The sequence below is a fragment of the Streptomyces sp. NPDC025806 genome, from assembly GCF_055558275.1.
Genome location: NZ_JBVHMU010000032.1, coordinates 1 through 50,576, shown reverse-complemented (window position 1 = coordinate 50,576; position 50,576 = coordinate 1). Strand labels below are relative to the sequence as shown.

At 68.1% G+C, this 50,576-nt stretch carries 58 protein-coding genes, 1 tRNA gene and 1 pseudogene; 11 read left to right on the top strand and 49 right to left on the bottom strand.

Going from position 1 to position 50,576, the window contains the following annotated elements:
* Positions 1-91: pseudogene (locus tag ACZ4E1_RS38275) on the top strand (IS5/IS1182 family transposase); the annotation flags it as partial.
* Between the two features lie 86 nt (positions 92-177).
* On the opposite strand, the gene rplQ reads toward ACZ4E1_RS38275, so the two are convergent.
* From rplQ to ACZ4E1_RS38120, 31 genes are all read right to left on the bottom strand, one after another.
* A complete protein-coding gene (rplQ, locus tag ACZ4E1_RS38270) occupies positions 178-675 on the bottom strand; it encodes a 50S ribosomal protein L17 (protein ID WP_399130739.1) in 498 nt (165 codons plus the stop codon).
* Between the two features lie 114 nt (positions 676-789).
* Positions 790-1,812, bottom strand: a complete 1,023-nt coding sequence (locus ACZ4E1_RS38265; RefSeq protein ID WP_003966937.1) for a DNA-directed RNA polymerase subunit alpha — start codon at positions 1,810-1,812, stop codon at positions 790-792.
* A 142-nt stretch (positions 1,813-1,954) separates the two neighbouring features.
* Positions 1,955-2,359, bottom strand: coding sequence for a 30S ribosomal protein S11 (gene rpsK, locus ACZ4E1_RS38260; protein ID WP_003948617.1), 405 nt, complete (start codon positions 2,357-2,359; stop codon positions 1,955-1,957).
* Positions 2,360-2,425: 66 nt separating this feature from the next.
* Entirely contained in the window at positions 2,426-2,806 is a 381-nt protein-coding gene (rpsM, locus tag ACZ4E1_RS38255; RefSeq protein ID WP_467548306.1) for a 30S ribosomal protein S13, read from the bottom strand.
* A gap of 214 nt (positions 2,807-3,020) precedes the next feature.
* The gene (gene rpmJ / locus ACZ4E1_RS38250) at positions 3,021-3,134 is read right to left on the bottom strand and encodes a 50S ribosomal protein L36 (protein WP_003974245.1); all 114 of its coding nucleotides are present in this window, start codon (positions 3,132-3,134) and stop codon (positions 3,021-3,023) included.
* A 59-nt stretch (positions 3,135-3,193) separates the two neighbouring features.
* Complete coding sequence (infA, locus tag ACZ4E1_RS38245) at positions 3,194-3,415, bottom strand: translation initiation factor IF-1 (protein WP_003948620.1); 222 nt, start codon at positions 3,413-3,415, stop codon at positions 3,194-3,196.
* 185 nt (positions 3,416-3,600) lie between these two features.
* Positions 3,601-4,437 carry a type I methionyl aminopeptidase gene (gene map / locus ACZ4E1_RS38240; RefSeq protein ID WP_467548304.1) on the bottom strand — a complete coding sequence of 279 codons (837 nt, stop codon included), beginning with the start codon at positions 4,435-4,437 and terminating at the stop codon, positions 3,601-3,603.
* A 114-nt stretch (positions 4,438-4,551) separates the two neighbouring features.
* Positions 4,552-5,199: an adenylate kinase gene (locus tag ACZ4E1_RS38235; protein WP_467548302.1), complete on the bottom strand. Its 648-nt coding sequence runs from the start codon at positions 5,197-5,199 to the stop codon at positions 4,552-4,554.
* Positions 5,199-6,512, bottom strand: coding sequence for a preprotein translocase subunit SecY (gene secY, locus ACZ4E1_RS38230; RefSeq protein ID WP_467548300.1), 1,314 nt, complete (start codon positions 6,510-6,512; stop codon positions 5,199-5,201). Before secY ends, ACZ4E1_RS38235 begins: the two co-directional genes overlap by 1 nt.
* Positions 6,513-6,747: 235 nt before the next feature.
* Positions 6,748-7,203 carry a 50S ribosomal protein L15 gene (gene rplO, locus ACZ4E1_RS38225; protein ID WP_361545466.1) on the bottom strand — a complete coding sequence of 152 codons (456 nt, stop codon included), beginning with the start codon at positions 7,201-7,203 and terminating at the stop codon, positions 6,748-6,750.
* A 2-nt stretch (positions 7,204-7,205) separates the two neighbouring features.
* A complete protein-coding gene (gene rpmD / locus ACZ4E1_RS38220; RefSeq protein ID WP_052580766.1) occupies positions 7,206-7,385 on the bottom strand; it encodes a 50S ribosomal protein L30 in 180 nt (59 codons plus the stop codon).
* On the bottom strand, positions 7,385-7,990 hold the full coding sequence (gene rpsE / locus ACZ4E1_RS38215; RefSeq protein WP_016645168.1) for a 30S ribosomal protein S5: 606 nt from the start codon (positions 7,988-7,990) through the stop codon (positions 7,385-7,387). Before rpsE ends, rpmD begins: the two co-directional genes overlap by 1 nt.
* Before the next feature lie 41 nt (positions 7,991-8,031).
* A complete protein-coding gene (gene rplR, locus ACZ4E1_RS38210; RefSeq protein ID WP_365570235.1) occupies positions 8,032-8,415 on the bottom strand; it encodes a 50S ribosomal protein L18 in 384 nt (127 codons plus the stop codon).
* Positions 8,416-8,418: 3 nt separating this feature from the next.
* On the bottom strand, positions 8,419-8,958 hold the full coding sequence (gene rplF / locus ACZ4E1_RS38205; RefSeq protein ID WP_188337377.1) for a 50S ribosomal protein L6: 540 nt from the start codon (positions 8,956-8,958) through the stop codon (positions 8,419-8,421).
* A 25-nt stretch (positions 8,959-8,983) separates the two neighbouring features.
* The gene (gene rpsH, locus ACZ4E1_RS38200) at positions 8,984-9,382 is read right to left on the bottom strand and encodes a 30S ribosomal protein S8 (protein ID WP_018528360.1); all 399 of its coding nucleotides are present in this window, start codon (positions 9,380-9,382) and stop codon (positions 8,984-8,986) included.
* A gap of 208 nt (positions 9,383-9,590) precedes the next feature.
* Positions 9,591-9,776, bottom strand: a complete 186-nt coding sequence (locus ACZ4E1_RS38195) for a type Z 30S ribosomal protein S14 (protein ID WP_003948630.1) — start codon at positions 9,774-9,776, stop codon at positions 9,591-9,593.
* 5 nt (positions 9,777-9,781) lie between these two features.
* A complete protein-coding gene (gene rplE / locus ACZ4E1_RS38190; RefSeq protein WP_161304257.1) occupies positions 9,782-10,339 on the bottom strand; it encodes a 50S ribosomal protein L5 in 558 nt (185 codons plus the stop codon).
* Complete coding sequence (rplX, locus tag ACZ4E1_RS38185; RefSeq protein WP_030685463.1) at positions 10,339-10,662, bottom strand: 50S ribosomal protein L24; 324 nt, start codon at positions 10,660-10,662, stop codon at positions 10,339-10,341. The genes rplE and rplX overlap by 1 nt, the downstream gene beginning before the upstream one ends.
* A 2-nt stretch (positions 10,663-10,664) precedes the next feature.
* Positions 10,665-11,033, bottom strand: a complete 369-nt coding sequence (gene rplN / locus ACZ4E1_RS38180) for a 50S ribosomal protein L14 (RefSeq protein ID WP_003998823.1) — start codon at positions 11,031-11,033, stop codon at positions 10,665-10,667.
* Positions 11,034-11,214: 181 nt separating this feature from the next.
* Positions 11,215-11,499 (bottom strand): 30S ribosomal protein S17, encoded by a 285-nt coding sequence (gene rpsQ, locus ACZ4E1_RS38175; RefSeq protein WP_111663851.1) that lies wholly within the window; start codon positions 11,497-11,499, stop codon positions 11,215-11,217.
* Positions 11,499-11,723: a 50S ribosomal protein L29 gene (rpmC, locus tag ACZ4E1_RS38170; protein ID WP_059079052.1), complete on the bottom strand. Its 225-nt coding sequence runs from the start codon at positions 11,721-11,723 to the stop codon at positions 11,499-11,501. Before rpmC ends, rpsQ begins: the two co-directional genes overlap by 1 nt.
* Positions 11,723-12,142: a 50S ribosomal protein L16 gene (rplP, locus tag ACZ4E1_RS38165; RefSeq protein ID WP_055553500.1), complete on the bottom strand. Its 420-nt coding sequence runs from the start codon at positions 12,140-12,142 to the stop codon at positions 11,723-11,725. The genes rpmC and rplP overlap by 1 nt, the downstream gene beginning before the upstream one ends.
* 5 nt (positions 12,143-12,147) lie before the next feature.
* Entirely contained in the window at positions 12,148-12,984 is an 837-nt protein-coding gene (gene rpsC / locus ACZ4E1_RS38160; protein WP_161304258.1) for a 30S ribosomal protein S3, read from the bottom strand.
* The gene (rplV, locus tag ACZ4E1_RS38155; RefSeq protein ID WP_030359020.1) at positions 12,984-13,331 is read right to left on the bottom strand and encodes a 50S ribosomal protein L22; all 348 of its coding nucleotides are present in this window, start codon (positions 13,329-13,331) and stop codon (positions 12,984-12,986) included. The genes rpsC and rplV overlap by 1 nt, the downstream gene beginning before the upstream one ends.
* 42 nt (positions 13,332-13,373) lie before the next feature.
* A complete protein-coding gene (rpsS, locus tag ACZ4E1_RS38150) occupies positions 13,374-13,655 on the bottom strand; it encodes a 30S ribosomal protein S19 (RefSeq protein WP_030788278.1) in 282 nt (93 codons plus the stop codon).
* A gap of 12 nt (positions 13,656-13,667) precedes the next feature.
* Positions 13,668-14,504: a 50S ribosomal protein L2 gene (gene rplB, locus ACZ4E1_RS38145; protein ID WP_161304259.1), complete on the bottom strand. Its 837-nt coding sequence runs from the start codon at positions 14,502-14,504 to the stop codon at positions 13,668-13,670.
* A 39-nt stretch (positions 14,505-14,543) separates the two neighbouring features.
* Positions 14,544-14,963 (bottom strand): 50S ribosomal protein L23, encoded by a 420-nt coding sequence (rplW, locus tag ACZ4E1_RS38140; RefSeq protein WP_161304260.1) that lies wholly within the window; start codon positions 14,961-14,963, stop codon positions 14,544-14,546.
* Positions 14,963-15,616 carry a 50S ribosomal protein L4 gene (gene rplD / locus ACZ4E1_RS38135; RefSeq protein WP_467548293.1) on the bottom strand — a complete coding sequence of 218 codons (654 nt, stop codon included), beginning with the start codon at positions 15,614-15,616 and terminating at the stop codon, positions 14,963-14,965. The genes rplW and rplD overlap by 1 nt, the downstream gene beginning before the upstream one ends.
* Before the next feature lie 8 nt (positions 15,617-15,624).
* Positions 15,625-16,269, bottom strand: a complete 645-nt coding sequence (rplC, locus tag ACZ4E1_RS38130; protein ID WP_467548291.1) for a 50S ribosomal protein L3 — start codon at positions 16,267-16,269, stop codon at positions 15,625-15,627.
* 17 nt (positions 16,270-16,286) lie between these two features.
* On the bottom strand, positions 16,287-16,595 hold the full coding sequence (gene rpsJ, locus ACZ4E1_RS38125; RefSeq protein WP_003948644.1) for a 30S ribosomal protein S10: 309 nt from the start codon (positions 16,593-16,595) through the stop codon (positions 16,287-16,289).
* 489 nt (positions 16,596-17,084) lie between these two features.
* Positions 17,085-18,236, bottom strand: a complete 1,152-nt coding sequence (locus ACZ4E1_RS38120) for an FAD-dependent monooxygenase (protein WP_467548289.1) — start codon at positions 18,234-18,236, stop codon at positions 17,085-17,087.
* A gap of 215 nt (positions 18,237-18,451) precedes the next feature.
* Here ACZ4E1_RS38120 and ACZ4E1_RS38115 point away from each other — a divergent pair, with 215 nt between their 5' ends.
* The 3 genes from ACZ4E1_RS38115 (at position 18,452) to ACZ4E1_RS38105 (ending at position 21,529) form a co-directional block, all read left to right on the top strand.
* A complete protein-coding gene (locus ACZ4E1_RS38115; protein WP_467548287.1) occupies positions 18,452-20,005 on the top strand; it encodes an ADP-ribosylglycohydrolase family protein in 1,554 nt (517 codons plus the stop codon).
* A gap of 156 nt (positions 20,006-20,161) precedes the next feature.
* Positions 20,162-20,872, top strand: coding sequence for a hypothetical protein (locus tag ACZ4E1_RS38110; RefSeq protein ID WP_467548286.1), 711 nt, complete (start codon positions 20,162-20,164; stop codon positions 20,870-20,872).
* A 216-nt stretch (positions 20,873-21,088) separates the two neighbouring features.
* Positions 21,089-21,529: an SsgA family sporulation/cell division regulator gene (locus ACZ4E1_RS38105; RefSeq protein WP_467548284.1), complete on the top strand. Its 441-nt coding sequence runs from the start codon at positions 21,089-21,091 to the stop codon at positions 21,527-21,529.
* Positions 21,530-21,627: 98 nt separating this feature from the next.
* Here ACZ4E1_RS38105 and ACZ4E1_RS38100 read toward each other — a convergent pair whose 3' ends face one another.
* On the bottom strand, positions 21,628-22,350 hold the full coding sequence (locus ACZ4E1_RS38100; protein WP_467548282.1) for a PepSY domain-containing protein: 723 nt from the start codon (positions 22,348-22,350) through the stop codon (positions 21,628-21,630).
* Positions 22,351-22,736: 386 nt separating this feature from the next.
* Here ACZ4E1_RS38100 and ACZ4E1_RS38095 point away from each other — a divergent pair, with 386 nt between their 5' ends.
* The 4 genes from ACZ4E1_RS38095 (at position 22,737) to ACZ4E1_RS38080 (ending at position 27,045) form a co-directional block, all read left to right on the top strand.
* A complete protein-coding gene (locus tag ACZ4E1_RS38095; RefSeq protein WP_467548280.1) occupies positions 22,737-24,773 on the top strand; it encodes a PIG-L family deacetylase in 2,037 nt (678 codons plus the stop codon).
* Between the two features lie 117 nt (positions 24,774-24,890).
* Positions 24,891-25,340 (top strand): hypothetical protein, encoded by a 450-nt coding sequence (locus ACZ4E1_RS38090; protein WP_467548279.1) that lies wholly within the window; start codon positions 24,891-24,893, stop codon positions 25,338-25,340.
* A complete protein-coding gene (locus ACZ4E1_RS38085; protein WP_467548277.1) occupies positions 25,337-26,725 on the top strand; it encodes a hypothetical protein in 1,389 nt (462 codons plus the stop codon). Before ACZ4E1_RS38090 ends, ACZ4E1_RS38085 begins: the two co-directional genes overlap by 4 nt.
* Positions 26,722-27,045 carry a hypothetical protein gene (locus ACZ4E1_RS38080; RefSeq protein WP_467548275.1) on the top strand — a complete coding sequence of 108 codons (324 nt, stop codon included), beginning with the start codon at positions 26,722-26,724 and terminating at the stop codon, positions 27,043-27,045. Before ACZ4E1_RS38085 ends, ACZ4E1_RS38080 begins: the two co-directional genes overlap by 4 nt.
* 96 nt (positions 27,046-27,141) lie before the next feature.
* Here ACZ4E1_RS38080 and tuf read toward each other — a convergent pair whose 3' ends face one another.
* The 16 genes from tuf to ACZ4E1_RS38000 all read right to left on the bottom strand — a co-directional run bounded on the left by tuf (position 27,142) and on the right by ACZ4E1_RS38000 (position 46,485).
* A complete protein-coding gene (tuf, locus tag ACZ4E1_RS38075; RefSeq protein WP_399130716.1) occupies positions 27,142-28,335 on the bottom strand; it encodes an elongation factor Tu in 1,194 nt (397 codons plus the stop codon).
* Positions 28,336-28,486: 151 nt separating this feature from the next.
* Complete coding sequence (gene fusA, locus ACZ4E1_RS38070; protein WP_467548273.1) at positions 28,487-30,613, bottom strand: elongation factor G; 2,127 nt, start codon at positions 30,611-30,613, stop codon at positions 28,487-28,489.
* A 39-nt stretch (positions 30,614-30,652) separates the two neighbouring features.
* Entirely contained in the window at positions 30,653-31,123 is a 471-nt protein-coding gene (gene rpsG, locus ACZ4E1_RS38065; RefSeq protein ID WP_111663838.1) for a 30S ribosomal protein S7, read from the bottom strand.
* Between the two features lie 2 nt (positions 31,124-31,125).
* Positions 31,126-31,497, bottom strand: coding sequence for a 30S ribosomal protein S12 (rpsL, locus tag ACZ4E1_RS38060; protein ID WP_003948652.1), 372 nt, complete (start codon positions 31,495-31,497; stop codon positions 31,126-31,128).
* Positions 31,498-31,797: 300 nt separating this feature from the next.
* On the bottom strand, positions 31,798-32,331 hold the full coding sequence (locus ACZ4E1_RS38055) for a DUF1707 and DUF4190 domain-containing protein (RefSeq protein WP_467548270.1): 534 nt from the start codon (positions 32,329-32,331) through the stop codon (positions 31,798-31,800).
* Positions 32,332-32,456: 125 nt separating this feature from the next.
* Positions 32,457-36,356 carry a DNA-directed RNA polymerase subunit beta' gene (locus ACZ4E1_RS38050; protein ID WP_188337388.1) on the bottom strand — a complete coding sequence of 1,300 codons (3,900 nt, stop codon included), beginning with the start codon at positions 36,354-36,356 and terminating at the stop codon, positions 32,457-32,459.
* Positions 36,357-36,456: 100 nt separating this feature from the next.
* Complete coding sequence (rpoB, locus tag ACZ4E1_RS38045) at positions 36,457-39,942, bottom strand: DNA-directed RNA polymerase subunit beta (RefSeq protein ID WP_467548268.1); 3,486 nt, start codon at positions 39,940-39,942, stop codon at positions 36,457-36,459.
* Between the two features lie 567 nt (positions 39,943-40,509).
* Entirely contained in the window at positions 40,510-40,896 is a 387-nt protein-coding gene (gene rplL, locus ACZ4E1_RS38040; RefSeq protein ID WP_207824936.1) for a 50S ribosomal protein L7/L12, read from the bottom strand.
* 110 nt (positions 40,897-41,006) lie between these two features.
* Positions 41,007-41,537 carry a 50S ribosomal protein L10 gene (gene rplJ / locus ACZ4E1_RS38035; protein ID WP_467548266.1) on the bottom strand — a complete coding sequence of 177 codons (531 nt, stop codon included), beginning with the start codon at positions 41,535-41,537 and terminating at the stop codon, positions 41,007-41,009.
* A 261-nt stretch (positions 41,538-41,798) separates the two neighbouring features.
* On the bottom strand, positions 41,799-42,722 hold the full coding sequence (locus ACZ4E1_RS38030) for an SCO4651 family lipoprotein (protein WP_467548264.1): 924 nt from the start codon (positions 42,720-42,722) through the stop codon (positions 41,799-41,801).
* 114 nt (positions 42,723-42,836) lie between these two features.
* The gene (locus ACZ4E1_RS38025; RefSeq protein WP_467548262.1) at positions 42,837-43,535 is read right to left on the bottom strand and encodes an SCO4651 family lipoprotein; all 699 of its coding nucleotides are present in this window, start codon (positions 43,533-43,535) and stop codon (positions 42,837-42,839) included.
* Positions 43,536-43,647: 112 nt separating this feature from the next.
* A complete protein-coding gene (gene rplA, locus ACZ4E1_RS38020; RefSeq protein WP_467548260.1) occupies positions 43,648-44,379 on the bottom strand; it encodes a 50S ribosomal protein L1 in 732 nt (243 codons plus the stop codon).
* Between the two features lie 77 nt (positions 44,380-44,456).
* Positions 44,457-44,891 carry a 50S ribosomal protein L11 gene (gene rplK / locus ACZ4E1_RS38015; protein ID WP_016645192.1) on the bottom strand — a complete coding sequence of 145 codons (435 nt, stop codon included), beginning with the start codon at positions 44,889-44,891 and terminating at the stop codon, positions 44,457-44,459.
* A gap of 167 nt (positions 44,892-45,058) precedes the next feature.
* Positions 45,059-45,940 (bottom strand): transcription termination/antitermination protein NusG, encoded by an 882-nt coding sequence (nusG, locus tag ACZ4E1_RS38010; RefSeq protein ID WP_467548258.1) that lies wholly within the window; start codon positions 45,938-45,940, stop codon positions 45,059-45,061.
* A gap of 77 nt (positions 45,941-46,017) precedes the next feature.
* Positions 46,018-46,305: a preprotein translocase subunit SecE gene (gene secE / locus ACZ4E1_RS38005; protein WP_255976248.1), complete on the bottom strand. Its 288-nt coding sequence runs from the start codon at positions 46,303-46,305 to the stop codon at positions 46,018-46,020.
* Between the two features lie 107 nt (positions 46,306-46,412).
* Positions 46,413-46,485: transfer RNA gene (locus ACZ4E1_RS38000), tRNA-Trp, on the bottom strand.
* Positions 46,486-46,699: 214 nt separating this feature from the next.
* On the opposite strand from ACZ4E1_RS38000, the gene ACZ4E1_RS37995 reads away from it, so the two are divergent.
* Together ACZ4E1_RS37995 and ACZ4E1_RS37990 are read left to right on the top strand one after the other, a co-directional pair.
* Positions 46,700-47,938: a pyridoxal phosphate-dependent aminotransferase gene (locus tag ACZ4E1_RS37995; protein ID WP_467548256.1), complete on the top strand. Its 1,239-nt coding sequence runs from the start codon at positions 46,700-46,702 to the stop codon at positions 47,936-47,938.
* A gap of 137 nt (positions 47,939-48,075) precedes the next feature.
* Entirely contained in the window at positions 48,076-49,098 is a 1,023-nt protein-coding gene (locus ACZ4E1_RS37990) for an adenosine deaminase (RefSeq protein ID WP_467548254.1), read from the top strand.
* Between the two features lie 42 nt (positions 49,099-49,140).
* Here ACZ4E1_RS37990 and ACZ4E1_RS37985 read toward each other — a convergent pair whose 3' ends face one another.
* The gene (locus ACZ4E1_RS37985) at positions 49,141-49,746 is read right to left on the bottom strand and encodes a TetR/AcrR family transcriptional regulator (protein ID WP_467548252.1); all 606 of its coding nucleotides are present in this window, start codon (positions 49,744-49,746) and stop codon (positions 49,141-49,143) included.
* Between the two features lie 107 nt (positions 49,747-49,853).
* Here ACZ4E1_RS37985 and ACZ4E1_RS37980 point away from each other — a divergent pair, with 107 nt between their 5' ends.
* Positions 49,854-50,486 carry an NAD(P)-dependent oxidoreductase gene (locus tag ACZ4E1_RS37980; protein WP_467548250.1) on the top strand — a complete coding sequence of 211 codons (633 nt, stop codon included), beginning with the start codon at positions 49,854-49,856 and terminating at the stop codon, positions 50,484-50,486.
* Positions 50,487-50,576: the final 90 nt, after the last annotated feature.

Genomic DNA, 50,576 nt, shown 5'->3' with positions numbered 1-50,576 from the left:
GAACCGGGCCCTGGCCACCCGCTACGACAAACGAGCCGCCCACTACCAAGCCATGGTCACCCTCGCCTGCCTCCGGCTCTGGCTCCCATGACTTTCCGGACACGGCCTAGGGCCGCACGCAAAGCGGGCCCGCCCCGGAGATCCGGGGACGGGCCCGCTTCACATCAAGAAACGCGATCAGGCGTCCTTGGACTCCTCGGCGGCCTCGGCCGGCTTGGCGTCCTCGACGACCTCGGCGGCCGGAGCGGCAGCCTCGGCGTCCTTGGCGGCACGCTTGGTGGCGGCCTCGGCCTCACCAGTGGCCTGCTGCGCGACCGTCAGGGCCTCGACCAGCTCGATGACAGCCATGGGCGCGTTGTCGCCACGACGGTTACCGATCTTGGTGATACGGGTGTAACCACCCGGACGGTTCTCGTAGCGCGGGGCGATCTCGGTGAAGAGCGTGTGGACGACGCTCTTGTCCGTGATGACCGTGAGCACCTGACGGCGGTTGTGAAGGTCGCCCTTCTTCGCCTTGGTGACCAGACGCTCCGCGTACGGGCGCAGACGACGGGCCTTGGCCTCGGTCGTCGTGATCTTGCCGTGCTCGAAGAGGCTCTTCGCGAGGTTCGCGAGGAGGAGCTTCTCGTGCGCGGCGCTGCCGCCCAGACGGGCACCCTTGGCGGGCTTCGGCATGATTTCTCCTAGGTGTCTGCCCCGGCCGTATCAGGTACCGGAGTCAGTGTCCGAGCAGGCGGCCGCCTGTCGGAGATCCGGGGGACGCGAGCGTCCCCCGGAAAGCGGGACCGATCAGTACTGCTCGGTCTCCACGAAGCCCGCGTCCGCGTCGTCGTCGGCGCCGAAGGCGTCCGCGGCGGCGGTCGGGTCGAACCCGGGGGGCGAGTCCTTGAGCGCGAGGCCCATGCCGGCGAGCTTGGCCTTGACCTCGTCGATCGACTTCGCACCGAAGTTGCGGATGTCGAGCAGGTCCGCCTCGGAGCGGGCGACGAGCTCACCCACGGAGTGGATGCCCTCGCGCTTGAGGCAGTTGTACGACCGAACGGTGAGCTCGAGCTCCTCGATCGGCAGCGCCAGGTCGGCGGCCAGGGCGGCGTCCGTGGGGGACGGGCCCATGTCGATGCCCTCGGCGTCGATGTTCAGCTCGCGGGCGAGACCGAACAGCTCGACCAGGGTCTTACCTGCGGACGCCATGGCGTCACGCGGGCGCATGGCCTGCTTGGTCTCGACGTCGACGATCAGCTTGTCGAAGTCGGTGCGCTGCTCGACACGCGTGGCCTCGACCTTGTACGTGACCTTGAGAACCGGCGAGTAGATCGAGTCGACCGGGATGCGCCCGATCTCCTGACCGACCTGCTTGTTCTGCACGGCGGAGACGTAGCCGCGACCGCGCTCGACGGTCAGCTCCATCTCCAGCTTGCCCTTGCCGTTCAGCGTGGCGAGGACGAGGTCGGGGTTGTGCACCTCGACACCGGCCGGGGGCGCGATGTCGGCGGCGGTGACCAGACCCGGGCCCTGCTTGCGCAGGTACATCACGACCGGCTCGTCGTGCTCCGAGGAGACGACCAGCTGCTTGATGTTGAGGATCAGGTCGGTGACGTCCTCCTTGACGCCCGGCACGGTGGTGAACTCGTGCAGGACACCGTCGATGCGGATGCTGGTGACAGCAGCGCCGGGGATCGACGAGAGGAGCGTGCGGCGGAGGGAGTTGCCGAGGGTGTAGCCGAAGCCCGGCTCCAGCGGCTCGATCACGAACCGGGAGCGGAACTCGTCGACGACCTCTTCGGTCAGCGAGGGACGCTGAGCAATCAGCATGCTGTGAATCCTTCAGTCATGGGCACCCACTATTTGATGCCCGACTCGTACTGCAATGGTACGGGCGGCACGGCCTCGTCAGGAGACGAGAGCCGTACCGCCCGGAAACCTCAGACCAAGCGGCCTGCGCTGCTGACCGAGGTCAGACGCGGCGACGCTTGGGCGGACGGCAGCCGTTGTGCGGCGTGGGCGTCACGTCCTGGATCGAACCGACCTCGAGGCCCGTGGCCTGGAGGGAGCGGATCGCGGTCTCACGGCCGGAGCCGGGACCCTTGACGAACACGTCGACCTTGCGCATGCCGTGCTCCTGCGCGCGACGCGCGGCCGACTCGGCGGCCATCTGCGCGGCGAACGGGGTCGACTTACGCGAACCCTTGAAGCCGACGTGGCCGGCGGAGGCCCACGAGATCACGTTGCCGGTCGGGTCCGTGATGGACACGATCGTGTTGTTGAACGTGCTCTTGATGTGCGCGTGGCCGTGAGCGACGTTCTTCTTTTCCTTGCGGCGCACCTTCTTGGCAGCGCCCTGACGACCCTTGGGGGGCATCTATATCTCCTACGGGAGGTGGTCGGTCCTACAGCGAAGACCGCTTGGTCAAGCGTCCGCTGAGGACTACTTCTTGCCCGGCTTCTTCTTACCGGCGATGGCGCGACGCGGGCCCTTGCGGGTGCGGGCGTTCGTGCTGGTGCGCTGACCGCGGACCGGCAGACCACGACGGTGGCGCAGACCCTGGTAGCAGCCGATCTCGACCTTGCGGCGGATGTCGGCCTGGATCTCGCGACGGAGGTCACCCTCGGTCTGGTAGTTCTGGTCCACGTACTCGCGGATCTTGACGAGGTCTTCCTCGCTCAGGTCGCGAACACGGATGTTGCGGTCCACACCGGTGGCGTCCAGCGTCTGCTGGGCGCGCGTACGCCCGATGCCGAACACGTAGGTGAGGGCAACCTCGACGCGCTTGTCGCGCGGGAGGTCAACACCTTCAAGGCGTGCCATTCAAGGCTCCTGTTGATACTCGGAGGTCTGCAGCAGAACCACTCCCAGCCGCCGTCCTCTTTGAGCTCAAAGATTTGGTACGAGCTGGGTCCTCGGCCTCCGACCGAAGGTGTCGCCACGACGAGACGGACTCATCGCCGGCGGGCCCTGCATATTTACTGAATGTGCTGCGTCGCGCGAGATCTACGAACGAACTGCAGTGAACGGGTCTACGTCAGCCCTGGCGCTGCTTGTGGCGCGGGTTGTCGCAGATCACCATGACCCGGCCGTGACGGCGGATCACCCTGCACTTGTCGCAGATCTTCTTGACGCTCGGCTTGACCTTCATGGGTGAGGTTCTCCGGGTCAGTTGCCGGCGGCCCGCAGAGTGCGGGGCTCAGGCAAGATCTACTTGTACCGGTAGACGATCCGGCCACGCGTGAGGTCGTACGGAGACAGCTCCACCACGACCCGGTCGTCAGGGAGGATGCGGATGTAGTGCATGCGCATCTTGCCGCTGATGTGTGCCAGGACCTGGTGGCCGTTCTGGAGCTCGACCTTGAACATGGCGTTCGGCAGAGACTCGACGACAGTGCCCTCGATCTCGATGGCACCTTGCTTCTTGGCCACGCTTCGCCCTTCGAATCGACTACCTTGATCGACTTCCGTGTCTTGCGCTGTCCGACGTGCGGACATGCGCATACACGAGAGCCGACGAGTCAGTCTACGTCAGTACCCCCGGAAAGACGAATCCAGGAATTCTGCCCTACCACAGAGATCACTAAGCCTCCGGCGCCGGGGATCGGCACAGAGCATCAGGCCAGCGGATCCGGCGCCGCCGTCACACCCATCTCCGCCAGCTTCGCCTTGCCACCGTCGGGCGAGGTCAGGACCAGAGGGCCCTCCTCGGTCAGGGCGACCGAGTGCTCCCAGTGCGAGGACCAGGTGCCGTCCGTCGTGATGACCGTCCAGTCGTCCTCGAGGACCTCGGTCTTCGGGGTGCCGAGGGAGACCATCGGCTCGATGGCGAGGCAGAAGCCGGGGGCCAGCTTCGGGCCCTTGCCGCGGCGGCGCTCGACGTAGTTCAGCAGGTGCGGGTCCATGTGCATCTCGGTGCCGATGCCGTGGCCGCCGTAGTCCTCGACGATCCCGTACTTGCCGCCGCCCGGCTTCGGCTGGCGGCGGATGTACGTCTCGATGGCGCGGGAGATGTCCACCAGCCGGTTGCCGGCCTTCATCGCGGCGATACCGGCCCACATCGACTCCTCGGTCACCCGGGAGAGCTCGATCAGCTCCGGAGCGTGACCGGAGCCCACGAACGCGGTGTACGCGGCGTCCCCGTGCCAGCCGTCGACGATGGCGCCGCAGTCGATGGAGATGATGTCGCCGTCCTCCAGGACGACGCTCTCGCTCGGGATGCCGTGGACGACGACCTCGTTCTTCGAGGTGCAGATCGTCGCGGGGAAGCCCCCGTACCCGAGGAAGTTCGACTTCGCGCCGTGCTCCGCGATCACCTTGCGGGCGACCTCGTCGAGATCCCGCGTCGTCGCGCCCGGTACGGCCGCCTCCCGGGTCGCGGCATGGATCGCCGCGACGACAAGCCCCGCCTCCCGCATCTTGCGAATCTGCTCGGGGGTCTTGATCTGCACCATGGGGGCCTGCGCTCTCCGTCATACCGGTAAAAGGAGTACCCACCAACACTAAGGCCGCGGCCCCCTCGAAAGGGAACCGCGGCCTGAGTGAAGCGATGTGCCGGACGGAACCGGTCAGCGACCGAGGGCCTCCATGGCCTTCGCCGTGACCTCTTCCACCTTGCCCAGCGCGGAGATCGTCTTCACGAGCCCCTGCGTCTGGTAGTAGCCGATGATCGGCTCGGTCTGCGTGTGGTAGACCTCGAGCCGCTTGCGCACGGTCTCTTCCTGGTCGTCGTCACGCTGGTACAGCTCGCCACCGCAGACGTCACAGACGCCCTCGGTCTTGGGCTGCTTGTACTCGACGTGGAACACGTGCGCCGAGTCGTTGCGGCAGATGCGGCGGCCGGCGATGCGCTTGACCACCTCGTCCTCGGGGACCTCGAGGTCCAGGACCGCGTCCAGCTTCACGTCGTCGGCCTGCAGGGCGACGTCGAGCGCCTCGGCCTGCGAGACGTTGCGCGGGAAGCCGTCGAGCAGGAAGCCGTTGACGGCGTCCGGCTGCTCCATGCGGTCCTTGGCCATCCCGATGGTGACCTCGTCCGGGACGAGCTGACCGGCGTCCATGTAGGACTTGGCCTTCTTGCCCAGCTCCGTGCCCTGGCTGATGTTGGCACGGAAGAGGTCGCCCGTGGAGATGTGCGGGATCGACAGGTTCTTGGCAAGGAACGCGGCCTGCGTTCCCTTGCCTGCACCAGGCGGCCCGACGAGGACGATTCGCATCAGCGGAGGAACCCTTCGTAATTGCGCTGCTGGAGCTGGCTCTCGATCTGCTTCACCGTTTCCAGACCAACACCCACGATGATCAGGATGCTGGTGCCGCCGAACGGGAAGTTCTGGTTTGCCCCGAAACCAACCAACGCCATCGTCGGTACAAGAGCGATCAGACCCAAGTACAGCGAGCCCGGCCAGGTGATCCGATTGAGCACGTACGAGAGATACTCAGCGGTCGGTCGGCCAGCCCGGATGCCCGGGATGAAGCCACCATACTTCTTCATGTTGTCCGCGACTTCCTCGGGGTTGAACGAGATCGCCACGTAGAAGAAGGCGAAGAACACGATCAACAGGAAGTACGTAACGATGTAGATCGGGTGATTTCCCTTGGTCAGGTGGTCGTCGATCCACACCTTCCACGACGAGTCACCGCCCGCGAACTGCGCGACGAGCGCCGGGATGTAGAGCAGCGACGACGCGAAGATGACAGGGATCACACCCGCCTGGTTCACCTTCAACGGGATGTAAGTGGACGTACCGCCGTAGGAGCGGCGGCCGATCATCCGCTTCGCGTACTGCACCGGGATGCGGCGCTGGGCCTGCTCGACGAAGACCACCAGGCCGACCATGACCAGGCCGACGAGGATGACCGTGCTGAACTCGATCCAGCCGTCGGCCAGGGAGCCCTGCTGCTTGATGGCCCACAGCGCGGACGGGAAGGTGGCGGCGATCGAGATGAACATCAGGATCGACATGCCGTTGCCGATGCCGCGGTCGGTGATGAGCTCGCCGAGCCACATCATCACGCAGGTGCCGGCGGTCATCGTGATGACCATCGTGATGGTGATGAAGATCGACTGGTCGGGCACGATCTGGCTGGCGACCGGGCAGCCCTGGAAGAGCGCGCCGGTGCGGGCCGTGGCGACGAGGCCGGTGCCCTGGAGGATGGCGAGCGCCACCGTCAGATAACGGGTGTACTGGGTGATCTTGGCCGTACCCGCCTGGCCCTCCTTCTTGAGGGCTTCCAGGCGCGGGATCACGACGGTGAGCAGCTGCAGAATGATGCTCGCGGTGATGTACGGCATGATGCCCAGCGCGAAGACCGTGATCTGCAGCAGGGCGCCGCCGCTGAACATGTTGACCAGACCGAACAGGCCGGTGCTGGAATTGGCCACGTCCATACACGTCTGGACGTTCGAGTAATCCACACCGGGGATGGGGATGTGCGCCCCGAGCCGGTAGATCACGACGATGCCCAACGTGAAGAGCAGCTTCTTGCGCAGGTCGGGCGTCTTGAACGCCCGGGCGAACGCGGTGAGCACGGTGCCTCCTGCGACCCCCGCGCGCGTGCGTCAGAGGTGACGGTCTTGAGGATTCGACGAATACGTAACGGCCGAGGGCCGGGATTGGTGCCGGGGGCACACAACAACCCGGAAATCAGCAGCGGTGGCCACCTTACCGGCGTACCTGCCCCCCTAGGAACGACCAACCGGGGATACCCCTTTTGTGGGGTATCCCCGGTCGGGATCGTTCATGTCATCGAGACGGTGTCTGGGTTCAGACGAGCTCGGTGACCGTACCGCCGGCGGCGGTGATCTTCTCCTTGGCGGAGCCGGAGACGGCGTCGACCGTCACCTGCAGCGCCACGGAGATCTCGCCCTGGCCCAGGACCTTGACGAGGCTGTTCTTGCGGACAGCACCCTTCTCCACCAGACCCTCGACGGTGACTTCGCCACCCTCGGGGTACAGCGAGGCGAGCTTGTCCAGGTTCACGACCTGGAACTCGACCTTGAAGGGGTTCCGGAAGCCCTTGAGCTTCGGAAGGCGCATGTGGAGGGGCATCTGGCCACCCTCGAAGCGCTCCGGAACCTGGTAACGGGCCTTCGTGCCCTTGGTACCACGACCGGCCGTCTTACCCTTCGACGCCTCACCACGACCGACACGGGTCTTGGCGGTCTTGGCGCCGGGGGCCGGACGGAGGTTGTGGATCTTCAGCGGGTTGTTCTCCGCCATGATCAGACCTCCTCAACCGTCACGAGGTGGCGGACGGTGTGCACCATGCCGCGGAACTCGGGGCGGTCCTCCTTGACGACCTGCGTGTTGATGCCCTTGAGACCAAGGGAGCGCAGGGTGTCACGGTGGTTCTGCTTGCTGCCGATGTACGACTTCACCTGCGTGATCTTGAGCTGCGCCATTACGCACCAGCCCCGGCACGCGCACGGAGAAGAGCCGCGGGAGCGACGTCCTCGAGGGGCAGACCACGGCGAGCCGCGATCTCCTCGGGACGCTGCAGGCCCTTGAGGGCCGCCACGGTCGCGTGCACGATGTTGATCGCGTTGTCGGAGCCCAGGGACTTCGACAGGATGTCGTGAACGCCGGCGCACTCGAGCACGGCGCGCACCGGACCACCGGCGATAACACCGGTACCCGGGGACGCGGGCTTGAGCAGCACGACGCCGGCAGCCTTCTCACCCTGGATCGGGTGGGGGATGGTGCCCTGGATACGGGGGACCTTGAAGAAGTGCTTCTTGGCCTCCTCAACACCCTTGGCGATGGCGGCCGGCACCTCCTTGGCCTTGCCGTAACCGACACCGACGGTGCCGTCACCATCGCCCACCACGACCAGCGCGGTGAAGCTGAAGCGACGACCACCCTTCACAACCTTGGCGACGCGGTTGATCGCGACAACGCGCTCAACGTACGCGGTCTTCTCGGCGGCAGCAGCGCCACCGTCGCGACCCTTCCGGTCCCGCCGCTCGCCGCCACCGGCACCGCCACCGCGGCGCTGGGGTCCAGCCATTGGAATTACCTCTCTCTGTTTCCGCTAGCTACGGAACCGGATCAGAACTTCAGTCCGGCTTCGCGGGCGGCGTCCGCCAGGGCGGCGATGCGCCCGGCGTACTGGTTACCACCACGGTCGAACACGACGGCCTCGACACCGGCGGCCTTGGCGCGCTCGGCGACCAGGGCTCCGACCGACTTGGCCTGCGTGGACTTGTCGCCCTCGCCGCCACGGATCGAAGCGTCCAGGGTCGACGCCGACGCGAGGGTGTGACCCTTCACGTCGTCGATGACCTGCGCGACGATGTTGCGGTTCGAGCGCGTCACGACCAGGCGCGGACGCTCAGCCGTACCCGAGATGTGCTTACGGATACGGATGTGACGCCGCTTGATGGCAGCACGCTTGTAAGCGTCGCCCTTAGCAATCTTCTGACCGTATGCCATGGCTTACTTACCCGCCTTTCCGACCTTGCGGCGGATGACTTCGCCTTCGTACTTGACGCCCTTGGCCTTGTACGGGTCGGGCTTGCGCAGCTTGCGGATGTTGGCCGCAACCTCGCCGACCTTCTGCTTGTCGATGCCCTCGACCGAGAACTTGGTCGGCGACTCGACCTTGAAGGAGATGCCCTCGGGCGCCTCGATCAGGATCGTGTGGCTGTAGCCGAGCGAGAACTCCAGGTTGGAGCCCTTCGCCAGGACGCGGTAACCGACACCGCTGATCTCGAGCTTCTTCACGTAACCCTGGGTCACGCCGGTGATCATGTTCGCCACCAGCGTGCGGGACAGGCCGTGCAGGGCCTTGTTCTGACGCTCGTCGTTCGGGCGGGTGACGTTCAGAACGCCGTCCTCACCCTTGGCGATCTCGATCGGCGCCACGACGGTGTGAGTCAGGGTGCCCTTGGAGCCCTTGACCGTGACCGTCTGGCCGTCGATGGTGACGTCCACGCCGGCGGGAACCGTGATGGGGAGCTTGCCAATACGCGACATAGCTGTTTCCTCCTGTTCCCTTCCGCTACCAGACGTAGGCGAGGACTTCCCCACCCACGCCCTTCTTGCCTGCCTGCTGGCCGGTCAGGAGACCGTGCGACGTGGAGATGATCGCCACGCCCAGGCCACCGAGGACCTTCGGCAGGTTGGTGGACTTCGCGTAAACGCGCAGACCCGGCTTGGAGATGCGCTTGATGCCGGCGATCGAACGCTCACGGTTCGGGCCGAACTTCAGCTCGAGGACGAGGTTCTTGCCGACCTCGGCGTCCTCGACCTTCCAGCCGGTGATGAAACCCTCCTGCTGGAGGATCTCGGCGATGTGCGACTTGATCTTGCTGTGCGGCATAGCCACGGTGTCGTGGTACGCCGAGTTCGCGTTACGCAGACGCGTCAGCATGTCCGCGATCGGATCAGTCATGGTCATGAATTGGCCTTCGGCCTCTCTCGCCGGGGTTTCCTGTATGCGCCATCCCTCTCCCCACACAGGGGCGGGACGGGTGCGGCGCGGGGACCTACGGCGTAGTAAGTCGGTCAGGGCGACAGAGCCCAACCCCACAAGCCTAAGCCATGCGGAGCCGGCGCTCTGCCGACCTTCTACTTACCGAGAGATCCAGACAATCCCAACTAGGGGATTACCAGGAGCTCTTGGTCACGCCCGGCAGCTCGCCACGGTGAGCCATCTCACGAAGGCACACGCGGCACAGGCCGAACTTGCGGTACACGGAGTGCGGGCGGCCACAACGCTGGCAGCGGGTGTAGCCACGCACACCGAACTTGGGCTTACGAGCAGCCTTGGCAATAAGAGCCTTCTTCGCCATCTCGCTTACGCCTCCTTGAACGGGAAGCCGAGGTGACGAAGGAGCGCGCGGCCCTCAGCGTCGTTGGTCGCCGTGGTGACCACGGTGATGTCCATACCCCGGACGCGGTCGATCTTGTCCTGGTCGATCTCGTGGAACATGACCTGCTCGGTGAGACCGAAGGTGTAGTTGCCACGGCCGTCGAACTGCTTGGGGGACAGACCACGGAAGTCGCGGATGCGCGGAAGCGCGAGCGACAGGGTGCGGTCCAGGAACTCCCACATGCGGTCGCCACGAAGCGTGACGTGGGCGCCGATCGGCTGGCCCTCGCGCAGCTTGAACTGCGCGATGGACTTGCGGGCCTTGGTGATGGCCGGCTTCTGACCCGTGATGGTGGTCAGGTCGCGGACAGCACCGTCCATGAGCTTCGAGTCACGCGCGGCGTCACCCACACCCATGTTGACCACGATCTTGACCAGACCGGGGATCTGCATGACGTTCTCGTACGAGAACTCCTCCTGCAGCTTGCCCTTGATCTCGTCGCGGTACTTCTGCTTCAGACGCGGATTGGTGGTGGTCGTCATCAGATGTCCTCACCCGTCCGCTTGGCAACGCGGATCTTGTTGCCCTCGTCGTCGAAGCGGTAGCCGACACGCGTGACGACCTTGTTGCCGTCCTTCTCAACGACCAGCTGGACGTTGGAGACGTGCACCGGCGCCTCGGTGGTCACGATGCCGCCGGCCTGCGAGCCGGAAGCCGTGGGACCGGCCTTGGTGTGCTTCTTGACCCGGTTGACACCCTCGACCAGGACGCGCTCCTCGCGCGGGTAAGCGGCAATGACCTTGCCCTGCTTGCCCTTGTCCTTACCGGTGATGACCTGAACCAGGTCGCCCTTCTTGATCTTCATGCTTACAGCACCTCCGGCGCGAGCGAGATGATCTTCATGAACTTCTTCTCGCGCAGCTCACGGCCCACGGGGCCGAAGATACGGGTGCCGCGAGGGTCGCCGTCGTTCTTCAGAATGACGGCGGCGTTCTCGTCGAAGCGGATGTACGAGCCGTCCGGACGGCGGCGCTCCTTGACGGTGCGAACGATGACGGCCTTGACGACGTCACCCTTCTTCACGTTGCCGCCGGGGATCGCGTCCTTGACGGTGGCGACGATGACGTCACCGATGCCCGCGTAGCGGCGACCCGAGCCACCGAGAACACGGATGCAAAGGATCTCCTTGGCACCAGTGTTGTCGGCGACGCGAAGTCGCGACTCCTGCTGGATCACGTCTATCTCCTGATCGTCTGCCGGTTCCCGGTGGGGGCTTCCCGGAGGAATCCCCCACCGAGCCTGGCGGAACTGTCCTGCGGGGTTGCCCGCAGGAATTACTTACTGTCCTGGTGGAAGACCCGCGCCCCGAAAGAAACGGACGGGGCGAGGGGCAGCGGGAGCGAGTGCTCCCGCTTGATTACTTCGCCTTCTCCAGGATCTCGACGACGCGCCAGCGCTTCGTCGCGGACAGCGGCCGGGTCTCCATGAGGAGGACACGGTCGCCGACACCCGCGGCGTTCTGCTCGTCGTGCGCCTTGAGCTTGTTCGTACGGCGGATGACCTTGCCGTACAGGGCGTGCTTGACGCGGTCCTCGACAGCGACGACGACGGTCTTGTCCATCTTGTCGCTGACGACAAGACCCTCACGGGTCTTGCGGAAGCCGCGGGCGGCGGTCTCTTCAGTCACAGTCTTCTCGCTCATCAGGCGTTCTCCACCGTCTCGATGCCCAGCTCGCGCTCACGCATGAGGGTGTAGATCCGCGCGATGTCCTTGCGGACGGCCTTGAGCCGGCCGTGGTTCTCGAGCTGACCGGTCGCCGCCTGGAAGCGGAGGTTGAACAGCTCTTCCTTGGCCTCGCGGAGCTTGTTGAGAAGCTCCTCGTTGCCCAGCTCGCGCAGCTCGGACGCCTTGGTCCCGGCCGACATCACGCCTCACCTGCTTCGCGCTTAACGATCTTGCACTTCATCGGCAGCTTGTGGGCCGCACGAGTCAGAGCTTCACGCGCGATCTTCTCGTTGGGGTACGACAGCTCGAACATCACACGCCCGGGCTTGACGTTGGCGATCCACCACTCCGGCGAACCCTTACCGGAACCCATGCGGGTCTCGGCAGGCTTCTTGGTGAGGGGACGGTCCGGGTAGATGTTGATCCAGACCTTGCCGCCACGCTTGATGTGACGGGTCATGGCGATACGAGCGGCCTCGATCTGACGGTTCGTCACATAGGCCGGGGTGAGCGCCTGGATGCCGTACTCGCCGAACGCAACCTGCGTGCCACCCTTGGACATACCGCTGCGCTTCGGGTGGTGCTGCTTGCGGTGCTTGACCCTACGGGGGATCAGCATTTCGGTCAGGCCTCCGTTCCGGTGCTCTCAGCAGCGGGAGCGGCGGCGGGAGCGTCGGCCTTGGGGGCCTCGGCAGCCGGCGCGGACTGCTGCTGCGGCTTGCGACCGCGACCGCCACGCTCGCCACCACGGCCACCACGGGCCGGGCGGTCGTTGCCACCACGGGCCGGGCGGTTGCCGGCGCGGGCAGCGGCGTTCTCGGCGCGGACCTCGGCGATGTTCTTGACATCGCCCTTGTAGATCCAGACCTTCACGCCGATGCGGCCGAAGGTCGTCTTGGCCTCGAAGAAGCCGTAGTCCACGTTGGCGCGGAGCGTGTGCAGGGGCACGCGGCCCTCGCGGTAGAACTCCGAACGGGACATCTCGGCACCGCCGAGACGACCGCCACACTGGATCTTGATGCCCTTGGCGCCCGCCTTCATCGCCGACTGCATGCTCTTACGCATGGCGCGACGGAAGGAGACGCGGGAGGACAGCTGCTCCGCGACGGCCTGGGCCACGAGCTGAGCGTCCGTCTCGGGGTTCTTGACCTCGAGGATGTTCAGCTGGACCTGCTTGCCCGTGAGCTTCTCGAGGTCACCGCGGATGCGGTCGGCCTCGGCGCCACGGCGGCCGATGACGATGCCGGGACGAGCGGTGTGGATGTCCACCCGCACGCGGTCACGGGTGCGCTCGATCTCAACCTTCGAGATGCCGGCGCGCTCCATGCCGGACGTCATCATCCGACGGATGGCGACGTCTTCCTTGACGTAGTCCTTGTACAGCTTGTCGGCGTACCAACGCGACTTGAAGTCGGTCGTGACACCGAGCCGGAACCCGTGCGGGTTTACCTTCTGGCCCATTACCGGGTTCCTTCCTTGCTGCTGACGACCACGGTGATGTGGGAGGTCCGCTTGCGGATCCGGTAGGCACGGCCCTGGGCACGCGGACGGAACCGCTTCAGGGTCGGGCCCTCATCGACGAACGCTTCGCTGATGAACAGCGACGAAGCGTCGGTGTGGTCGTAGTTGTGCGCGGCGTTGGCAATGGCGCTGTCCAGCACCTTGCCGACCGGCACGCTCGCGGCCTGCGGGGCGAAACGCAGGACCGCCTGAGCCTCCGTGGCATCCATGCCACGGATGAGGTCCACCACGCGGCGGGCCTTCATGGGCGTGACGCGGATGTACCGCGCCTGGGCCCTGGCTTCCATGGTTGTCCCTTCGGTGTTAGTCATAGTCGATTCCACCCCGCGTTAGCGGCGCTTCGACTTCCGGTCGTCCTTGACGTGACCCCGGAAGGTGCGCGTCGGCGAGAACTCGCCGAGCTTGTGGCCGACCATCGACTCGGTGACGAACACCGGGATGTGGGTCTTGCCGTTGTGCACCGCGATGGTGTGACCCAGCATGCTGGGGATGATCATCGAGCGACGGGACCAGGTCTTGATGACGTTCTTGGTACCGGCTTCGTTCTGAGCGTCCACCTTCTTTACGAGGTGGCCGTCAACGAAGGGTCCCTTCTTGAGACTGCGCGGCATCTAAACCCGCTCCTAGCGCTTCTTGTTCGACTTGCGGCGGCGGACGATGTACTTGTTGCTCGCCTTGTTGCGATCACGAGTACGACCCTCCTTCTTGCCCCACGGCGAGACCGGGTGGCGACCACCGGAGGTCTTGCCTTCACCACCACCGTGCGGGTGGTCGACCGGGTTCATGACGACACCACGCACGGTCGGGCGGACGCCCTTCCAGCGCATACGGCCGGCCTTGCCCCAGTTGATGTTCGACTGCTCGGCGTTGCCGACCTCGCCGACGGTGGCGCGGCAGCGCACGTCGACCAGGCGGATCTCACCGGAGGGCATGCGGAGGTGGGCCATCGAGCCCTCCTTCGCGAGCAGCTGCACGGAGGCACCCGCGGAGCGGGCGAACTTGGCGCCACCGCCGGGACGGAGCTCGATCGCGTGGATCGTGGTACCGACCGGGATGTTGCGCAGCGCCAGGTTGTTGCCGGGCTTGATGTCGGCCGCCGGGCCGTTCTCGACCACGGCACCCTGGGCCAGCCCACGGGGGGCCAGGATGTAGCGCTTCTCGCCGTCCGCGTAGTGCAGAAGAGCGATACGCGCGGTGCGGTTGGGGTCGTACTCGATGTGAGCGACCTTCGCCGGCACGCCGTCCTTGTCGTGACGACGGAAGTCGATCACGCGGTAGGCGCGCTTGTGGCCACCACCCTGGTGGCGGACCGTCACGCGACCGGAGTTGTTACGGCCGCCCTTGCTGTGCAGGGGGCGGACCAGCGACTTCTCCGGCGTGGACCGCGTGACCTCGACGAAGTCGGCGACGCTGGAGCCACGACGGCCCGGCGTAGTCGGCTTGTACTTGCGGATTCCCATTTCTCAGTCCTCGTCCGATATTCGGACCAGGGCGCTCCGTTAGGAGGCCTGGCCGAAGATGTCGATACGGTCGCCCTCAACGAGGGTCACGATCGCGCGCTTGGTGTTCGCACGCTGGCCGAAGCCGGTGCGGGTCCGCTTGCGCTTGCCCTGACGGTTGATCGTGTTGACCCCGGAGACCTTGACCGAGAAGACCGCCTCGACGGCCTGCTTGATCTGGGTCTTGTTGGCACGCGGGTCGACGATGAACGTGTACTTGTTCTCGTCGAGCAGGGCGTACGACTTCTCCGAGACGACCGGACGAACGAGAACGTCACGGGGGTCCGTGTAGCTCTTGCTCAGCGGCGTGGGCTCGACAGCGATCTTGCCCTCGGTGGCGATGCGCTTCGCCTTAGCGACGCGCGCGGCCTTGGCGGCCTTGGCGGCCTTCGAGGCGATGCTCGGGTGACGCGTAGCCATCAGGCCTCGCTCCCTTCGGTGTCAGCGGCCTTGGGGCCAGACACGAAGGACTCGAAAGCGGCCTGGGTGAAGACCACGTCGTCCGAGACGAGAACGTCGTACGTGTTCAGCTGGCCCGGCTCCAGGATGTGGACCTGGGGCAGGTTGCGGGCGGAGAGCCACGCGGCCTCGTCGGAGCGCTCGGCGACCAGGAGCAGGTTCTTGCGCTCCGAGATCTTGCCGAGCAGCGACTTCGCGGCCTTCGTGGAGACCTCGCCCTCGACCACGCCGGAGACGACGTGGATGCGAGCGTTGCGGGCCCGGTCGGTGAGGGCGTGACGCAGAGCGGCAGCCTTCATCTTCTTCGGGGTCCGCTGCGAGTAGTCACGCGGCACGGGACCGTGCACGACGCCACCACCGGCGAACTGCGGGGCGCGGGTCGAACCCTGACGGGCGCGGCCGGTGCCCTTCTGGCGGTACGGCTTCTTGCCGCCACCACGGACTTCGCCACGGGTCTTGGTCTTGTGCGTGCCCTGACGGGCAGCGGCCAGCTGCGCGACGACGACCTGGTGAAGCAGCGGAACGCTGATCTTCTCTACGTCGAAGATCTCCGCGGGGAGCTCGACGGACCCGGCCTTGTCGCCCGCCGGCGAAAGGATGTCAACAGTGCTCATCGGTTACCTCAGGCCCCCTTGGCCGCAGTGCGGACCAGGACGAGGCCGCCGTTCGGACCGGGAACCGCGCCCTTGATGAGCAGCAGACCCTTCTCCGCGTCAACGGCGTGGACGGTCAGGTTCTGGGTGGTGACCCGCTCGTTGCCCATACGGCCCGCCATGCGGAGGCCCTTGAACACACGGCCGGGGGTGGCGCAGCCACCGATCGAGCCCGGCTTGCGGTGCACGCGGTGGGCACCGTGGGATGCCTTGCCACCGGCGAAGTTGTGACGCTTCATGACACCGGCGAAGCCCTTGCCCTTGCTCTTGCCGGTGACGTCGACCTTGACGCCGGCCTCGAAGGTCTCGGCGGTGATCTCCTGGCCGAGGGTGTACTCGCTGGCGTCAGCGGTACGGATCTCGACGAGGTGACGACGGGGGGTGACGTCGGCCTTGGCGAAGTGGCCCTTGAGGGGCTTGTTCACCTTGCGAGGGTCGATCTCGCCGAAGGCGATCTGGACCGACTCGTAGCCGTCGACGTCGTTCGTACGGACCTGGGTCACGACGTTCGGGCCGGCCTTGACGACGGTGACCGGAACAACACGGTTGTTCTCGTCCCACACCTGCGTCATGCCGAGCTTCTCGCCCAGGATGCCCTTGATCTGCTTAGCCATTCTCAGATCACCAGCCCTTAGAGCTTGATCTCGATGTCGACACCGGCCGGGAGGTCGAGTCGCATCAGAGAGTCAACGGTCTTGGGGGTCGGGTCGAGAATGTCGATCAGGCGCTTGTGCGTGCGCATCTCGAAGTGCTCGCGCGAGTCCTTGTACTTGTGCGGCGACTTGATGACGCAGTACACGTTCTTCTCGGTAGGCAGCGGCACCGGGCCCGCGACCGACGCACCAGTACGCGTCACCGTCTCGACGATCTTCTTCGCCGAGGAGTCGATGACCTCGTGGTCGTAGGCCTTGAGCCGGATGCGGATCTTCTGTCCCGCCATGGCTACTTAGTAGTCCTTTGTCTCGAAACGCTCTGGCTCCTGGGGGCCCTGTTTCACACTTCCTCCGACCCACGCGGTCGGGCGTGTCGCGGTGTCGCTGACAGAAATATCCGTACGGATTTCCCTGCTACAGGAACCGCGGCCCAGGGCCGCACAAACTCGGGGGAAGAAACCCACCAGGCGCCTGGTGGAGCTCCGCGCTGAGCTTCCCGGAAGATTCCCGTACGTCCGCCCCAGCGCTGCCGCAGGCGACAGATAAGGCGACGAGTACTGTGGGACTCGCTTCCGGTCCTCCCGGCGGGAGGCGCGCAGCATCGGCACTCAACCGAGCAACCCCGACAGTCTGCCATACGGGGCACCTCCGGGGCCAATCGAGCCGAAGAGAGTACCCGGTGTGTGACCGAGGTCAAACCGCCCCGGGCCGACGGCGCGCCCCGCACGCCGTCGTCGCCCTGGCACCGGCGGGCCCGAGGGCCTTCTGGGGTCGGTCTAGTACGGCTGTGCCAGGACGTGGGCGGCGCCCGGGATGCCGATCTTGAGGAGTTCGTCCTCCTCGGGGGTCGTCGGGGTGCCGGTCTCCTGGCGCAGCACCGCGCGAGACAGGGACTGCACCCACAGGGCGCGCGGGCGGCGCCGGGCCTCCCAGGCGGTGAGCGCCTCGGGCACGCCGGGCTCGGCGTCCAGCACCTCGGCGAGCACCAGCGCGTCCTCGACCGCCATGGCCGCGCCCTGCGCGAGGTGCGGGGTGGAGGCGTGCGCGGCGTCTCCGGCGAGGACGACGCGGCCCACGTGCCAGGGCTCCTCGACGGTCACCTGGGAGATCCGCGAGTACACGACCGCCGACGGGTCGGTGACGGCGGCGAGCGCGTCGGCGACCGGCCCGGTGTACATCCTGAGGCGCTCGGCGAGCTGCTCGTGGGCGCGCCGCGGGTCGGGCCGGAAGTCCTCCCGCTCGGCGAACACCGCGCCCAGGTACATGAGTTCCTCGGTGATCGGCGTGAGCAGCGCCTTCGCCTCCGGCCCGGCCGTGGCCATGACGACGCCGCGCACCTCGGGCGGGCGCGGCACGGTGACCCGCCAGTTGGCGAAGCCCGTGTACCCGGGCGTGTACGTGTCCCCGTAGAGCCGGGTGCGCAGCGGGGAGCCGATGCCGTCGAAGCCGACGACGAGGTCGTGGCGGGCGGTGCTGCCGTCGGAGAGGGTGACGTCGACGCCGGTGCCGTCGTCCTTCAGCTCGGTGATCGTCGTGCCGAGGCGGAGGTGCGCCCCGGCGGCGCGGGCCGCGTCGCCGAGGATCCGGGCGAGGGCGGGGCGCGGGATGCCGTTGACGGCGGGGGCGTCGGCCATGCGGGGCTGGGGTATCGCGGCGAGCGTGGTCCCGGCCGGGTCGGCGATGGTCAGGGTGTCCCACGGGAAGCCGGCCGCGAGGCACGCGTCGAGGACGCCGATCTCGCGCATGACGTGCAGGGCGTTGGTCGGCTGGATGATGCCGACGCCGAGCGCGTCGAGTTCCTCGCGCAGTTCCGCGACCTCGACGGTGTGGCCGCGGCGGGCCAGGGCCGTGGCGAGGGTGAGGCCGCCGATGCCGCCGCCGTGGATCAGGACGCGGAGGGCGGTCGCTGGTGCGGGTGCTGCCGTCATGCCGGGTGACTCCTGGGGTCAAGTGCCGTGACGCGGACGGGGACTGACGGTCGGTCGGGCCTCGCCGGCCTGTGACGCGGCATGTTAATCAGGCCCGCGGGGCGGCCTGCGGGCAACCCCCGCACGATCGGCACAGGTCCTCCACGCGGGGCCGCGTGATGGGATGGAGGCCCAGCTCAGAGCGCTCCGTCAGACCGTCAGAGGGGAACATCGTCGTGAGTCAGCCGGCCGGTCCGGGCCCGCACTTCGTGCCGCGCGCGTACATCAATCCGCGCTTCGAGGAAGACCTCCAGTTCAACGCCGTGAGCGGCCCCGCCCGCTACGCCGCGCGCACCGAGCGGCCCGTGCGGTACGGCGCCGTGGCCGACGGGCAGGGCACGGTCACGGGGTACGTGTGGGCGAACGACGAGGACGACGCGGCGGGCTGGATCGTGCGCCGGGACGCCGGTGAGAAGGCCGCCGGCGACGGGACCTGGGCGCTGCGGCTGCGCGATTCCAAGGCGGCGGGCCGCACCCCGGGCGAGGCCCTGCGCCGCCTGCTCGACGACGGAGCCACGCCCTCCGGGGCGCACGTGATCGGCAGCTCGATCGCCTGGGCACCGCACCTCGACGCCCTGTACGCGCTGGCGGACGTCCCGCGCGACCGGGTGCGGGACGCCACCGCCGGCGCCCTGTACGGGCTCGCCCTCGGCGACGCGATGGGCCGCCCGCTCTCCGCGCTCCCGCTGGACGGCATCCGGTCCGCGTACGGCGAGTGGACCGCGATGGAACTCCCCTGGCACGAGGGCGAGTCGGGGGCTCCGGGCAATCCCCGGCAGGCGGCGCTGCCGCGGGCCCGGGTGTCGGACCAGACCCAGTTGGCGCTCGCCGTCGCCGAGGCCCTCGCCGAGACCGCCGTCCGCCCGCCCCAGACGGAGGCCGAGGCCCGGCACAGCCTCACCACGCGCGGGGCGCTGCCCGCGCCGCCATGGGTGACGCCGGGCGCCGTCGCCGCCGCGCTGCGCACCCATCTCGTGCGCTGGCTCGCCTCGCCGGACAACGACCGCGATCCCGGCCGGACCACGGTCGACGCCTGCACGGCACTGCGCGACCCGGGCACGCCCTGGCAGGCGGCGACCGCCCTGGAGTCCAAGGGCTGCGGGGCCGTGGTGCGGGCGGCGGCCGTCGGTCTCGCCCCGTATCTGAGCGCCGAGCAGCGTTCGGGCATCGCGCAGGCGCAGGCCGCGCTCACGCACGGCCACCCGACGGCGCTCGCCGCGAGCGATCTGGCGGCGCACGCGACGTACCTCCTGGCCCACGGCTGCGAACCCGGCGCCCTCCTGGACCGGCTGCGCGCCCACGCGGTCGCGTCCCGCCGGACGTACCGGGCGGACTGGCTCGGCGACCTGGCCGGGCGCGCGGGGGCGGACAGCCCTGGCGGGTTCGCCGAGCGCGGGTGGGACGAGTGTCTCGTGGCGCTGGACGCGGTGGGCGCGGCGCTCGCTCCCGCGGACCGGGACCGGGAGCCCGCGCGGGCCGTCGGCGGTGCCTGGACCGCCGACACCGTCCTCGCCGGTGCGCTCTACGCCTTCCTCGTCACCGGCGCGCATCCCCGCCACACGATCCGCCGCGCCGCGCACACGTCCGGGGCCTCGGCGGCGACGGCCGCGCTGGCCGGGGCGTTCGCGGGGGCGGGGCGCGGGGCGGACCGCTGGCCGCGGGAGTGGACGGAGGCCATCGAGTACGGGGCGCGGGTGCGGGCGCTGAGCGGGGCCTGGGACCGTCGCTGAGAGGTGGCCGAGGGGCCGCGGCCCGGCGGGGGTTTCTCACGCACATGACACGCCGATGTCCGCAAGCCGTAACGATCCGCCCCGGCACGTACGGAACGACCGCCTCCCCGGGCACGATCCCCTCGCACCGCACACACCGACCACGGGGGTCCGACCATGCGCACCGACACGAACCGAACGAGCAGGAAGCTGTACGTCCTGGGGGCGGCCGTCGCCGCGGCCCTGGCCCTGACGGCCTGCGGCCCGGGCGACTCGGAGGGATCGGCCGACGGCCCGACGAGCGCGTCCCCCACGACCGCGCGGTCGACGCCCCCGTCGACCCCGGACTCGGACTCCCCGTCGGCGCCGGCCTCGTCCCCGGCCCCGTCCTCCCCCGACCCCACGATCTCCGGCGGCCCCGGCGACGCCGGGAACGGCGGCTGGGACCTCGCCGACCGTCAGACCCCGCCGACCGGTTCGGTCTGCGACCACGACGGCCAGGGCCCGTACGGCGCGATCGAGTCGGTCAGCGCGGGGGGCGAGAGCCCGACCATGCTCGGCCTCGTCCTGGGTTCCTACCAGTGCGACGCCGACGGCCCCACGTTCACGCCCAGCAGCGCGACCGGCGCCGCCACGGACGTACTGACCGACGACACGCATCTCAAGGTCGTCGTCGGCGGGCAGCTCGCGCGGGACCTGGGCACGAAGACCCCGGACGCGAACACGTTCGTCAAGCACCTCATGGACCTGCAGGACAAGAACGCGCTCGGCGGCCCGAAGGCCCCGCAGTTCTACTTCCGCACCGACGTGCCGTCGGACGACGTCAACGCGATGCCGGACGACAACAACCACCTGATCTACCTGTTCCAGATCGTCGACGGCGACTGACCAGCCGGGACGACCGAGAAGCCGGCGCCATCCGCACCACGCCCTCTCGACACTCTGCGTACGCAGCCGAACACTCCATGTGCATTTCGTGAAGATTCCGCAGGAGATGTGCGCGTTCGGCATATGCCATCCGTATTGACTCCGCGTCAATTACGTTCTGCGATGGCGCGACTACATATGTATGTACGAGAGGGCGTGGACCCGATGATCCCCGAGATGAGCAGGACCGGAGCGGGCCTGGAGGCGTTGACGAGCGGATCGATCACGCGGGGCGCGGAGCGGCGTCCTTGCGCGGTGCTGCTGCGGTACGACGCCGACGACCCGTTCGTGGTGTCCCTGACGGTGTCGCCCGGCTCCGCCGCGATCCCGAGGACGAGTGCGCGGTGGGAGATCTCCCGCGACCTGCTGGCAGCGGGGTTAGGCGGCGCGGTCGGCATCGGCGCCCTATCGGTTCTGCCCGGGCGGGATCCCGAGGGGCCGGCGCACGTGACGATCCGCGTGCAGGAGAAGGGGTGCGAGACCCTGATCCGGATCGGCCACGCGGCCCTGATGACGTACCTGGAGCGCAGCCACGCGCTCCAGCCCTTCGGCACCGAACCGACCGAGATGGCCCTCGACCGGGAACTCGCCCGCATCCTGGGCGACGGCCCCGTCTGACCGGCGGCGCATGACCGGCCGCGCATGACCGGCGGCGCCGCACGACCGGCCGGCGATGACCGGCGGGTCCGTGGGACGCGGCTCCGCTTCAGGACGACTCAGTCCCGGTCGATGTTCTCGTGCAGCACCTTGCCGTGGCCGGCGTCGATGTCGAACGTCGTCTTGACCCACGTCCCCGGGGTGACCACGTCCACCGCCCAGACCGTCGGCCCGCCGTCGGAGTCGTCGAGGCCGACCGACGTGACCGTGCCCTTCTTCCGGTCCGTGGCCGTCTCGGCCGCCTTCGTCGACGTGATCTCGGCCGCCGCGAGCTTGTCGGTGTTCTCCTTCTTGTCGCCCGCGTCCTGGTCGTCGTCCTTCTCGGACCGCGTGACCTTGCCGGTGACGGCGTCGATCCGCACGTCGGTGCTCGTGCCGTCCGACGCGACGACCTCCGCGTCCCACACCGGACGACCCTGGTCGTCGTCGCCGAGTTCGATCTCCAGGAGCTTGCCGCCGGAGACCTCCTTCTCGGCGGTCATGGCCGCCTTGTCCCAGTCGACCTTCGTCGCGGTGATCAGCTTCTTGCGCTCCTTCTGATCCTCGCTCAGCCGCGGCGAGGCGGACACGGAAGCGGTGGCAGCCACCTGCTCGGCCGCACGGTCCGCCTGCTTCGTACCCGACGAGGCGTCGCCTCCGTCGTCCGACGAACAGGCGCTCAGCAAGGACAGCGACGCGGCGACGGCGCACAGGACGCCGACGGCACGCCCTCGGGCGAGGCGGTCGCTCCGCTTCACGGGCGCGGAGTGCAGGGGCGCGGAGGGCAGGGGCGCAGAGTGCATGGCAGGCCTTTCGGGCTGGGCACCGGGGAACTCCGTCACTCCGGCGCTCGGGTCCACCCCCCACATCGAGACGTCCGCCCACCACCGTCGCGGCGGCCCCGTACGTGACGCACGGCGCGGACCCACCGATCCTCGCAGCCCGCCCCGCACGCGGCATCCCGGCGCCGGTTCGCTCATGTCCGCGCGCGCCGCCGCCCCGTCCGGGTGAACGGAACATGTACGCGCATGGAACCCACTCCCCCTGCCGAGCCTCTATCCAGGTGAACCAACCTGAACAGAGGCGCGCTCCACCGACACCGCCGCGCCGCCTCGCAGCGGATGGAGTGAGCGCCGGCATGCAGAAGAGACCTGCGATACCGCGGCCTTCGTGGCCCGAAATGCGCCCTATGTTCAGCCCCGGCCGCACGCCGCCCGCCCCCGGCGCCGCACCCGCACCCGCACCCGCACCCGCACCCACCCGGCGCCACCTCCTGCTCGGCGCCTCCGCCCTGGCCGCCACCACGGCCCTGGCCTCCTGCGCGCCGCGCGCAGCCGTGCCCCCGCCCCGCGCCTCCGTCCCCTCCCCCGCCTCCGGCCGCCCCGCCGCGGAGGCGGACCGCGCCCTGCTGCTCCAGGTCCTCGCCCACCCCGACGACGACCTGTACTTCATGAACCCGGACACCCAGCAGGCCCTGGCCGCCGGCACCCCGCTCGTCTGCGTGTACGTCACCGCCGGCGAAGCCGACGGCCGGAACAAGACGGCGACCGACCGCGACCCCGCCCCCGACAAGGCCGCCTACTCCGCCGCCCGTCACCAGGGCCTGCGCCAGTCCTACGCGACCCAGCTCGGCCTCCCCCTCTTCACGCCCTGGGACCAGCGCGTCCTGCGCCTGCCCAGCGGATTCCGCGCCGAGCTCGACGTCCTCGAACACCGGGGCCGCCGCGTCGAGCTCGTCCACCTCAACCTCGCCATGCACACCCCGGCCGGCCACATGGGCGCCCCGTCCCTCTGGCGCGACCCGGGCCTGCTCCTGCGCACCCTCGTCCCCGAGGGCTCCCCGCTGCGCGCCGTCCAGACGTACACCTACGACTCCGTCGTCACCGTCCTCACAGAACTGTTCCAGCGCTACCGGCCGACCGTCGTGCACACCCTCGACCCGGACCCCGACATCCAGGTCAGCGACCGGATCACCCGCCTGCGCGACAGCGAGCAGCCCGGCTACTCCGACCACGCCGACCACACCGCCGTCGCCTCCTTCAGCTGGGCCGCGCTGATCCGCTGGGCACGGACCGCGCCGGACGGCCCGCCCCCGTTCGTCGTCACCGCCTACCGCGGCTACTACAACCACCACTGGCCCAAGAACCTCCCGCCGCGCCTGGTCGACCAGAAGGCCGCCCACCTCGTCCCGTACGGCGCGGCCCCCGACTGGTCCTGCGGCAACCCGGCCGGCTGCGGGGACTACAACGTCGGCGGCGACCGCCCCCTGACCAACCGCAAAGGCTGGGTCCGCGCCACCCACCACCGCTACCCCGGCCCGCGTCTCACGCTCCTGAGCGGCCCAGACGGCCGCGCCACCGCGTACGGCGTCCTCGGCCTGCGCGCGGTCCGCTACGACGAGAAGCCGGGCGGCGGCTTCGCGGCCCCGGTCGACCTCGGCGGCGGCCCGCTCGCCCCGGCGCTCGGCAGCGCCACGCTCCCGGACGGCCGCCATCTGCTCCTGGGCCTGCGCCTCGCCGAGGTCGAGGGCCTGGGCGGCCCCGACGTGCGGGAGATCGTGGCCCTGGAGCCCGCCCGGCGCGGCGACGGCCGCGGCACCTGGACCGGCCTCGGCAACCCGGAGACCGACCCCGACCGGGGCCGGCGCATCGGCGTCCCGGTGGCCGTCACCGCCCGCGACGGCCGCGTCCACCTCTTCGTCCGCAACGCCGGCCAGGGCGTCAGCACCCGCGTCCGCGACACGTCCGGCACCTGGTCGCCCTGGAAGGACCTCGGCGGCGGCCCCGTCCAGGACGGCCTCACCGCGACCGTCGGCCCCGACGGCCGCGTCCACGTCTACGCGCCGGGCCGCGACACCGTCCACCACTGGACCCCGGACGGGCCCGCGCCGCTGCCGGGCCTGCCCACCCCCGCCGACGCAATAGCCGCGGCGGACGGCCGCCTCTACTACCGTCCGCCCGCCTCCGACCGGCTCCTCTCCCCCGGCGGCCCACCCGTCGACCTCCCCGGCTACGGCCCGGTGACCGCCACCGGCGACTACCTCCTCGGCCGCGCTACGGACGGCTCCGTACGGCTCCTGCGCCAGGGCCGTCGCATCCGCCCCACCGGCCTCCCGGTCACCCTGGACACCCCGTCCCTGACCGCCGACGCGCACGGCCCCACGCTCGCCGGCCTCTCCCTGGACGCCCGCCCCTGGCTGTGGCGTCCGGCCCAGGCGAAAGCGTGACCGTCAGGGCAAACCCTGCGACGAAATGGTGACGAAAACTGCGTTCCTTCGACTGATCCACGAGTGACATGCTCGTCTGAAGGTCCGTCACGGGGGCGGGCTGCAAGGGGGATTCGCATGTCGTTCGACGAGGAATGGGCCCAATTAAAGGCCGAGGCGCTGGAGCGCAGGTCGACGGGGATGCGGTTGAACCAACTGCCCGTCGACCCCGGCGGCTCCGGGCCTGCGGGCCCCGCGGCCGGCACCCTGGTCGCCAAGGCCGAGTCCATCAACGGCAATTCCAACCTGCTCATCGAGATCGCCGGCTACCTCCAGGAGGGCCGGCCCGACGCCGAGCTGACGACCATGGCCCGCGATCCCCGGACCCACGAGGACGTCGCCTCGCAGGTGATCCGCTTCGCGTCCTTCGGGGGCGACCAGTACCTCGACGCCGTCGCCCTGTTCACCGCGCTCTCCACCCGGCTCAGGACCGCGGGCAGCGACTTCACGAAGATCGAGGACGACACCGCCCGCCGGTTCCTGGAGCAGGTCCTCCAGGGCAGCTACCTCTCCCCGGAGGCGCGATGAGCACCGGCATCAGCCATCGCGAGGACGTCGAGTTCCTGGAGAACTGCAGCCCGCCGCTCGTGGAGCGCAACGCCGCGGAGTTCCGGCGGGTGCACGCCCTGCTCACCTCGGTCGACCCCTCCGCCGAGCGCGCCGAGAAGCACACCCAGTGGAAGAGCGAGGGCAGCACCCACTACGAGGGCCGGCTGCGGGAGGGCCGCCGGCTCCTCTCGGAGCTCGCCGACGGCTACGACAAGGCGGCCACCGCACTCAGCGACTACGCGACCGCGCTCGAGGTCGCCAAGTCGTTCTACTCCAGCGGCAGAAGCACCGAGCAGCAGCTCGCCACCCTCATCCACACCAAGGGCACGGCCGTCACCCGCGAGGCCCAGGAGGCCGAGCCGATGCGGCAGTGGGAGGACATGCGGGCCACCACCGGCGTCGGTGACTTCTTCATGGAACTCACCATGGACGTGGACGACATCAGGGACGAGGCCAACCGGCTGCACGACTCCGCGGGCGGCGACTTCCACCTGGCGAAGACCACCGAGAAGGACGCCCGCGATCTGTGCGTGCACCGGCTCAAGCAGGCCTACGACCTGCTCCCCGAGTTCCGCACCTTCGCCGACCGCACCGATCTCGCGTCCGCCGTCCCCGCGCTGCGCCGGGAGGCCGCCGAGGCGAGCAGCAATCCGATCACCCGTCTCCCGGGCAGCGGGCCCAAGCAGGACTACTACCCCGTCGCCGGCGACCGGCTCGTCTCGCCGACCCTGCGCGACATCCGCCTCCAGATCGCCGGTCTGCCCGCAGCCCGCGACAACTACTGGGACCCGCCCGGCAACGACCAGGAGCGCGCCGCGTGGCTCCACGCGAACCGCGACTACATCAACGCGGCGGCCCGCAACTCCGGGCTCCCTGCGGACATGGTCGCCGGCATCGCGTGGAAGGAGGTCGCGGGACAGCCCGGCATCCTCGACGACGTCACAGACACCATCCGCGAGCAGTTCGACTCGCCGATCAGCCCCCTCGCGCCCGAGAACCTGCCCGACCGCCTGGCCGGCGACCCGGACAACACCTCGTTCGGCCCCATCGCCATCCAGGTCCGGCGCGGCGCGGAGGTCCTCGGCTACGACCCGGAGCACCTCACCGACCAGCAGCGTGCCACCGTCGAGGAGTCCCTCCAGGACCCGGGGCAGAACATCTTCATCGCCTCCGAGTACCTGGCCCAGCTGAAGGCCGAGAGCGGCTTCGCCGACGTACCGCCCGAGGAGATGACCCCCGAGCAGAAGCAGGAGCTCGCCGCCCGCTACAACGGCGGCCCGTACTGGGAGTCCGAGAAGGCCCAGGGATACGGGAAGGACTTCGCCGAGAACCTCGACAACGCCAGGAGGGCCCTGCGCCCATGAGCCACCCCGTCCCGCAGCACCCGGACGACGCCGACCGCGGCTGTCTGCGCGTGGTGCTCGCCGTTCCGCTCGTGCTGCTGACCCTGCCGGCGGCGTACGCCTGCTGGCTGGCGCTGACCATCAGACCGGGCTACCTGGGCGACGAGGACGCCTACCGCGGCATCGAGACGGGCTGCCTCGCCGCGGTCTTCTTCGCGGGACTGGCCGCCCTCCTGTGGCTGCTGCCGCCGGTGCGCCGGGTCCTGCGCTGGCCCTGGATCGTGCCCGCCGCGCTGCTCCTGACGGTCGCCGCCGTGCGCTGGGTGACCGTCCCCCAGTAACCGGGCACGCAAAAGGGCCCGTACGACCTAAGTCGTACGGGCCCTTTCAGAGCTCGCAGGAGCTACCAGGCGTCAAGCCCAACAGGTAAGCGGAACTTACTTGTTGATCTTGGTGACCTGGCCGGCGCCGACGGTCCGGCCACCCTCACGGATGGCGAACTTGAGGCCCTCCTCCATGGCGACGGGCTGGATGAGCTCCACCTTCATCTCGGTGTTGTCACCCGGCATGACCATCTCGGTGCCCTCGGGGAGGGTCACGACGCCGGTCACGTCCGTCGTACGGAAGTAGAACTGCGGGCGGTAGTTGTTGAAGAACGGGGTGTGACGGCCACCCTCGTCCTTCGACAGGATGTAGGCCTGGGCCTCGAACTCGGTGTGCGGGGTGACCGAACCGGGCTTGATGATGACCTGGCCGCGCTCGACGTCCTCGCGCTTGATGCCACGGAGGAGCAGACCGACGTTCTCACCGGCCTGGCCCTCGTCGAGCAGCTTGCGGAACATCTCGATGCCGGTGACCGTGGTGGTGGTCTTCTCGGTCTTGATGCCGATGATGTCGACGGTCTCGTTGACCTTGAGGACACCACGCTCGATACGACCGGTGACGACGGTGCCACGACCGGTGATCGTGAAGACGTCCTCGATCGGCATCAGGAACGGCTTGTCGACGTCGCGCTCGGGCTCCGGGATCGACTCGTCGACGGCCTTCATCAGGTCGAGGACGGTCTGGCCCCACTCCTTGTCGCCCTCAAGGGCCTTCAGAGCGGAGACCTTGACGACCGGCAGGTCGTCGCCCGGGAACTCGTACTCGGAGAGGAGCTCACGGACCTCGAGCTCGACGAGCTCCAGGATCTCCTCGTCGTCCACCATGTCGGCCTTGTTCAGGGCGACGACGATGTACGGAACGCCGACCTGGCGGGCCAGGAGCACGTGCTCCTTGGTCTGCGGCATCGGGCCGTCGGTGGCGGCGACCACGAGGATGGCGCCGTCCATCTGCGCGGCACCCGTGATCATGTTCTTGATGTAGTCCGCGTGACCGGGGCAGTCGACGTGGGCGTAGTGACGCGCCTCGGTCTGGTACTCGACGTGCGCGATCGAGATCGTGATACCGCGCTGACGCTCCTCGGGAGCCTTGTCGATCTGGTCGAAGGCCGAGGCCTCGTTCAGGTCCGGGTACGCGTCGTGCAGCACCTTGGTAATGGCGGCCGTGAGGGTCGTCTTACCGTGGTCGATGTGACCGATGGTGCCGATGTTGACGTGCGGCTTAGTCCGCTCGAACTTCGCCTTCGCCACTGGGGTCCTCCTGGAGTGGTTCTGAACGCCTTGCTTCATCGGCGCCAGGTGATCTTTGCTGGAATGCCGGGCCCAGGGGCATCCACCCACGATTGCGGATGAATGCCCCGGCGGGCTCCGGTGTCAAGCCTACGGGGTGAACTCGGTTGAGTTACTCGCCCTTGGCCTTCGCGATGATCTCCTCGGCGACGTTCCGCGGAACCTCGGCGTAGGAGTCGAACTGCATCGAGTAGCTCGCGCGACCCGACGTCTTGCTGCGGAGGTCGCCGACGTAGCCGAACATCTCCGAAAGCGGCACGAGGCCCTTCACGACGCGAGCGCCGCTGCGCTCCTCCATGGCCTGGATCTGGCCACGGCGGGAGTTGATGTCGCCGATGACCTCACCCATGTAGTCCTCGGGCGTGGTGACCTCAACGGCCATCATCGGCTCGAGCAGCACGGGCTTGGCCTTGCGCGCGGCCTCCTTGAAGGCCTGCGAACCGGCGATCTTGAAGGCGAGCTCGGAGGAGTCGACCTCGTGGTAGGCACCGTCGAGAAGCGTGACGCGGACGCCCGTCATCTCGTAGCCGGCCAGGATGCCGAACTGCATGGCCTCCTGGGCACCCGCGTCCACCGACGGGATGTACTCCCGGGGGATGCGGCCACCGGTGACCTTGTTCACGAACTCGTACGAGGCGTCGCCACTGTCGATCGGCTCGATCGCGATCTGCACCTTGGCGAACTGACCCGTACCACCGGTCTGCTTCTTGTGGGTGTAGTCCACACGCTCGACGGCCTGACGGATCGTCTCGCGGTAAGCGACCTGCGGCTTGCCGACGTTGGCCTCGACCTTGAACTCACGGCGCATACGGTCGACCAGCACCTCGAGGTGCAGCTCGCCCATACCACCGATGATGGTCTGGCCGGTCTCCTCGTCCGAGTGGACCTGGAAGGAGGGGTCCTCCTCCGAGAGACGCTGGATGGCGACACCCAGCTTCTCCTGGTCACCCTTGGACTTGGGCTCGATGGCGACCTGAATGACCGGCGCCGGGAAGTCCATGGACTCCAGGATGACCGGGTTCTTGTCGTCGGACAGCGTCTCACCGGTCGTGGTCTGCTTGAGACCCATGACGGCGATGATGTCGCCCGCGCCCACCGACTCGATCTCCTCACGCTTGTTCGCGTGCATGCGGTAGATCTTGCCGATGCGCTCCTTCTTGCCCTTGACGGAGTTCAGCACGGCGGTGCCGGACTCCAGGCGGCCCGAGTAGACCCGGACGAAGGTGAGCTTGCCCAGGTGCGGGTCGCTCATGATCTTGAACGCGAGGGCGGCCAGCGGCTCGTCGTCCGACGGCTTGCGCTTGACGACGACCTCGGGGTCCTTGACGTCGTGGCCCTCGATGGCCTCGACGTCGAGCGGGGTCGGCAGGTAGCGCACGACGGCGTCGAGCAGGGGCTGAACACCCTTGTTCTTGAACGCGGTGCCACAGAACACGGGGGTGACGGTGGTGTCGCCGCCCTTGCCGGAGGCGATGGTGATGCGACGCACGGCGGCGTGCAGCTGCTCCACGGTGGGCTCGGTGCCCTCCAGGAACAGCTCCATCATCTCCTCGTCGTTCTCCGCGACGGCCTCGAGCAGCTTGCCGCGGTACTCCTCGGCAGCCTCGGTGTGCGTGGCGGGGATGTCGACGATGTCGTAGGCCTCGCCCTTGGCGGCCTCGGCCGACCAGACGAACGCCTTCATCGTGACGAGGTCGACGACACCCTGGAAGTCGGCCTCGGCACCGATGGGAAGCTGCATGACCAGCGGAGTCGCACCGAGGCGGTCGACGATCATGTCGACACAGCGGTGGAACTCGGCGCCGGTGCGGTCCAGCTTGTTGACGAAGCAGATGCGCGGCACGCCGTAACGGTCGGCCTGACGCCACACCGTCTCGGACTGCGGCTCAACGCCGGCGACACCGTCGAACACCGTCACGGCACCATCGAGAACACGCAGGGAGCGCTCCACCTCGACGGTGAAGTCGACGTGCCCAGGCGTGTCGATGATGTTGATCGTGTAGTCGTTGTCCTCGAGCGGCCAGTGGCAGGTGGTGGCAGCGGACGTGATCGTGATGCCACGCTCCTGCTCCTGCTCCATCCAGTCCATCGTGGCAGCGCCGTCGTGGACCTCACCGATCTTGTACGAGACGCCGGTGTAGAACAGGATCCGCTCGGTGGTGGTCGTCTTGCCCGCGTCGATGTGGGCCATGATGCCGATGTTGCGCACCTTGGCCAGGTCAAGCGAAGTGGTAGCCATAAGGCTTCAGTCTTCTCTCGGTCTCGATGTGGGTTGCGACTACCAGCGGTAGTGCGCGAAGGCCTTGTTGGACTCGGCCATCTTGTGCGTGTCCTCGCGCTTCTTCACGGCAGCACCGAGGCCGTTGGAGGCGTCGAGCAGCTCGTTCATCAGACGCTCGGTCATCGTCTTCTCGCGACGGGCGCGGGAGTAGCCGACGAGCCAGCGGAGCGCGAGGGTGTTGGCGCGGCCAGGCTTGACCTCGACCGGAACCTGGTAGGTCGCGCCACCGACACGGCGGGACTTGACCTCGAGGGTCGGCTTGATGTTCTCAAGCGCGCGCTTCAGCGTGATGACCGGGTCGTTGCCCGACTTCTCACGCAGGCCCTCCATGGCGCCGTACACGATGCGCTCGGCGGTGGAGCGCTTGCCGTTCAGCAGCACCTTGTTGATGAGGGAGGTCACCAGAGGAGAACCGTAGACCGGGTCGATGATGACCGGGCGCTTCGGGGCGGGGCCCTTACGAGGCATTCTTACTTCTCCTTCTTGGCGCCGTAGCGGCTGCGGGCCTGCTTGCGGTTCTTGACACCCTGGGTGTCAAGCGAACCGCGGATGATCTTGTAGCGAACACCAGGCAGGTCCTTCACACGGCCGCCGCGCACGAGCACGATGGAGTGCTCCTGCAGGTTGTGTCCCTCACCCGGAATGTAAGCAGTGACCTCGATACCGCTGGTCAGACGCACACGCGCGACCTTACGCAGGGCCGAGTTCGGCTTCTTCGGGGTGGTCGTGAACACACGCGTGCAGACACCACGACGCTGGGGCGAACCCTCGAGTGCGGGCGTCTTGTTCTTCTCGACCTTGTCCTGCCGGCCCTTCCGGACCAGCTGCTGGATCGTAGGCACTACTTCTCCGGTTTCTGTGTGCCGAGTAGTGAAGCTAACCTGGAACTTTGCCGACCCACGCGGTCGGGTGTGTCGAATACTGCAGACCCCCGCCGAAGAGCGGGAAGCGGCAGATTGCGGTGGCCATGATCAGAACGAAGCGGACTGATCCGGACTCGCCGTGCGGCTGAAGACACGCACACGAGCCCAGGCACACCCCAGGCACAAGGTCTGAGCGTACCTATCTCATCAGCTGCGGTCAAAACAAATACATCTCAGCCGGGACACGCCGGGCGCACATCACACCGTTCACCGGTGGTCTCAGGCGCCACCGGTCGTGGCCACGACCATGAGCAGGATGAACAGCGCCCACCCCGCGATCGACAGCCAGCCCAGCACGATCCCGGCGACCGCCATGCCGTCGCCCTGCTCCCCGCGCTCCCGGATCTCCCTGCGGGCCATGTGCCCGAGGATGACCGCCGGGATCCCGGACACGCCCATCGTGAAGAACGTCGCCACTCCGCAGGACATCGCGCCGATGGCCTTGCCGTTGGTCGGCGGCGGCAGATACGGGGCCGGCATGAAGGTCCGGGGCACGACCGGCACGGCCAGCTGCTGCTGCGGTACGGGCCCCTGCGGCAGGTCCGCGACCAGGACGCTCAGCTCGCCCACCGTACGCGCCTGATAGGCCCGCTCCACCCGCTTCTCGTACTCCGCCTGCGGCAGCCGGCCCTCGGCGAATCCGGCGCGCAGCACGTCCACCGCGCGCTCCCGATCGGCGTGCGCGGCCAGCATGGACGGCTGCCCCTGGTGCTGCGGCGGCCACGGCGCGGGCTGCCACGACGGATTCGACACGAGACCACTCCCCCGGAAACGGACACGCACGTCGTACGTGCCCTCAATCATGCGCCAACGCGCCGCAGGGCGGCCACCCCGGGTTCCTCCGTGGTGACCGCCCTGCGGTTCAAGCAGCTGCTCGCTTACTGGTTGTACGGACCGTAGTCGTAGTCCTCCAGCGGAACGGCCTGGCCGGAGCCGGTGCCGAACGGCGAGTAGTCGATGTCGTCGTAGCCGACGGCCGAGTACATCGCGGCCTTGGCCTCCTCGGTGGGCTCCACCCGGATGTTGCGGTAGCGGGACAGACCCGTACCGGCCGGGATGAGCTTACCGATGATGACGTTCTCCTTGAGGCCGATGAGGCTGTCGGACTTGGCGTTGATCGCCGCATCCGTCAGGACTCGGGTCGTCTCCTGGAAGGAGGCGGCCGACAGCCAGGACTCCGTCGCCAGCGAGGCCTTGGTGATACCCATCAGCTGCGGACGGCCGGAGGCGGGGTGACCGCCCTCGGTGACCACACGACGGTTCTCGGTCTCGAACTTCGAGCGCTCGACGAGCTCGCCCGGCAGCAGCTCCGCGTCGCCGGACTCGATGATCGTCACACGGCGCAGCATCTGCCGGATGATGATCTCGATGTGCTTGTCGTGGATCGACACACCCTGCGAGTTGTAGACCTTCTGGACCTCGCCGACCAGGTGGACCTGGACGGCACGCTGACCCAGGATGCGCAGCACGTCGTGCGGGTTGGTGGCACCCACGGTCAGCTTCTGGCCGACCTCGACGTGGTCGCCCTCGCCCACGAGCAGACGGGCACGCTTCGAGATCGGGAACGCCGTCTCGTCGCTGCCGTCGTCCGGGGTGACGACGAGCTTCTTGGTCTTCTCGGTCTCCTCGATGCGGACACGGCCCGCGGCCTCGGAGATCGGGGCGACACCCTTCGGCGTACGAGCCTCGAAGAGCTCGACGACACGGGGCAGACCCTGGGTGATGTCGTCACCGGCCACACCACCGGTGTGGAAGGTACGCATCGTCAGCTGGGTACCGGGCTCACCGATGGACTGGGCGGCGATGATGCCGACCGCCTCACCGATGTCGACCGTCTTGCCGGTGGCCAGCGAGCGGCCGTAGCAGAAGGCACAGGTACCGACGGCCGACTCACAGGTCAGGACCGAGCGGGTCTTGACCTCCTCGACGCCGTGCGCGACCAGCTGGTCGATGAGCACGTCACCGAGGTCGACGTTGGCCGGCGCGATGACCTTGCCGTCCACGACGATGTCCTCGGCCAGCATGCGGGCGTACACGCTGGTCTCGACGTCGTCCGCCTTGCGCAGGACGCCGTCGGCGCCCTTCTCGGCGATCCGCAGACGCAGACCGCGGTCGGTGCCACAGTCCTCCTCGCGGATGATGACGTCCTGCGAGACGTCGACCAGACGACGGGTGAGGTAACCCGAGTCGGCGGTACGGAGGGCGGTGTCGGCGAGACCCTTACGGGCACCGTGGGTCGAGATGAAGTACTCGAGCACGGACAGACCCTCGCGGAACGACGCCTTAATCGGACGGGGAATCGTCTCGTTCTTGGCGTTCGACACCAGACCACGCATACCGGCGATCTGACGCATCTGCATCATGTTTCCTCGGGCACCCGAGTCAACCATCATGAAGATGGGGTTCGTCTTCGGGAAGTTCGCGTTCATCGCCTCGGCAACCTCGTTGGTCGCCTTGGTCCAGATCGCGATGAGCTCCTGAGTGCGCTCTTCCTTCGTGATGAGACCGCGCTCGTACTGCTTCTGGACCTTCTCGTCCTGCGCCTCGTAACCCGCGACGATCTCCTTCTTCGCCTCGGGAACGACGACGTCGGAGATGGCCACGGTGACACCGGAACGGGTCGCCCAGAAGAAGCCGGCCGCCTTCAGGTTGTCGAGCGTCGCCGCCACGATGACCTTGGGGTAGCGCTCGGCCAGGTCGTTGACGATCTCGGAGAGCTGCTTCTTGCCCACCGAGTAGTCGACGAACGGGTAGTCCTCGGGCAGCAGCTCGTTGAAGAGCGCGCGGCCCAGGGTGGTGCGCAGCCGGAAGCTGTCGCCCGGCTGGTACTCGGGCTCACCCTCCTCGGCGGCCGGCGGCGTCCAGCCACGCGGCGGCATGGTGCCGACCGGGAAGCGGATGTCGACCGGCGACTGCAGCGCCAGCTCGCCGGCGTCGAACGCCATGATCGCCTCGGCGACGGAACCGAACGCGCGGCCCTCGCCCTTGGTGTCACGGAGCTCACCGTCGGTGGTGAGGAAGAACAGACCCAGGACCATGTCCTGCGTCGGCATCGTCACCGGACGGCCGTCGGCGGGCTTGAGGATGTTGTTCGAGGACAGCATCAGGATGCGGGCCTCGGCCTGCGCCTCCGCGGAGAGCGGCAGGTGGACGGCCATCTGGTCACCGTCGAAGTCCGCGTTGAACGCGGTGCAGACGAGCGGGTGGATCTGAATGGCCTTGCCCTCGACCAGCTGCGGCTCGAAGGCCTGGATGCCGAGGCGGTGCAGCGTGGGCGCACGGTTCAGCAGAACCGGGTGCTCCGCGATGACCTCTTCCAGGACGTCGTACACGACCGTGCGGCCGCGCTCGACCATGCGCTTGGCGCTCTTGATGTTCTGCGCGTGGTTCAGGTCGACCAGACGCTTCATCACGAACGGCTTGAAGAGCTCCAGCGCCATGGCCTTGGGCAGACCACACTGGTGCAGCTTCAGCTGCGGACCGACGACGATCACGGAACGCGCGGAGTAGTCCACACGCTTACCGAGAAGGTTCTGACGGAAACGACCCTGCTTGCCCTTGAGCATGTCGCTCAGGGACTTCAGCGGGCGGTTACCGGGACCGGTCACCGGGCGACCACGACGACCGTTGTCGAAGAGGGCGTCCACGGCCTCCTGGAGCATGCGCTTCTCGTTGTTCACGATGATCTCGGGGGCACCGAGGTCGAGAAGGCGCTTCAGGCGGTTGTTGCGGTTGATGACACGGCGGTACAGGTCGTTCAGGTCGGAGGTCGCGAAGCGGCCACCGTCCAGCTGCACCATCGGACGCAGGTCCGGCGGGATGACCGGCACGCAGTCCAGAACCATGCCCTTGGGGCTGTTCGCGGTCTGCAGGAACGCGGAGACGACCTTGAGGCGCTTGAGCGCACGGGTCTTCTTCTGGCCCTTGCCGGTGCGGATGATCTCGCGGAGGCGCTCGGCCTCCTCCTCGAGGTCGAAGGTCTCCAGGCGCTTCTGCAGCGCCGCGGCACCCATCGAACCGTCGAAGTACGTGCCGAAGCGGTCACGGAGCTCGCGGTAGAGCAGCTCGTCGCCCTCGAGGTCCTGGACCTTGAGGTTCTTGAACCGGTTCCACACCTCGTCGAGACGGTCGATCTCGCGCTGCGCACGGTCGCGCAGCTGCTTCATCTCACGCTCGGCACCCTCGCGCACCTTGCGGCGCACGTCGGCCTTGGCACCCTCGGCCTCGAGCTCGGCCAGGTCGGTCTCGAGCTTCTTGGCGCGGTTCTCCAGGTCGGAGTCGCGACGGTTCTCGATCTGCTGACGCTCGACCTGGACGTGCGCCTCGAGGGAGGGCAGGTCGCGGGTACGGCGCTCCTCGTCGACGTACGTGATCATGTACGCCGCGAAGTAGATGACCTTCTCGAGGTCCTTGGGAGCCAGGTCGAGCAGGTAGCCCAGCCGGCTCGGGACGCCCTTGAAGTACCAGATGTGCGTGACAGGGGCGGCGAGCTCGATGTGGCCCATCCGCTCACGGCGCACCTTGGCGCGCGTGACCTCGACGCCACAGCGCTCGCAGATGATGCCCTTGAAGCGGACGCGCTTGTACTTGCCGCAGTAGCACTCCCAGTCGCGGGTGGGACCGAAGATCTTCTCGCAGAAGAGCCCGTCCTTTTCCGGCTTGAGGGTGCGGTAGTTGATGGTCTCGGGCTTCTTGACCTCGCCGTGGCTCCACTGACGGATGTCGTCAGCGGTGGCCAGACCGATCCGGAGCTCATCGAAGAAGTTGACGTCGAGCACTATGCGTCAATCCCTCTCAAGGGTTGTAAGTCTGTGGTCTGAAACGGGGGTCTGGGGGCCGGCCGGGGGGCTCATGACGAGCCCCCCGGCCTGACTCCCGTCAGACCTCTTCGACGCTGCTCGGCTCGCGCCGCGACAGGTCGATGCCGAGCTCCTCCGCTGCGCGGAAGACGTCCTCGTCGGTGTCGCGCATCTCGATGGACATGCCGTCCGAGGACAGCACCTCCACGTTGAGGCACAGGGACTGCATTTCCTTGATGAGCACCTTGAAGGACTCGGGAATGCCGGGCTCAGGGATGTTCTCGCCCTTGACGATGGCCTCGTAGACCTTCACGCGGCCGGTGACGTCGTCGGACTTGATGGTCAGCAGCTCCTGGAGGGCGTAAGCGGCGCCGTACGCCTCCAGCGCCCACACCTCCATCTCACCGAAGCGCTGGCCACCGAACTGGGCCTTACCACCCAGCGGCTGCTGGGTGATCATCGAGTACGGACCGGTCGACCGGGCGTGCAGCTTGTCGTCGACCAGGTGGTGGAGCTTGAGGATGTACATGTACCCGATCGAGATCGGGTCCGGGAACGGCTCACCGGAGCGGCCGTCGAACAGCCTCGCCTTGCCGGACGGGAGGACCATGCGGTCGCCGTCGCGGTTCGGGATGGTGTGCTCGAGCAGACCGGCCAGCTCGTCCTCGCGGGCACCGTCGAAGACCGGGGTCGCGACGTTGGTACGCGGCTCGACCTTGTCGGCGCCGATCGCCTGGAGGCGCTGGGCCCACTCGTCGCCGAGGCCGGAGACGTCCCAGCCCTGGCTGGCGAGCCAGCCGAGGTGGATCTCCAGGACCTGTCCCGGGTTCATTCGGGACGGGACACCCAGCGGGTTGAGGATGATGTCGACCGGGGTGCCGTCCTCCAGGAACGGCATGTCCTCGATCGGGTTGATCTTCGAGATGACGCCCTTGTTGCCGTGACGGCCGGCGAGCTTGTCACCATCGGTGATCTTGCGCTTCTGCGCGACGTAGACACGAACCAGCTGGTTCACGCCCGGCGGCAGCTCGTCGCCCTCTTCGCGGTCGAAGACGCGGACGCCGATGACCTTGCCGATCTCACCGTGCGGCACCTTCAGCGAGGTGTCGCGCACCTCGCGCGCCTTCTCACCGAAGATCGCGCGGAGCAGGCGCTCCTCGGGGGTCAGCTCGGTCTCACCCTTGGGCGTGACCTTGCCGACGAGGATGTCGCCGGCGACGACCTCGGCACCGATACGGATGATGCCGCGCTCGTCGAGGTCGGCGAGGACCTCCTCGGAGACGTTCGGGATGTCCCGGGTGATCTCCTCGGGGCCGAGCTTGGTGTCACGGGCGTCGACCTCGTGCTCCTCGATGTGGATCGAGGAGAGGACGTCGTCCTGCACGAGGCGCTGCGACAGGATGATCGCGTCCTCGTAGTTGTGACCCTCCCAGGGCATGAACGCCACGAGCAGGTTCTTGCCGAGGGCCATCTCGCCCTCTTCGGTCGCGGGACCGTCGGCCAGCACCTGGCCGGTGATGATCCGCTGACCCTCGTCCACGACGACCTTCTGGTTCACAGAGGTGCCCTGGTTGGAGCGCGAGAACTTGTGCAGGCGGTACGTGGTGTACGTGCCGTCGTCGTTCGTGATGGTGATGTAGTCCGCGGAGACCTCCTGGACCACACCGTCCTTCTCGGCCTTGAGCACGTCACCGGCGTCGGTGGCGCAGCGGTACTCCATGCCGGTGCCGACGAGCGGCGCCTCGCTCTTGATGAGCGGAACGGCCTGACGCATCATGTTCGCGCCCATGAGGGCACGGTTGGCGTCGTCGTGCTCGAGGAACGGGATCATGGCGGTCGCGACCGACACCATCTGGCGCGGCGAGACGTCCATGTAGTCGACGTCCGTGCCCGGCACGTAGTCGACCTCGCCGCCACGACGGCGGACCAGCACGCGGTTCTCGACGAAGCGGAGCTCGTCGTTGAGCGGCGCGTTGGCCTGCGCGATGACGAAGCGGTCTTCCTCGTCGGCCGTCAGGTAGTCGACGTCGTCGGTGACGACACCCTCGACGACCTTGCGGTACGGCGTCTCGATGAAGCCGAACGGGTTGATCCGGCCGTACGAGGCGAGCGAACCGATCAGACCGATGTTCGGGCCTTCGGGCGTCTCGATCGGGCACATGCGGCCGTAGTGCGACGGGTGCACGTCTCGGACCTCGAAGCCGGCCCGCTCACGGGACAGACCACCCGGGCCGAGGGCGTTCAGACGACGCTTGTGCGTCAGCCCCGACAGCGGGTTGTTCTGGTCCATGAACTGGGACAGCTGGGAGGTGCCGAAGAACTCCTTGATCGACGCCACCACGGGGCGGATGTTGATCAGGGTCTGCGGCGTGATCGCCTCGACGTCCTGGGTCGTCATGCGCTCGCGCACGACGCGCTCCATACGGGCGAGACCCGTACGGACCTGGTTCTGGATCAGCTCACCGACGTTACGGATACGGCGGTTGCCGAAGTGGTCGATGTCGTCGGTCTCGACGATGATCTCGCGGCCCGACTCGCTGACCGTCTCGGTCTCACCGGCGTGCAGCTTCACCAGGTACTTGATCGTGGCGATGATGTCGTCGGTGGTGAGGACGCCGGCGTCCAGCGGCTCGTCGGCGCCGAGCTTCTTGTTCACCTTGTAGCGGCCGACCTTCGCGAGGTCGTAGCGCTTCGGGTTGAAGTAGAGGTTCTCGAGCAGCGTCTGCGCGGCCTCACGGGTCGGCGGCTCGCCCGGACGCAGCTTGCGGTAGATGTCGAGCAGCGCGTCGTCCTGGCCCTGGGTGTGGTCCTTCTCCAGGGTGGCGCGCATGGACTCGTACTGGCCGAACTCCTCGAGGATCTGCTCGGTCGTCCAACCGAGAGCCTTGAGCAGGACGGTGACGGACTGCTTGCGCTTGCGGTCGATGCGCACACCGACCATGTCGCGCTTGTCGATCTCCATCTCGAGCCAGGCACCACGCGAGGGGATGACCTTGGCCGAGAAGATGTCCTTGTCGGACGTCTTGTCGATGGAGGAGTCGAAGTAGACACCCGGCGAGCGGACGAGCTGCGAGACGACGACACGCTCGGTGCCGTTGATGACGAAGGTGCCCTTGTCCGTCATGAGCGGGAAGTCGCCCATGAAGACGGTCTGGGACTTGATCTCGCCCGTCTCGTTGTTCGTGAACTCGGCGGTGACGAAGAGCGGGGCGGCGAACGTGAAGTCGCGCTCCTTGCACTCGTCGATCGAGTTCTTCGGCGGCTCGAAGCGGTGGTCCCGGAACGTCAGGGACATCGACCCGGAGAAGTCCTCGATCGGGGAGATCTCCTCGAAGATCTCCTCGAGGCCGGACTTGGTGGGGACGTCCTGACCGGACTCCAGAGCCGCCTCGACCCGACTCTGCCAGGCGGTGTTGCCGAGCAGCCAGTCAAAGCTCTCGGTCTGCAGCGCGAGCAGGTTCGGAACCTCGAGGGGCTCCTTGATCTTTGCAAAGGAGATGCGCAGCGGGGCGGTGCTTGCGCCGTTGTTCGTATTCGCGGTCGAGGCGTTGCGCGAGGCGGCCAAGAGGGGGTCCTTCCGAGGGCTCGGACTCACTACGCGCGTACCGGTCCCAAGCCAGACAGAGAGACAGAACGCCCAGGTCAGGGCTGATTCGGTCCACTGTGCTCAAGCGAGGGCATGCCCCTGGTGACGGGCAGGGAGCAGCTAACAGGCAGCGCAAAGGGACAGTGTAGCCAGAAGGCCCACTGATGTCCAGTGCGGGTTTTTTGAGACCCTCGTTGTTCTCAACCGTTCACCGTCTGCCGCATGCCCTGCGCGCTGAGCGAGCGCACATCCTTACTGCCCTCTTCGTCGTCGATCCATGCCTCGGATACGGATCCTTGTGACGACGCGTCCTGAGAATTGCGCGCCGCGTGCGGTTCGTCAAGGCCCCCGCTCGGCCGAACCAGGGTGGCTCCAGGCACGACGAAGATCACCATACTCCGCGTGACCAGCAGTGCAAGGCACCCTCGACCCGCGTGCCAGACAACGCCGAAAGGCGACCACCCACCTGGGTGATCGCCTTTCGGTACGTCGGTGTTACACCCCGGAAGGGTGTTTCACCGATGAGGAGTCAGCAGACTCGCGAGGTCACTTGACCTCGACGGAGGCGCCGGCGCCCTTGAGGGCCTCGGCGGCCTTCTCAGCGGCGTCCTTCGCGACCTTCTCGAGGACCGGCTTCGGGGTGCCGTCGACGAGGTCCTTGGCCTCCTTGAGGCCCAGGGAGGTGAGCTCGCGCACGACCTTGATGACCTGGATCTTCTTCTCGCCGGCACCCGTGAGGATGACGTCGAACTCGTCCTGCTCCTCAGCGGCAGCGGCGTCGCCGCCACCCTGGGCCGGACCGGCGGCAACGGCGACGGCCGCGGCGGCGGTGACGTCGAACTTCTCCTCGAAGGCCTTCACGAACTCGGAGAGCTCGATGAGGGTCATCTCCTCGAACTGGGCGAGCAGGTCTTCCTGGCTGAGCTTCGCCATGATGGGCGATCCTTCCACTAAATCGGCTGGTGCCGGTTGTCCATGTAGGCGGGCGTACGGTCGGCCCGCTTCGACCGCTGCCTCAGGCAGCGATCAGAGTGCGAGCCGAATTACTCGGCACCGCCCTGCTCGGCCTGCTTGGCACGAAGCGCCTCCGCGGTGCGGACGAACTTCGAGGGCAGCGCCTGGAAGAGCTGAGCAGCCTGAGACTGCTTGCCCTTGAAGGCACCGGCCAGCTTGCTGAGCAGAACCTCGCGGGACTCGAGGTCCGCAAGCTTCTTGATCTCGTCGGCGGAGAGCGCCTTGCCGTCAAGGACACCGCCCTTGATGACGAGGTTCGGGTTCTCCTTGGCGAAGTCACGAAGACCCTTCGCCGACTCCACCGGGTCACCGGTGACGAAGGCGACCGCCGTCGGACCATTGAAGAGGTCGTCCAGCGAGTCGATCCCGGCCTGGTTGGCCGCGATCTTGGTCAGCGTGTTCTTCACCACGGCGTACTCGGAGTTCTCACCGAGCGAACGGCGCAGCTGCTTGAGCTGGGCCACGGTGAGACCCCGGTACTCGGTCAGCACGGCGGCGTTCGAGCTGCGGAACTTGTCCGTGAGCTCGGCTACCGCGGCAGCCTTGTCGGGCGTCGGCATAGAGCGTCGGCCTCCTTCCGGGTGATGAGGACCGCTCGCAAGGAGGCTGGGAAAACGAAACGCCCCGGCGCAGGCGCACGGGGCGTGAGCTCGACCAGAATCCTGAAGCGGAATCCGGGAGCACTTCCACAGTCACCTACGCGGGTCGTCCGCAGTTTCAGCGGATCCTTCGGCCACCGCGCCCTCTTGCGAGTGCACAGCGACGACCAGCGGTCTTTGGCTTCTGTGGGAGAGTACGCGACCAGGTCGGCTCGGGGCAAATCAGCCCTCGGCGAGGTCCCCGCCGAGGCCTCCACCGAGGCCCTTCAGCATCTCGAAGAGGTCCATCGTGTCCTTGGCCGGCGGCGCCTGTACGGCGACCTCGGTGCCGTAGTCGGTGTAGTTGGCCCGCACGTGCACCTTGCCCTGGGCCATGGTCATGCCGACGTCCATGCGCGCCGGGTAGCCGTCCTTGTTGACCCAGAGCTCGGTGTCGTAGCCCTTGAAGCCCGTCTGCTTCATGTTGGCGACAAGATCACCGCGCTCCTTCTCGGAGAGGAGCTTCGAGGACTTGTTGGCCTTGAGCATCTGCTCGAAGGTGAGCTTGCCCTTGTAGTGCCGGGTCTCCATGCCGTTGACCCGCTCGGCACCGAGGTCCTTCAGGTTCGGGGACTCCAGGAGCAGGGCGAGCTGCTGGGCCGGGTCCTGGTTCATGTTCTCCAGGCCGCCGGACATCTGCTTCTGCAGCCCCTTGTCGCCGGCGGCGTCGGCCGCGGCCTTCAGGTCCAGCTTCATCCAGCGCTTGCCGTCCATGTCGGCGGCCTGCTTGGCACCCATGTCCACGTACATGACGTCGTCGCGCATGATCATGCGCGACTTCTCGGGGCCGTCGGCGGACATCCCCGAGGCGTTCATGGTGATGTCCATCGCCGAGGGGTCCCAGCCCTGGACGCCGGACATCGTGAGCGTGCCCGACTCGGCGCCCATGCCCTTCATGGTCATGCTCATCTTGACCTTGGCCGACTTCGCGGCCTCGGTCTTCTTGAACGCGGCCGTCAGGGCCTGCGTCACCTGGGACTGCGAACTGGTGCCCGCGTCCGAGGCCGAACCGCTCTTCTCGGACCCCTCGTCGCAGGCCACGGCCCCGGCGCAGAGCAGCGCGGTGACAGCGGCGGCGCCGAGTGCGCGTCGTACGGCAACAGTCATCTCAATCCCACCCCTTGGAACACGTGTCTGAACCGAACCCGTGTATGTGCCGCACGATATCCGACGCCTCCGACAGCGCTCCGTGAATATCCGGTCCCGCGCTCCCCCGGCCGATCAGCCCTCGGCGCGCACGTCCGCGAGGTCCACGGTGTCGTGCCCGGGCGGTCGGTCGGCCCGCGCGGCGGCCCCGTAGTGCCGGTAGTGGACGGTGCTGCGGAAGTCGCCCGCGCGCTGGGTGCGCCGCACCAGCAGGTCCCGGGCGTCGATCCAGACGTCGACGCGCTGCTTCCCCGCGGTGCCCCGGTAGTGGGTGGTGCGGACGCCGCGCACGGTCTCCCGGCCCACCCGGTGGGTGTCTCCGGCCGCGGCGAGCGTCTTCAGGCAGTCGGCCGGGCCCAGGTCGCTCTGGGCGTCGTAGGGGTGCCGGATCCAGTGCCGGCCGTCCTGGAGCCGGGCGAACTTCTCACTCATACGGGTGTAGTACGCGTCCGGCAGGAAGCGTGTCTGGGACGGGTCGCCGCCCAACGCGCGCGTGGAGGCGGCCAGTTCGCCGCCGGTGACGCGGACCGTGAGGGTGCCTTCGACGCCGCCGGACCAGCGCAGGGCGCCGCTGCTGCGGGTGCGCAGCCGGTCACCGGTGTCCATCGTGGCCTCGATCCGGGCCGAACCCGCCGCGGCGACTTTCGCGCGGGCCGCCCGCAGGGCCTGCGGCACGCCCTGGCGGTCCCGTCCGTCGTGTCCTTCGTGCCCGGCGCCGCAGCCCGCGAGCAGTGCGCCCGCGGCGGCCAGCGCGACCGCCCGTCCGTGTCTCATCAGGGGCGACGCTAGCGCAGCGCCGGACCGGGCGGGCCGGAAAAGAGGAACGGGCCCCGCACCTCGGAAGGTGCGGGGCCCGTCGCCGACTTCAGCGAGTCTCCGGAGAGGCTCAGACCGCGGCCGGGTCCTCCTCGACGAGGAGGTTGCGGGTGCGGTTCGAGTCGACCGGGATGCCGGGGCCCACCGTGGTGCTGATGGCGGCCTTCTTGATGTAGCGACCCTTGGCGGCGGACGGCTTCAGGCGGAGGATCTCCTCCAGGGCCGCGCCGTAGTTCTCCACCAGCTTGGTGTCGTCGAAGGACACCTTGCCGATGATGAAGTGCAGGTTCGAGTGCTTGTCGACGCGGAACTCGATCTTGCCGCCCTTGATCTCGTTCACGGCCTTGGCCACGTCCGGGGTCACGGTGCCGGTCTTCGGGTTCGGCATCAGGCCACGCGGACCGAGCACGCGGCCGAGGCGGCCGACCTTGCCCATGAGGTCCGGGGTGGCGACGACGGCGTCGAACTCGTTCAGGCGGTTGCCCTTGGAGATCTCGTCGATGAGCTCGTCGGAGCCGACAATGTCGGCGCCAGCGGCTTCCGCGGCCGCAGCACGGTCACCGGTCGCGAAGACCAGGACCCGGGCGGTCTTGCCGGTGCCGTGCGGGAGGTTCACGGTGCCACGGACCATCTGGTCGGCCTTGCGCGGGTCAACGCCCAGGCGGAAGGCGACCTCGACGGTGCCGTCGAACTTCGTCGTGGAGGTCTCCTTGGCGAGACGGACGGCCTCGAGCGGGGCGTAGAGCTTGTCCCGGTCGATCTTGGCGTCCGCAGCGCGGAGAGACTTGCTGCGCTTGCTCACTACTGCTCCTGTGTGTTCTGAGGAGTCGTGGTCCGGGCCGAGCAGGCCCTGCCACGGATGTACCTACGAGGTGGGTGTCAGCCCTCGACCGTGATGCCCATGGAGCGGGCGGTGCCGGCGATGATCTTGGACGCGGCGTCCAGGTCATTGGCGTTGAGGTCGGGCATCTTGGTCGTGGCGATCTCGCGGACCTGCGCCTCAGTGATCTTGGCGACCTTGGTCTTGTGCGGCTCGCCGGAGCCCTTCTCGACACCAGCGGCCTTGAGGATCATCTTCGCGGCCGGCGGGGTCTTGGTGATGAAGGTGAAGGAGCGGTCTTCGTAGACCGTGATCTCCACCGGGATGACCCAACCGCGCTGCGACTCGGTCGCGGCGTTGTAGGCCTTGCAGAACTCCATGATGTTGACGCCGTGCTGGCCCAGCGCGGGGCCGACCGGCGGAGCCGGGTTGGCGGCACCGGCCTGGATCTGGAGCTTGATGAGCCCCGTGACCTTCTTCTTCTTGGGAGGCATAGCTCTCCGGGTCCTTTCAATCGGGTCCATGCCCACGAGACGGGACCAACCGGTCGCAGGCATACCGCACAACGATAACGGGTATAGATGCGCGGCTAAAAACCGAGCAGGTCAGGAGGGCTGAGAAAGCCCGCCTGACCTGGTCGGAAGCTCTTCCCGGAAGAACCTCAGTTCTTCTGGATCTGGTCGAAGCTGAGCTCGACCGGGGTCTCGCGGCCGAAGATCTCGACGAGACCCTTGACCTTCTTCGAGTCGGCGTTGATCTCGTTGATCGTGGCCTGCAGCGTGGCGAACGGGCCGTCGGTGACGGTGACCGAGTCGCCCACCTCGAAGTCCAGGACCTCGACGGTGACCTTGCGGGCCGGAGCCGGCTTGCCCTCGGCCTCGGCGGCCTCGCGGGCGGCCTTCTCCTCGGCCTCCGGGGCGAGCATCTTGACGATCTCGTCCAGGGTCAGCGGGTACGGGTCGTAGGCGTTGCCCACGAAGCCGGTGACGCCGGGAGTGTTGCGGACGACGCCCCAGGACTCGTTCGTCAGGTCCATACGGACGAGCACGTAGCCGGGCAGCTTGTTCTGCCGGACGTTCTTGCGCTCGCCGTTCTTGATCTGGACGATCTCTTCCTCGGGGACCTCGGCCTGGTAGATGAAGTCCTCGACGTTCAGCGAGACGGCACGCTGCTCCAGGTTCGCCTTCACGCGCTTCTCGTAGCCCGCGTAGGTGTGGATCACGTACCACTCGCCCGGGAGACCGCGGAGCTCGTCGCGGAGGGCGGCGATCGGGTCGACCGGCGCCTGCTCCTCCTCGGACTCCTCGGCCTCGTCCTCGACGGCGGTGTCCTCGTCGGCCTCGGCCTCGACGGTCTCGTCCTCGGCGGCCTCGTCGGCTTCCTCGACGACTTCGAGGGCGGCCTCTTCGGCGGGCTCGCCGGCGGCGATGTCGGCAGCTTCGGCCTGGTCCGGGTCCTCGGAGTCCGCCGCCTCGACGATGTCGAGCTGGTCCTCCACGGACTCCGCCGACTCGATGGCGTCGTTCAGGTTCGGGTCAGACACGGTGGCTGCTTCTTCCTGGATACATAGGGGTGGAACGCGCGAAAGGGGCGCCGGACACGGCGCCCTCCGCTTTCGGCTCAGCCGAAGATGTACTTGATGAGATGATTGAACCCATAGTCAATCACGGTGACCAGACCGATCATGATGACGACGAACACGATCACCACGGTGGTGTACGTCGAGAGCTGACTACGCGTCGGCCAGACGACCTTGCGGAGTTCCGCGACGATCTGGCGGTAGAAGAGCGCGAGGCGGCCGAAGGGGCCCTTCTTGCCGCGCTTGCCGCCCTTGCGGGCCTTCTTCTTGGACTCCGGCGCCTCGTCCTGGGCATCAGGCATGTCGATGGAGCCCACGGCGTCCGTCACTCGTCCTCACCTGATTCCGGGTCGTGGCCGTGCCGCGCCCGGTTGAGCCGCACGGCGGTGCATTGCAGTACGTACATGCGCACACATCCTGGCGATGGAGTGTGTAGCAGGGCCGGAGGGACTTGAACCCCCAACCGCTGGTTTTGGAGACCAGTGCTCTACCAATTGAGCTACGACCCTTTGCTTCCCCCAACGTACCGCATCCTCCCGACTGCACGGTGTGTGCCTGGAAAGCGCGGCCGGTGAAGGCCAACGAGCAGTGAGTGTACGTGTTCCGAGGGCCTCCGTCGAACGGATACGGACCAGAAGTGGATCTACACCTGATCGTCAGGTGATCGTCCGGTCCGTGAAACCCGTGTGCCGGGCGCCTTTCAGGTCTGGAACGATGGGTTTCATGAGCGCTGCTGCTACTCCTTCGTCCTCGCCCACCGAGCGCCGGGTCTCCGCCCGGATCGGCGCGATCTCCGAGTCCGCGACCCTCGCTGTCGACGCCAAGGCCAAGGCCCTCAAGGCCGCCGGGCGTCCGGTCATCGGCTTCGGCGCGGGTGAGCCCGACTTCCCCACCCCGGACTACATCGTCGAAGCGGCCGTCGAGGCCTGCAAGAACCCGAAGTACCACCGCTACACGCCGGCGGGCGGCCTGCCCGAGCTCAAGGCCGCGATCGCCGCGAAGACCCTGCGCGACTCCGGCTACGAGCCCGAGGCCGCCGAGATCCTGGTCACCAACGGCGGCAAGCAGGCCATCTACGAGGCCTTCGCCGCGATCCTCGACCCGGGGGACGAGGTCATCGTCCCGGCCCCGTACTGGACGACGTACCCGGAGTCGATCCGTCTCGCCGGGGGCGTCCCGGTCGAGGTCGTCGCCGACGAGACGACCGGCTACCGCGTGTCGGTGGAGCAGCTGGAGGCCGCCCGCACCGACAAGACCAAGGTCGTCCTCTTCGTGTCGCCGTCGAACCCGACGGGCGCGGTCTACAGCCGTGAGGACGCCGAGGCCATCGGCCGCTGGGCGCTCGAGCACGGCCTGTGGGTCATGACGGACGAGATCTACGAGCACCTGGTCTACGGGGACGCGGAGTTCACGTCCCTGCCCGCGCTCCTGCCCGAGCTGCGCGACAAGTGCATCGTGGTGAACGGCGTGGCCAAGACGTACGCGATGACCGGCTGGCGCGTGGGGTGGATCATCGGCCCGAAGGACGTGGTGAAGGCCGCGACGAACCTCCAGTCGCACGCCACCTCCAACGTGTCGAACGTGGCGCAGGCCGCCGCCATCGCAGCCGTCTCCGGCGACCTGACCGCCGTCGAGAAGATGCGCGAGGCCTTCGACCGGCGCCGCAAGACGATCGTGCGGATGCTCAACGAGATCGACGGCTTCGTCTGCCCGGAGCCCGAGGGCGCGTTCTACGCGTACCCGTCCGTGAAGGGGCTGCTGGGCAAGGAGATCCGCGGCAAGCGTCCGCAGACCTCGGTCGAGCTGGCCGCGCTCATCCTGGAGGAGGCCGAGGTCGCGGTGGTTCCGGGCGAGGCCTTCGGCACGCCGGGTTACCTGCGTCTGTCGTACGCGCTGGGCGACGAGGACCTCGTCGAGGGTGTCTCGCGCATCCAGAAGCTGCTGGCCGAGGCCCGCGACTGATCCGTGCGTCCACAAGGGCGGGCCGTCTCCTTCCGGAGGCGGCCCGCTTCTTCGTTCGTCCGGTTGTTTGTTCGCTGTCGGCCCCGAACGGGGAAAGGCGCTACCGGTACGACCGGTGTGTGCGGCAGGATCACTGGATGGAGCGTGTAGCACGTGATGTACGTCAGTTGCCGAAGGCCCATCTGCACCTGCACTTCACCGGGTCGATGCGGCCCACGACCCTGCTGGAGCTGGCCGACAAGTACGGCGTGCGGCTGCCCGACGCGCTGACCGGCGCGGAGCCGCCGAAGCTGCGGGCGACCGACGAGCGCGGCTGGTTCCGCTTCCAGCGTCTCTACGACGCGGCGCGTTCCTGTCTGCGGGAGCCCGAGGACATCCAGCGTCTGGTGCGCGAGGCCGCCGAGGAGGATCTGGCGGACGGCTCGGGCTGGCTGGAGATCCAGGTGGACCCGACCTCGTACGCGCCGCGGCTGGGCGGGCTCATCCCGGCCCTCGAGGTCATCCTGGACGCGGTCGACCGGGCCCAGCGGGACACCGGGCTCGGGATGCGCGTGCTGGTCGCGGCGAACCGGATGAAGCACCCGCTGGACGCCCGCACGCTGGCGCGCCTCGCGGTGCGGTACGCGGACCGGGGCATCGTCGGTTTCGGGCTCTCCAACGACGAGCGGCGCGGCATGGCGCGGGACTTCGACCGGGCCTTCCACATCGCGCGCGAGGGCGGGCTGCTGTCCGCGCCGCACGGGGGCGAGCTGACCGGCCCGTCGTCGGTGCGAGACTGCCTGGACGACCTGGACGCCACCCGGATCGGGCACGGGGTGCGGGCGGCCGAGGACCCGCGTCTGCTCAAGCGGCTCGCCGACCGCGGGGTGACCTGCGAGGTGTGCCCCGCGTCCAACGTGGCGCTCGGTGTCTACGAGAAGCCCGAGGACGTGCCGCTGCGACCGCTCTTCGAGGCCGGGGTGCCGATGGCGCTGGGCGCGGACGACCCGCTGCTGTTCGGCTCGCGGCTGGCCGCCCAGTACGAGATCGCGCGGCGCCACCACGACTTCTCGGACGCCGAACTGGCCGAGCTGGCGCGGCAGTCGGTGCGGGGCTCGGCGGCGCCGGAGGACGTGAGGCGGCGGCTCCTGGGCGGCATCGACGCCTGGCTGACCGGCTGAGCGTCCGGGCCGGGCGCTTCAGGGCTTCAGGGCTTCAGGGCTTCAGGGCGCGATCCCGCCGAGCAGGGTGCGCGCCAGGCCCGTGGCGAAGTCGTCCAGCGACTGCGGCGGCTTGCGGTCGGGCGACATGTCGTAGGCGAAGGCGCGCTGGGCGCAGGCGCCCAGGAGGAGCGAGGCGGCCGCGTAGGTGTCGGCTCCCGCGCCGACGCGTCCGGCGGCCTGCTCGGCGCGCAGATAGGCGTCGAGGCCCTGGATCGGCTTGTGCGGGCCTGAGCCGAGGCCGCGCAGGATGTCCTCGTGGCGGCGCTTGAGCTGCGGCTCGGCATACAGGGACGCGGCCATCGGGAACGTCTCCTCGTAGAAGAGGGCCGCTTCGCGCGCGATGTCGGTCAGGTTCTCCTCGACGGTGCGGTCGGGGTCGGCGACGCCCTCGGTGAGCCGGCTCAGGAGGGAGCCGAGCTTCGGGAGGCGTTCGTGGAGCACCGTGACGAAGAGCTCCTCCTTGTTGGCGAAGTACTTGTAGAGCGCGGCTTCGGAGCAGCCGGCGGCCTGGGCGATCGCCTTCGTGGTGGTGCGGGCGAGGCCGATGCTCAGCATGAGGTCGTGAGCGGCGTCGACGATGCGGACGCGGGCCGGCTTCTGGTCCATGCGGAGTCCAACCAGGCTTGACGGGTGAGTGAGTGCTCACCCACTCTAGTGGGTACGGGGGTGAGTGAACACTCACCCACCGACGTGACGCGCACTGGAGGCATCCCATGAAGCTCACGGTTTTCGGCGCGACGGGCGGCGTCGGACAGGAGATCGTCCGGCAGGCGCTCGCCGCCGGGCACGAGGTCACAGCGGTGGTGCGGGACCCGGCACGGTTCACCGTGACCGGTGACCGCCTGGAGGTCTTCCGCGCGGACCTGCGCGACCCCGAGGCGCTGCGCCCCGCGGTCGCCGGGCGGGACGCGGTGCTCTCCGGGCTCGGCGCCCGCAGGAAGGCGGACGCGGGGGTCGCGGCGCGGCTCACGCGCGCGGTGCTGGCGGCGATGGAGGCCGAGGGCACGCGGCGCCTGGTGGTCGTGAGCGCGGGACCGGTCGGCCCGCAGCCCGCGGACTCACCGCTCTCGGACCGGATCGCCATGAAGATCGTCAGCAGCGTCCTCAAGGACATCTACGTCGATCTGGCCGCCATGGAGGCGGAGCTGGCCGCCAGCGCGACCGACTGGACCTCGGTGCGCCCGCCCCGGCTCCAGGACAAGCCGGTCACCGGCGTCTACCGCACGGTCATCGGCGGCTTCCCGCGCTCGGGGCGCTTCCTGGGCCGGGCGGACGTGGCCCACGCGATGCTGGCGGCCGTCGACGACGAGGCGACCGTGAAGCAGGGCGTGGGCGTGGCGTACTAGGGCGTGTGTCGAAAGTCCCGTCGTCCGCCCGAAGGGCGGGCCCCGCGGTGTCCGGTGCGTGCGATCGCAAGGCGCCGGAGCGTCCTCATA

Coding starts and splice junctions, on each gene's coding strand:
- ACZ4E1_RS38265 (WP_003966937.1), bottom strand. CDS start 1,812: ATGCTGATTGCTCAGCGTCCCTCGCTGACCGAAGAGGTCGTCGACGAG.
- rplL (WP_207824936.1), bottom strand. CDS start 40,896: ATGGCGAAGCTCAGCCAGGAAGACCTGCTCGCCCAGTTCGAGGAGATG.
- ACZ4E1_RS37995 (WP_467548256.1), top strand. CDS start 46,700: ATGAGCGCTGCTGCTACTCCTTCGTCCTCGCCCACCGAGCGCCGGGTC.
- rpsE (WP_016645168.1), bottom strand. CDS start 7,990: ATGGCTGGACCCCAGCGCCGCGGTGGCGGTGCCGGTGGCGGCGAGCGG.
- rpsS (WP_030788278.1), bottom strand. CDS start 13,655: ATGCCGCGCAGTCTCAAGAAGGGACCCTTCGTTGACGGCCACCTCGTA.
- rplB (WP_161304259.1), bottom strand. CDS start 14,504: ATGGGAATCCGCAAGTACAAGCCGACTACGCCGGGCCGTCGTGGCTCC.
- rpsJ (WP_003948644.1), bottom strand. CDS start 16,595: ATGGCGGGACAGAAGATCCGCATCCGGCTCAAGGCCTACGACCACGAG.
- rpsC (WP_161304258.1), bottom strand. CDS start 12,984: ATGGGCCAGAAGGTAAACCCGCACGGGTTCCGGCTCGGTGTCACGACC.
- rpmC (WP_059079052.1), bottom strand. CDS start 11,723: ATGTCGGCCGGGACCAAGGCGTCCGAGCTGCGCGAGCTGGGCAACGAG.
- ACZ4E1_RS38195 (WP_003948630.1), bottom strand. CDS start 9,776: ATGGCGAAGAAGGCTCTTATTGCCAAGGCTGCTCGTAAGCCCAAGTTC.
- rplW (WP_161304260.1), bottom strand. CDS start 14,963: ATGGCTACGCGTCACCCGAGCATCGCCTCGAAGGCCGCCAAGGCCGCC.
- rpmJ (WP_003974245.1), bottom strand. CDS start 3,134: ATGAAGGTCAAGCCGAGCGTCAAGAAGATCTGCGACAAGTGCAGGGTG.
- ACZ4E1_RS38100 (WP_467548282.1), bottom strand. CDS start 22,350: ATGCACTCTGCGCCCCTGCCCTCCGCGCCCCTGCACTCCGCGCCCGTG.
- ACZ4E1_RS37990 (WP_467548254.1), top strand. CDS start 48,076: ATGGAGCGTGTAGCACGTGATGTACGTCAGTTGCCGAAGGCCCATCTG.
- ACZ4E1_RS37985 (WP_467548252.1), bottom strand. CDS start 49,746: ATGGACCAGAAGCCGGCCCGCGTCCGCATCGTCGACGCCGCTCACGAC.
- ACZ4E1_RS38025 (WP_467548262.1), bottom strand. CDS start 43,535: ATGAGACACGGACGGGCGGTCGCGCTGGCCGCCGCGGGCGCACTGCTC.
- rpsK (WP_003948617.1), bottom strand. CDS start 2,359: ATGCCCCCCAAGGGTCGTCAGGGCGCTGCCAAGAAGGTGCGCCGCAAG.
- ACZ4E1_RS38105 (WP_467548284.1), top strand. CDS start 21,089: ATGAGCAGGACCGGAGCGGGCCTGGAGGCGTTGACGAGCGGATCGATC.
- rplX (WP_030685463.1), bottom strand. CDS start 10,662: ATGAAGATCAAGAAGGGCGACCTGGTTCAGGTCATCACCGGTAAGGAC.
- map (WP_467548304.1), bottom strand. CDS start 4,437: ATGGTGCAGATCAAGACCCCCGAGCAGATTCGCAAGATGCGGGAGGCG.
- rpsM (WP_467548306.1), bottom strand. CDS start 2,806: ATGGCACGCCTTGAAGGTGTTGACCTCCCGCGCGACAAGCGCGTCGAG.
- rplD (WP_467548293.1), bottom strand. CDS start 15,616: ATGAGCACTGTTGACATCCTTTCGCCGGCGGGCGACAAGGCCGGGTCC.
- ACZ4E1_RS38235 (WP_467548302.1), bottom strand. CDS start 5,199: ATGCGAATCGTCCTCGTCGGGCCGCCTGGTGCAGGCAAGGGAACGCAG.
- rplO (WP_361545466.1), bottom strand. CDS start 7,203: ATGGCGGAGAACAACCCGCTGAAGATCCACAACCTCCGTCCGGCCCCC.
- ACZ4E1_RS38085 (WP_467548277.1), top strand. CDS start 25,337: ATGAGCACCGGCATCAGCCATCGCGAGGACGTCGAGTTCCTGGAGAAC.
- rpmD (WP_052580766.1), bottom strand. CDS start 7,385: ATGGCGCAGCTCAAGATCACGCAGGTGAAGTCGTACATCGGCAGCAAG.
- rplR (WP_365570235.1), bottom strand. CDS start 8,415: ATGGCATACGGTCAGAAGATTGCTAAGGGCGACGCTTACAAGCGTGCT.
- rpsG (WP_111663838.1), bottom strand. CDS start 31,123: ATGCCTCGTAAGGGCCCCGCCCCGAAGCGCCCGGTCATCATCGACCCG.
- rplP (WP_055553500.1), bottom strand. CDS start 12,142: ATGCTGATCCCCCGTAGGGTCAAGCACCGCAAGCAGCACCACCCGAAG.
- ACZ4E1_RS38090 (WP_467548279.1), top strand. CDS start 24,891: ATGTCGTTCGACGAGGAATGGGCCCAATTAAAGGCCGAGGCGCTGGAG.
- ACZ4E1_RS38110 (WP_467548286.1), top strand. CDS start 20,162: ATGCGCACCGACACGAACCGAACGAGCAGGAAGCTGTACGTCCTGGGG.
- rplF (WP_188337377.1), bottom strand. CDS start 8,958: ATGTCGCGTATTGGCAAGCTCCCCATCACGGTTCCCGCCGGCGTGGAC.
- ACZ4E1_RS37980 (WP_467548250.1), top strand. CDS start 49,854: ATGAAGCTCACGGTTTTCGGCGCGACGGGCGGCGTCGGACAGGAGATC.
- rplV (WP_030359020.1), bottom strand. CDS start 13,331: ATGGAAGCCAGGGCCCAGGCGCGGTACATCCGCGTCACGCCCATGAAG.
- rpsQ (WP_111663851.1), bottom strand. CDS start 11,499: ATGAGCGAGAAGACTGTGACTGAAGAGACCGCCGCCCGCGGCTTCCGC.
- rpsH (WP_018528360.1), bottom strand. CDS start 9,382: ATGACCATGACTGATCCGATCGCGGACATGCTGACGCGTCTGCGTAAC.
- ACZ4E1_RS38030 (WP_467548264.1), bottom strand. CDS start 42,722: ATGACTGTTGCCGTACGACGCGCACTCGGCGCCGCCGCTGTCACCGCG.
- rplE (WP_161304257.1), bottom strand. CDS start 10,339: ATGACGACCACCACCAATCCGCGTCTGAAGCAGAAGTACCGCGACGAG.
- rplJ (WP_467548266.1), bottom strand. CDS start 41,537: ATGCCGACGCCCGACAAGGCTGCCGCGGTAGCCGAGCTCACGGACAAG.
- rplK (WP_016645192.1), bottom strand. CDS start 44,891: ATGCCTCCCAAGAAGAAGAAGGTCACGGGGCTCATCAAGCTCCAGATC.
- ACZ4E1_RS38120 (WP_467548289.1), bottom strand. CDS start 18,236: ATGACGGCAGCACCCGCACCAGCGACCGCCCTCCGCGTCCTGATCCAC.
- ACZ4E1_RS38080 (WP_467548275.1), top strand. CDS start 26,722: ATGAGCCACCCCGTCCCGCAGCACCCGGACGACGCCGACCGCGGCTGT.
- rplQ (WP_399130739.1), bottom strand. CDS start 675: ATGCCGAAGCCCGCCAAGGGTGCCCGTCTGGGCGGCAGCGCCGCGCAC.
- ACZ4E1_RS38095 (WP_467548280.1), top strand. CDS start 22,737: ATGTTCAGCCCCGGCCGCACGCCGCCCGCCCCCGGCGCCGCACCCGCA.
- fusA (WP_467548273.1), bottom strand. CDS start 30,613: ATGGCTACCACTTCGCTTGACCTGGCCAAGGTGCGCAACATCGGCATC.
- rplC (WP_467548291.1), bottom strand. CDS start 16,269: ATGGCTAAGCAGATCAAGGGCATCCTGGGCGAGAAGCTCGGCATGACG.